The organism is Vibrio kanaloae (assembly GCF_024347535.1).
Classification (GTDB): Bacteria; Pseudomonadota; Gammaproteobacteria; order Enterobacterales; family Vibrionaceae; genus Vibrio; species Vibrio kanaloae.
The window spans coordinates 1,268,773-1,326,443 of record NZ_AP025498.1; the positions used below are offsets into that span (position 1 = coordinate 1,268,773).

Genomic DNA, 57,671 nt, shown 5'->3' on the forward strand with positions numbered 1-57,671 from the left:
TGTCACACACTGCATACAACTGCTCTGGAGAACCCGATATTAGGTACGCTTTTTCGAACGACTTGGTCGATTTGTCGATATCTAACTCTTCTTGCAATACCCCATTGAGGTACCAGTAATAGCTATTATCTTTCGCTAGCTTAGCGGCCACTTCAATCTCATGTGCCGCTGCGCTCTTGTCTTCAAGGCGAACCAAAGTCAGAGATTTAGAGTAATGCAAAGCTGCGTTGTCTGGTACATGTTTCAAACCGCGATCCAATACATCGACCGCTTGCTGGTCTTTGTTCTGTGCACGGAAGTTATCGGCATAACTCAACCAAACTTGTGGCTCTGTCGCATGAGTATTAATGAGATCCAAATAAACCGTTTCGGCCTTATCCCACTCGTTGTGCCAGCGAAGTACATCAGCAAACAGCAATTGATACTTTTCAGATTCTTGCGTTTCTAGGAAACTAATCAACTCTTTTACTGGTGGTTCGATTTGTGCTTTTTGTTGATCATCTAAGGCATTAAAGTCACGAATTAGATTTGATGTTGCCGTGTGGCGAACCATAGTATCGCTGTCTTTAAGCAACGGAGATACCAATGCCCAGCGATGTTCTAGTTGATAAGGTTCAGACCCAATCACCGACGCTTCACGAACTTCAGGGTCTTGATCTTTCAAACCTCTAACAACAGCCACCAACGCATTTTGGCTTGGGTAAGCGGCCAATTCTTGCAGCGCACCAGTACGGTTTTCAATAGACTGATTCTGATCTTGCGCCATGTAAGACAACTGTTGAATTCGGGTTTGAGTGTCCGTCATTTCAAGCACTTGATTGATATTTTGTGCTGATGCATCAACAGTTTGTTGACCGCTATTAGCTGCCATTGCTGACGTTGATAGCAGTGCGGACGTTGAAATAAATAAAGCAACCGCTGTCGCTAAACTTTTCTTGATCATAGTATTACCTTAAGCTGGAGAACTTAGCTTGTCCCTAGACTCATATTTGATTAAATTTCATTAAGATCGATAGCTCTAAACCTAGAACTTGATTTAAAACTTGGTCTCGAACGTAGCTTGTTGCGCCTGTTCTACTCGACGCGCCATCATCACAGAATCACTGTACTTACCATGAGCAACAGGGTGTCTCATCGCACGCGCAATATACGCCATCGATTTATCAACATGAGAGAAGAACTTGTGCCAGCCCGCACATAAATAGTTCAAGTCCGGCTCACCCGCACGAGTTTTGATAAAGCGGTTTTTAGGGCATTCGCCATGACAAGCAAACTTGTAGTCACATTGCTGGCATTGGCTCGTCAGTGTGCGTGATTTAGCAAAGCCAAATTTCTGTTGTGGTGCGCTATATGCTAGGTCATCAAGCTTTTCGTGATGGATGTTGCCGATTTTATATTCAGGGTAAACGTAGTGGTCACAAGAGAACACATCGCCGTTTGGCTCCATTGCTAGGCCTTTGCCACATATCTCGTTCAAAGTGCAAAGCGGGTTCGGGCGACCAATCCACGTTTCTAAGCTCGCTTCAAAATACTGAACGAACACTTTACCGATGTCGTGCTTCGCCCACTCGTCAAACACAGCAATCAGGAAGTTACCCCACGCTAAGTCCGACACACACCAAGATTCCATGATCGAATCTTTATGGCCAGGGATCAGACGCTTGTCACCTTGCTTAAGTTGCTCACTCACTTGAGACGTTTGTGGCGCAACCGTTCTAAAGGTTTTCTGTTCAACGATAGGAATAAACTGCATTTGTGGAGACTTCACCACATCACGTAGGAAACGATACACTTCTAATGCGTTTTGACTGGTCAGGTTATTCACACAAGTAAGCGTGGCGAATTTTACTTGGTGCTTGTGTAGCAGCTCAACAGCAGCCATCACTTGTTTGAATGTGCCACGACCCGCTCTGTTGGTACGGTAAGCGTTGTGCAGCATTTCAGGGCCATCAATACTTAAACCGATTAGGAAGTTGTTCTTTGCTAAGAATCGACCCCAATCATCATTCAATAATGTGCCATTAGTTTGTAGATCATTTGAAATTAACACACCTTCGGGCTGATACTTTTTCTGTAGCTCAACCACACGCTCAAAATAAGCCAAACCTAATATGGTAGGTTCACCACCCTGCCATGAGAAGATGATTTCAGGTGTATTTTGACCTTCGATGTATTGTCGGATGTAAGTCTCTAGCGTCTCATCATCCATTCTTGGAGAACTGCCTTTCTTGTACTCCAACAAATCTTGCTTACTTAGGTAATAACAATATTTACAGTCAATGTTGCACGCTGCGCCAATCGGCTTAGCCATAACATGCAGGCGCTTAGACGCTTTACCGTTATATTGTGGACCTTGAGTAATATGCATGATTTACCTACCTATCTTAGTGTCTTGTTCCCATCATAATTCCGAATTAACTCAGTGGCATGTTATACCCTTTATAACCAATAGGAATGACCAAAAACGTTAGAATTACATCCTATTTCGAATATTTGAGGCACGTGATGAAATTTATCAATTACAAACATTTATCAGCAGTTAGCGGCGTCACAATGACTATTTTCCTAAGCGGCTGTGCAAGCGTGCCTACACACCCTATCGCTCAAAAAATTGACCAAGAGATGGTGTTGGTTGAAGGCGGAACATTCACCATGGGCTCAAACAGCAAGAAAGCAACCAAAGCTGAACGACCAGCCCGTGAAGTAGTTGTAGATAGTTTTTACATTGCGAAGTTTGAGGTGACTCAAGAACTATTCGAATCAGTGATGGGGTCGTCTCTTAGTTATTTCAAAAACCCACAAATCCCAGTTAACAACTTAAGTTGGCAACAGGCGAACTATTTCGTTGAGCAGTTGAATGAGTTAACAAGCGAAGAGTACCGCCTGCCAACTGAAGCGGAATGGGAATTTGCAGCGAAGGGTGGCAACAGAAGTAAAGGCTATACTTACAGCGGTTCCAATAGCTTAGGTGATGTCGCGTGGTACTCAGCAAACTCAAAAAACAGTGCTCATCCTGTCGGACTAAAAAAACCAAATGAACTAGGTTTATATGACATGACAGGAAACGTGGGAGAGTTTGTGATTGATGCCTTCGATGACACCTTCTACAGATTCGGTCCAACAGATAATCCAAACAATGCAAAACATAGTGACGTAGGGCTATCACATAAATCAGTGCGCGGTGGCAGTTTCGCCTATGACGCAAATGAATCTGAAAGTTACCGCCGTGATTTCGCAAGCCAGTCAATCACCATGTCGGACATGGGTCTGCGCCTAGTTAAAGACGCAGACTAGTTACAGGCGGATTAAAATAATTCAGTATTACACAGCACAACGTTAACCCGGATCTCGGCTGACGATAAGAACGTAGGAAATATTGCAAGCGCACTCAGTACGCGGAGCACACTATTGAAGCAAAGCCGATCTCACGTTCAGTAACACCATATGACATTGAACATATTCAAACGCAGTTCTTACTTAAACAAGGGCAGTCATCAGGAAGTACCAGACGGATGCTTGATGGGACAACTTCGAAGCGGATGTTATTTGAACGATAAGGCTCTCCGTCTAAATTAATCGGTAAAGGTTGAGTAAAATCGATATCAAGCCAACTCGTTTGAGTATGCACAATATACTTACCATCTTCATCAGGACTTTTTAACTCCTCAAGAACTTGCGGTAATTCTGACGCCACAAATGACTTAACTAATGTTAGATCCATTAAGCCATCGTCTATCAAAGCTTCAGGCGCAAGTGATTGACCACCACCGGCCAAGCGACCATTACAAAACGCACCAACCAGAATTTCGCCAGTAAAAGTGCCTTTATCTACGGTTAAGGTGCCGCTATAAGGCTTAAATCCTAACGCTTTCACCACGCCTGTTAACGTGTACGCACCGCCACCAAGAAAGTCTTTCAATTCAACAGGAGTTTCAGCGGTCACTTCAGCTCCAAATCCTGCTGCCGCTACATTCATGAAATAGCGGTCGTTAGCACGAACACTGTCGACCGCGAAAGTATTGCCTTCTAATGCGAGTGCAAAAGCCTCTGCAATATTACTCGGAATAGCCGTTGCAGTAGCAAAATCGTTCGCGGTTCCCATGGGAATAATCGCAAGTTGCGGCCTTTCACTCACTTGAAACTGGTTGAGCGCACTAACGGCCTCATTAACCGTCCCATCGCCACCAGCAACAATGAGCCGTTTCACACCATCGCATATTGCCTCGTTTACTAGACGATACATATCTGAAGGCTCCCAAGTCACTCTAACTTGTAGGTCGATATCACGGTCTCTTGCATCAAAAACCGCTTGTCTTAACTCTGGAGTATTGGCTTTCTTACCATTGAAAATCGCGCGAATGCTGTCCATGCTATGTCCTCTATAATAACTAATATAGTGCTAACTAACTTGATAACTCTTTTGCCGCCACTTTTATTTTATCACGCAGCCACTTATGGCTTGGCTCGTTGGTACGGCTTGGGTGCCAAATCATACACATTTCGAGGTCTTCCAACTCGAATGGTAAAGGCAGTATTTTGACATTGTACTTCTCTGAGAAACAGCGAACCGACGATATTGGCAGCATACCGATATAATCTGAGTTCTCAATGACTGGGAGCATCTCGACAACGCCAGCCGCTCGGTAAACTACCCTGCGCTGTTCTAATCCATCATAGTGTTCAGAACTTAACAAGCTTTTACGGGCGTGCCAGCGAGATACCACGACGTGACCAAGAGAAAGAAATTGCTCCATATTAATGGTGTCGCCAACCGTAGGATGATCAGCTCTGCATACAACCACCAGCTCCTCTTTAGAAATCACCTCATGCTTGAGCATGGTTCTTCCCTTTGGCGTCATATCAACAATCACATCGTGTCTTTGTAATCTTAAATCGGACTCGTAATCTTCAGTAAACAAGGGATGAATTTCCAATGCAATACCAGGCGCCACTTGACTAATTAACTGCATGACTCTTGGCATCATTTCGTAACTCGCCGCTGAGACGCAAGCAATTGAGAAGACGCGGCCTGAGGTTTTAGGGTCGAAGTCTCTTGAATCCGATAAAGTAGAAGTGAAGTTCTTGAGTGCGGCAGCCATTGCAGGATAGATATCAATAGCGAATGTGGTTGGCTCTACGCCTGATGTAGTGCGGTGAAACAGTGGCTCGTCATAGATATCTCGCAACCGTGCAAGCGCTTTGCTCACAGCAGGTTGGCTGATATCCATGCGACTAGCAGCCCTAGACAAGTTCTGCTCTTCATAGATAGCAACAAATATAGGAATTAAATTTAGCTCGGTATTTTTCATACAGTTCCATATTAAAGAAGCAGATTCCCCATAATAGAGAGCCTGCCGATCATGTTCGATGCGAATAACTAAAGGTTGCTACTTAGTTTTATTTTTTAAGTCTGGCAAGGCTTTAGGGATTTTCAAGCGGGAGAAAATCGAACGAGAATGGCTTGAGTTTAATTGGTCATTAGACAGGTTACTTAACCCTCTCCACAAACGAGTAAAGACGTTTTTATCTTCATACCCTTGCTGAAGTGCTTCGCTGTCTTCCACCCAACGTTTTTGTCCATTCAATTTACCAAGTTGCGCTTTACTCAGTTTCACTTTATCCAGCTCTAACTGAGTCGTTTCTGTTCGCAATTGACGGTAGATAAAGGTTCTCAATGCAGGCCAATTACCTTGCTTAAGCAAACGACGGAATACCAACCAACTCGGTGTCGGTCGGTTCTTGTAATAACGCTTCAAAGAAACAAATAACGCAACACACAACACTAATGCCAAACCAACGCTGATAAAGACCGACATATAAGCCTTGATGAAGGATTGAACAGTGTGTTTTGCTTCAAACACCTCGCCTTTTATGACAACACTTTCAAGACGTTGATTCTTGCTGTCCCACCACTGGAATGAGAAATCCGGTAAGGTAAATTCGCCACCTTGTTGAATAACATAAACCGTTTCTTCGACTCTGCTAGAACGGTAATCACCACGTTCTTGCGCATCGTCTAAACGGTTAGGCTGTGGGTAAGCTTGGAACTGCTGAGTGGACTCATTGGTTAGCACGTCTGGCAGCAACACAGAAAGGCTGTCTTTTGCCTTAATCGTGATAGTTCGAGTAATGGCATCGCCAACTTTTAGCTCGTCACTAGAACGTTGCCATTGCTGATCTACATCGACTTCTGTCGCAGAAAACCAAGGCGTTTCATTATCGAGTAAACCTGAAGGCAACGAAACTTCAAACTTAATCGGCTGCGTGTAAAGCGTGCCACCAACGTTTGAACCATCAGGAGCAGAAACTTGGATACGAACCGGCACGGTTGGAATAACAAACTCGCCAGAAGTCATCGGATAAAGCGTCACTTCCCAGCGTTGGCGTGACCATGTTGTACCTTCCACTCGCTCAGTGTAGTTGGTCGCAAGTTGATTTCGCTGCTTAGCAATAACGTTCGGGATTTCGATACTGCCAATTCGAGTGCCGCCTGTTAACCAGCGCGGTGTCGCCACCTCAATGTTCAGAATGACCTGCTCATTTACGCTGACTTTGGTCGGTGTTATCTTGTCGCCTGACTTCGGTTTTTCTCCGACCCAAGCAATCAGTTCAACATCACTACTCTTCTGCAGGTCATAAATATCAGCCGCCGAAGCAAGAATAGGAAAAACAGAACTGAATAGTAGAACCATCGACATTAGGAACGACTTCGTTAGTTTCAAAGAATCTGAGCGCCCTACCTTTACTTGAACCGCTTCAAGAGCTAAATCGTATCGACTCATTGTGCTTGCTCCTGTTTTGACGCCGGTTGCTGTTTTGGCGTCTGTTCGATAGACGGTGCCGGATTTCTTAACTGAATTTGGAACTTGGACTTCAAGAAGAACTTAGGATCCGCTTCGACGCGTTTTAACCACTTGTCGGCAAGCTCTTGGCTGCCCAAGATTTCATTGGCATTCAGCGTTTCCTTGAGCATCAATTCCGCTACCGTTTCTTCTTCGGCGCCATCACCCGTTCGCGGCTGATCGTCTTCGAGTTCTAAAGATTCTTCAGGGCCATCTGTGGTTCCAGACTGGCTTTCGCTGGTTCGGTTTACCTCTTCGACAATCCCGCTAAGCACTGCAAGGTTATTTTCCACATCCGTTCTTAGTTCTGGTGAAAGATCCTCTTTCTCGCTTAGGGATTTCAAAAGGTCTCGCGCAGCAAGGTATTCACGCTGCCTGGCTAACGCACTTGCCGCGTTGTACAAACCCAAGTCAGTTTTGGTTTGCAAAAATGCACTATGAGCGAGCTTAAAATCACGAGCATAGTAATAAGCCGCGCCCTTTCGCATTGGATCAGTAAAATGTTTGGCGGCTTGAAGGTACTCCTTCTGATTCAACAGGCGTTGACCTTGTTGGTCGGGCGTTAACCATAAATCCCACCACCATTGAGCGGTCTTATCCCAAGCTGTAAGCGACTCCACCACAACGGGTTTCTCAGCAGTTAAATTGACTGTTTTCGCCAAAGTGCTTGGTGAATAGATGCTGCCCGAAATCATCAAACCAACGACACACCACTGTACCAACCACCCTTTTCTGAACCACAACAACATGATGATCGCCATTGGAATAAGCAGGCCATAGCCCATGTCTTTCCATGGCATAGACGATTCACCGTTAAGTTGCATGTTTCTTTCAACCGCTTGATTCAGTTGTCGAATATCCGAATTGTCAACGGTCACCTCAATCACTCGACCACCTGTCTTATTTGCTAAATTGCGCAATGAATCGAGATCGACAGGGTTATCGCTCACCACATTGCTATTTCCTGCGGCTAGAATGAGCAACTGATACGGGTTGTCGTTAAAGAAGCTTTCGAACGCTCTGATGGTACTTGGATTCACACCATCTGATACCAACAACACTGACGAACCTAACTCACCAGACAATTGCTGATTGATGAGTGGCAACGCTTCTTCTGCTGATTTACCTGAAACCGGCATAATGTCGGGTGTGATAGCCGCAAGAAACGGTTCGAATACCTTGCTGTCTTGAGTGACAGGCATCGCCACGTGTGCGCTGCCTGCATAAACCACTAAGCCTGTATTACCGCCCTTGCGAGCTGCTAATAAGTCTCTAATCTTCTGCTTAGAGCGTTCCAAGCGACTCGGTGGTAAGTCTTTAGCCAGCATGGATTCACTGTTATCAAGCACAACCAACATCGACGCTTTGTCTTCACCAAAAGGAGAAGCCTCACGCTGCCATGTTGGGCCAGAACAGATAATGATGGCGATAGTTACAATCACCACCAATAGCTTCAATGGCAGCTGCTTACGCCAGCCTGTTTCGCCAATCGTCAAAGCATCACGTAAGTGTGCAGGTAGAATGTCTTTCCACGTTGGTTTGGTCTCTTCTCTCCAACGAACCCATAGCAGGAAGAACATCGGAATAAAGGCCAACAACCACAAAGGTCGGATAAAATGAAACTGGGTAAAGAACTGTTGCAGAGTGAGAGAATCAGGCATCACTCTCTCCTTTCAAATTCTTAGCCGAAGAAGCGAGCAGCGATCTTCGGCGTATCGTTGCCAAGCTGAATGCGGTCAAATACATCACAACAACAATCGCCATTAAGTAATGGTGCAGCCCCTGTTTAGGACGATAAGTGGTACTTTCATATAATTGTGGTTCTAGCTCACCAATCTGAGCGTAGGCTTTGGTCAGTTCGTCGCGGTTAAGCGCCTCAAAGGCTTCGCCACCAGACTCTTGAGCCACTCGTTTGATGGTTTCCATATCCAAAGCCACTTCACCAACGGTTTGTGGGTCACCCATAGCGATCACGTGAATACGAACGCCTTTCGCCTTCGCCACTTTGGCCGCATCGATCGGTTCAACAAAGCTGCCTGTGTCATTACCATCAGTTAGCACAATCACAACTTTCTCTTTCGCGTTGGCATCAATAGTTGAATCTTGAACTACTGCACTCTGCTTCTCACTCTGTTCGAACACCTTAATCGCTAAGCCAATAGCATCACCTAAATGTGTGCTTTGTCCTGCCATTGCCACGTCGGTTTGATTGAGTAGTTCAAGCCATACATCTTGGTCTGCGGTAAACGGCGTTTGCACAAACGCTGCATCACCAAATAAAATCAAACCGAGTCGGTCACCCTTTCGAGTTTTAGCAAAATCAGCTAACACCTCTTTGGTTGCGTCTAAACGCGAGATTTTATCCCCTTGTTGAGACGTAAAATCTTGTTCCGCCATTGAGCCCGATAAATCGACCACCACCATCACATCGCGACCTAATTGTTCACGAACTTGTGGCTCTCCTAATATGGTTGGTTTAGCTAACGCGCAAACCACGAGTACCCAAGTAATAATCAGCGTGGTGCGTTGCCACCAACTTGGTGTTAACTGGCTTGCCCCTTCGGATGGCGCTTCGCCTATTGCTTCCACCAACTCACTGAAAAATGGCACCTTAATGGCCATTTGTTTAGTGCGATAAGCAGGCACAGCCAAGTAGACCAACAAAGGCAATGGTAACGCGATAAACCACAATGGGTGCGCGAACTCAAAGCTGGCAGATAAACTATCAAACATTATCTCGCCCCTCTGTTGTCGCTTGTACATTCGGTTTTGTTTGTACATCGGGTTTATGAAGTTTTAACCACATCATCGCGGTTTGAATCACCTCTAAACGCTGTTCAAAGGTCAAACGCACCTTGGGATCAATTAAGCTTTGCATCCACAGCCCCGACACTTCATCGGTAAAGAAAGCATTACTCTTTGTACTCGTGCCAGCGTTAACAGGCAGATAAGCGTTCAAGCGATTTACATAGGCTTGACCAAACAACTTTGCATTGCTTCTGTCTAGGTAACGGAGTACCACTTTGAGTACCTTGAAGGTGCGTTCGGTTGAATTTTTGTCTCGAGCATCCAATACCATGAGCGCTTTAAGTGCTTCTTTACGATAACGATTGTTCCACCACCTTAACGCCAAGCGATAAGCCAGATAGAACGCGGCCAATAACAAGGCAACCCCGAGGATCTTCCAACCGATCGTTTGGGGAAACCAACTCACGCTGTCTGGAATCGTTACATCGCGCAGTTCGCGAAGGATATAAGTACTAGGAGGCGTATGTTCAACGGCCATTTAACGCCCTCCCACTAACTTTTGAAGCTGTGAGATATGAAATCCTGATGTGTCTAATTCGATATAAGGAAGGTTTTTCATCGCCATTAATTTAGCAAGAGATTGTTTTTGAAGTGCCGCTTTTTGAGCAAGGCTCTCGCTCGCAAGGTTAACCTTAGATTGGCTATCAAGATTGAGCTGAAAACGACCATCACCCACCACCCAGTTGGCGCTAGCGAGATCATGAGGCAGTGATTGTTCTAACGGATCGGTCACCATAATGGCAAGGATGTCGTTGTGCTGCTGTAGCTGCTTGAGTCGATCAAGATGTTGTTCTTGGCAATCACGCCAGTCGCTAATAAAGATTAAGGTCGACTGTTTTAGCCTCATACGCTTGATCAGTTCAATCCATTGACTGAACCCGACACCCTCGCTGTCACTCACACTGACACCTAAGCTTTGATTCGCTTTAGTAAGGTGTTTAAGTTGAGCGAGTAAATCAGACTGTGAGCGCTGTGCTTTGGTATGAAAGAGTTTTTGATGTGAGGCTAAAACGAAGCCGACGCGGTCGCCATCTTTCAGTACTCGCCATCCACACAATGCAGCGACTTCCGCCGCCACAACGGATTTCATGGTGTTTTGAGAAGCAAAGAACATCGAACTTCGCTGATCGACACAGATAATCACATTTCGGTCTTTCTCTTCGGTATAACTGCGAACATGAGGCTTACCCGTGCGCATCGTAACTTTCCAATCGAGATTACGGATATCATCACCCAATTGGTAATGACGTAATTCCTCGAAGTTTAAACCACGGCCACGGAACAGAGAATTATGTCGCCCCGACAATACACTGCCCGCCTTAAGATGAGGCAACAGAGAAAACGACTCAGCTTGAGCCTGTATTCGCACTAACCTTGAATAATCACAATATAAGCGAGGATCAAGGCCTTGTGATTTGGGAGCTTGTGTTGGCTTCGCCATGACGCCCCCTAATTATCCGATCTCAACATTATCAAGCAGTTCTTCAACCACTCTTTGATGGTCAACACCATCGGCCAATGCGTCATAAGAGAGTGAGAATCGATGACCTAATACGGTAGGTAGCATTGCTCGCACATCGTCTAACGTGACATGGTCACGTCCTTGTAACCACGCATAAGCGCGAGCACATTTATCCAATGCGATTGACGCGCGTGGGCTTGAGCCAATTTCAATCCACTTTGATAGATTTGATTCTGGGTAACGCTCTGGCTTACGAGTCGCCATCACCAAGGCCACAATGTAGTTTTCGACTAAATCAGAAACCGCAATATCAGGAAGTTGGCGACGAGCTTCAAGTACCAATTCAGGTTCAATATGCTGTGGTGTGACTAATTCTGAACTCGTCTCACTGCCTAGTTCTTCACTGCGCACCAATCGAATGATGTCGCGTTCCGCTTCGTCTTCTGGGTAATCAACCGTCACTTTCATGATGAAACGGTCCATTTGCGCCTCAGGTAGCGGATACGTGCCCTCTTGTTCAACCGGGTTTTGAGTCGCTAACACCATGAACAGGTCTGGAAGGATATGAGTTTGCCCCCCCACCGTGATCGTCCCTTCTGCCATAGCTTCAAGCAGAGCAGCTTGTACCTTTGCAGGCGCACGGTTCACTTCATCGGCTAATACAATGCTGTTGAAAATAGGACCCGGTTGGAAATGCAGTTGAGGCTTTCCATCAAGCTCTTGATACACTTCTGTACCGGTTACATCTGATGGCAGCAGGTCTGGCGTAAACTGAATTCGGCCAAAGCTCGTGTTCAATAAATTCGCTAACGACTTGACCGAGCGTGTTTTCGCTGTACCGGGAAGCCCCTCTAAAAGCACATGCCCATTAGTCAATAACCCTATCACCAGAGCCCGAACGACGTGGCTCTGACCGATAACACTTTTCTCTGTTTGTTCAATCAGTTGGTTAATTGCTTGTTGCGCATGGTTCATAAGTCTTCCCTTAATTCAATCTGGCTGCGTACATCCTACTCACAAGCCCCATAACTATTAGTTATACACGTGATAATTGTTCATCAGCGCGATAAGTTATAAACGTTATAATTGCTCATAAACGCGATAATTGGTTACAAGCGGAATAAGCAGCAAGCTCGATAGCCAAGCTCACCTCATCGCTTTATTTAAACCTAGCTTTCAATTGGTTAATGGCTTCCGGCTGTGCCACTTTGCTCAATGATGAAATACATTGCTCAAACGCCTTTGGTACGCCCGGTATATGGCTGTTTCGCGCCAACACTTCACACTGGGCATACAGGTGCTGTGGGTTGCGGCTAAATTGGTAAGCCTTATGCAGTGATTGACTTGCCGCAAGAACATCCGATTTTTCCAAAGCCAATCCGTACACATACCAATATTGAGGGTCGGTTTGTGCAGTTTCAGCGGCTTGTTTAAGGTAGTCCGTTGCTTGTTCGTAATCTTTCACACGAAGCAGAGACAATCCTGTGCTGTATGGCAAAACACTCGATTTAGGCTGAGCTTCAATACCTTGCTTCAAGGTCGATAACGCTTTTGCTTCGTTACCTTGCGCTCGATACAAATCCGCCAAGTTGGCGTAGCTGTTTTCGAAGTAAGGCTCAATCTCGATAGCACCTTGATAGAACTCAATCGCTTTATCGTGCTGACCTAAATCTCGGTAAACGTTGCCTAGGTTAGTACGCCCAAATCCTCTGTCGGCATTAAATTGCTGTATCTCAATGTACTCTTCCAATGCAGGTTTGATTTGGTCTTTCTGCAGAGGATTCATTTCTCCCCAATAACGCACTAATGCGCCTGCGGTTTCTGAACGAATCGACAATACCGGGTCTTTCAATAGCGGTTCTAGAATCTGCCAACGGTCAGTGAATGGGAAACCAGACGAGCCTTGTACCACACCCAAACGGATCATCTCGTCATCGTGTTTCACCGCTCTTGCCAGCGAAATAAGCGTATTCTTACCCGTATTACCGCCCAAACGTTCTAAGCTCGATGCTCGAATGATATTGCTTAAGCTGGAATCCTGAGCCGAATACGCCAACGCATCCTCTGCCCCTCGATGCCCTATGGAGTCAGCATAAAAGGCCACGGCAAAATGCTGCTGATTACGATACTTAGAATCTGGGAACCACTCACCGATTTGCTTATCTGCCCACTGGTCGGTTTGATCTGCATGACAGCTAGTGCACACGTTCGGCGTTTTAATGTGTTGGCTAATATCAGGACGTGGGATATGCCAACTGTGGTCACGCCTTGGGTCGACCTCCATGTAAGTCGTCTCTGGCATGTGACAAGTCGTGCATTGTGAAGCTTCAGTATTCGCCTCGTGGAAGGTGTGCTTTTCAGGCGTGTATTCAGAAGCAATGTGACATTGGCTACATACGGCTTCCTCTGCAATTTTTAATTCTGCGGTATGAGGATCGTGGCAGTTAGTACACGTGACGCCTTTCTCTGCCATCACTGATTGTAAGAAAGATCCGTAAACGTAATCTTCATCGTAGATTTTACCATCGTTGTGGTAAAGCTCTGGGGTAATCAAGCTCAAGCGATACTTATCAAAGAATGACCCGTTCACGTGGTCACCCGTTTCATTTAATTGAGTTCGTCGGCTGTGGCATTGAGCACAGGTTTGGACTTGGTTGGTATGGATGATGTCTTTTGGTTGCAGGGTTGAGTTGCCCTCTTGGTAGATCCACTCTTTCACCGACTTCGACAAGTCGCGATCAAAACCATAATGCGCCGAGACTTGAGCATCCTTTCCGCCGTTAGCTTTGGCTAGCTTGGCCTGCTCAACGTGCGCGCTTGCAGGCCCATGACAGGCTTCACAACCGACATTAATCTCGGACCAAGTAGTATTATAAGTATTGCTCGCGCTGTCGTAGTTTTTTTCTAGATTCGTTGAATGGCAATCTGCACACATGAAATTCCAGTTTTGACCGCTATTGGTCCAGTAGAATTCATCGGTGTTGGTGGTACCAGGATAGAGGTGAAACCAGCGTTGACCGCCTTCGCCTTCAGTGCGAGAGTCCCAAGCAAAAGGAATCAACTGTACACGGCCGTCTTCAAACTCAACCATGTATTGTTGAAGAGGTTTAAAGGCAAAAGTATAGCTGATTTTGTAATCTTTGAATTGGCCGTCTGGCCCTTCGATATTGACCCAGAACTCTTCGTCTTTGCGGAAAAATCGGTTGGGTTTACCTCCATAAATGACTGTTTGATCGTTGAAATCGCCTAATACAGATTCATCTGTAGCGTGCTTCATCGCCATATCATGATGAGAACCCTCCCACGCTTCGACTTCTTCACTATGACAATCAACACACGCTTCCGATCCGACATAGGTGGCTTTAAAGCCGATAGGTAAAACATCAGAGCTAGCGTCTGAAGCTACAGAACTGAGCTTTGAAGCCTCAGTGTTGCTATTAGGATCTTGTTCGCCGGCATAAGCGTTCAAACTGAACAGCGACAACATCAATGGAGACAAAATTGCGGATAATACTGCGACTTGCTGGTGTTTCAATCCGTTTACCAGTAAGCACAACCATGCAGACATAACATTCCTTGTTTTTATACATCCCTATGCTTAATAAGGTAGACGCAAAAACAACGAATTTACAATTATTTAGTGGCAGTGAGCACGATAGTTGTGACTCATATTCACGACCGGGATTTACTCATCGATATGCGCATAAAAAAAGAGCTCCTAAGAGCTCTTCAATCTGTTCAGTTTCACTCAAACAATCACTTATTTGTTATGAGATTCCTGAAGTTTCTCCATTACCTGATCCAAGCTAAAGCTTGCTGCTTTTTGGCGTGGTGGGAATTCAGCAAACGTTTCTAAGAATTTACCAACATACGCTTGCGCAGGAACGAACATATATGCATGGTCCAACAACCAGTCATAATAGGTATTCGATGTAATGTCTGCGTTTTCGTATGGGTCCATACGCAGGTTAAACAGCTTAGGAAGACGTAACGTCACGAACGGTTCAGCCCAAATCTGCATCGTGCCCGTTGCACGCTGTTCCATAAACACCGCTTTCCATTGGTTGTAACGAAGCGCGGCCAAATCACCATCATCAGTAAAGTAGAAAACTTCAGAGCGACGACCTTTTTTTTCTTCACCTGTTAGATAAGGAAGGAAGTTATAACCATCTAGGTGAACTTTAAACGTTTTATCGCCCGCCTTATGACCCTTCAGAAGTTTTTCTTTGATTTGGTCATCACCAGCGGCGGCTGCAAAAGTTGGCAACCAATCCATATGGTGCATGATCTCGTTAGAAACACTACCCGGTTCAATCTTACCAGGCCAACGAACCATCGCAGGTACACGATACGCACCTTCCCAGTTGGTATTTTTCTCACCACGGAACGGTGTTGTACCCGCATCAGGCCAAGAGTTCATGTGTGGACCGTTGTCCGTTGAGTAGAAAACAATCGTGTTGTCTTTGATACCCAGCTCATCCACTTGCTTCAATAATTGGCCTACATGTCTATCGTGCTCAACCATACCATCAGCGTAGTTACCGACACCGGTCACACCTTTACTGTCCGCTTTCACGTGGGTTCTAAAGTGCATACGTGTTGCGTTCCACCAAACAAAGAATGGCTTATCGGCTTTAACCGCACGATCCATGAAATCAAGTGCGGCATCGAGTGTTTCTTCATCGACAGTCTCCATACGCTTACGCGTTAGAGGCCCAGTATCTTCAATCTTGCCATCAGCAAATGACTTGATAACACCACGAGGGCCAAATTTCTTACGAAATTCTGGATCGGTTGGGTAATCTTCATTTTCTGGTTCTTCTTCAGCATTTAGGTGGTAAAGGTTACCAAAAAATTCATCAAACCCGTGCGCTGTTGGAAGGAATTCATCTTTATCGCCAAGATGGTTTTTACCAAATTGCCCCGTCATGTAACCCATTGGTTTAAGCATTTCTGCAATGGTTGCATCTTCAGCTTGCAAACCAATATCTGCACCCGGCAAGCCTACTTTACTCAAGCCTGTTCTCAGTACACTTTGCCCTGTAATAAACGTAGAGCGACCTGCGGTACAAGATTGCTCTCCGTAGTAATCGGTAAACATCATCCCTTCTTTGGCGATGCTATCAATGTTTGGAGTTTGATACCCCATTAAGCCAAAGGTGTACGCACTGACATTAGATTGGCCAATGTCATCACCCCAAATGACGAGAATATTCGGTTTTTCTGCCGCGAATGTGGTGGTGGAAGCCACCATCATCGCAGTACCCAGAATTGCTAATCGACGTTTGACGCCATATTTCGCTGTCATAAAAACCTCTTCGTTAGTTATTTGCATCCTGCCATACAACATATAGTCCATTTTTTTAACGATCGCGAGATTCGCTAAACTATTAATCTATTTGTCATTTTTCTTAACAGCGACACGCACAACTAGATGACAGAAATTCCGCACACAAACATGATAATGATCACAACTGATGTTAGAAGGCAAATCGACTAAACCAGTAAAGAACCATAAAAATCAAAACTTTAATAAACACCCATAACAATTAGTTATAACCACTATAAAAAGACACAACCGATTTTAGAGATTAATGTTTGCCCAACGATGTGTTGCTCTAACGCATTAATCTTTAAAGTGAATCGGAGTCCTTATGGGTACTAAAATTAATAAACTAGCATTAGGTGTTGGCTTATTAGCAGCTTCTTCAGCGGCAACAGCAGCAGAAAAACCAAACATTCTTGCTATCTGGGGTGATGACATTGGTGTATTCAACATCAGTGCATACAACAACGGTATGATGGGTTACGAAACACCTAATATCGACCGTATTGCTAACGAAGGCGCTCTGTTTACTGACCACTACGGGCAACAGTCTTGTACTGCTGGTCGTGCTGCATTCCTAACGGGCCAAGAACCTTTCCGTACCGGTCTATTGACTATCGGAATGCCAGGTTCAGACCACGGTATCCCAGATTGGGCTCCAACGATCGCTGACCTTCTTAAAGAACAGGGCTACATGACAGCCCAGTTCGGTAAAAACCACATGGGTGACCAAGACAAACACCTTCCAACAAACCACGGTTTTGACCAGTTCTTCGGTAACCTTTACCACCTAAACGCGGAAGAAGAGCCAGAAACATACTACTACCCTAAAGATCCTGAGTTCCGTAAGAACTTTGGCCCTCGAGGTGTAATCAAGTCAACTTCTGACGGTAAGATTGAAGATACCGGCCCAATGACGCGTAAGCGTATGGAGCACGCGGATGAAGAGTTCCTAGAACAATCTCTAGCCTTCATGGAAAAAGCAGTGAAAGCTGACAAACCATTCTTCATCTGGCACAACACAACACGTATGCACGTGTGGACTCGTCTACAAGAAAAATACCAAGGTAAATCAGGTATCAGCATCTACGCAGATGGCATGCTAGAGCACGATGACCAAGTAGGTATCCTTCTAGACAAGCTTGATGAGCTTAAGATCGCAGACAACACAATCGTTATCTACTCGACCGATAACGGTGCAGAGACAGTATCTTGGCCTGATGGCGGTGCAACTTACTTCCACGGTGAGAAAGGTACCACTTACGAAGGGGGTATGCGTGTTCCTCAGCTCGTTCGCTGGCCTGGTACAATCAAACCGGGGACTAAGATCAATGACATCATGAGCCACCAAGACTGGATCCCTACTCTACTAGCAGCCGCTGGTGATGATAAAGTGGTTGAGAAACTTGCGTCTGACAAAGGTGCAACTTACAACGGTAAAAACTGGCGCGTACACCTAGATGGGTACAACTTCCTACCTTACTTCCAAGGTAAAGAAGAGAAAGGCCCTCGTGATAGCATGCTTTACTTCTCTGCAAACGCTGAGCTAAACGCAGTTCGTTGGAATGACTTCAAGATCTCATTCGCGGTAATGGACGGTAACATTACCGATGCGGTACGTTTCCAACCAAACTGGCCTCAAGTCGTTCACCTACGTGCAGACCCATTCGAAAAAGCCCCACACGAATCTGGCATGTACCTACGTTGGATGGCAGACAACATGTGGCTATTCGTACCAGTAGGCGGCAAAGTACAAGAGTTCATGAACACGCTACCTGACTACCCAATGCAGAACAGCCAAGTACTGAACCCTGGTAACTTCAACCAGAATGCATACATGCTTCAAGGTAAACTTAAGCAACTAGAAGCGGCAGCAGCGCAAGCTAAATAAGCCGATTTAGGAGAGATGTTTCAAGTAAACATTAGTACTTCGAGTAAACATACGCACTTCAGATATATAAAGTAAGTGCATTATGAAATAATAAAGCCGTGGTGACTCAATACAGTGACTACGGCTTTTCTTCATCGCACCTACATTAGCCCCAGTTTATCAGTCCATTCCCGAGCATACTTACCAAACCGGTTTAATTTCCTTCCACCAGCCTTGCAACATCAATTTATTGCAACTAGGTTTATAAAGTCACACCTTCATTAACAAGGGAATGAAGGTGGAATCAGAGCGACTCTGAGTGGTCATAATCAGTTGGAATTGATGCTATGAAAACGCCATATCTGGCTGTAATAAGCGTAACGGTAATTTGCGTTTCAATCTCCGTATTGGTTTATGATACCTCCTCTTCAAAGGTCCATGTATTACTTGAACATGAAGAACAACATTCTCGTAATAACGACTATGAAACCTTCCTTTCAGCAGCCCACACCTCCACTACAGATACCCAAAATACCAAACAGATCCCATCTGCAAAATCTCCAGTATCACCAATTCCAGATTCAATTCAAATTGATAAGAAGCTTGCCAAAATAGGTTGGATTTTATTCAGGGATCCCAACTTATCGTCCGATCAAAGTGTCAGTTGTGAAAGTTGTCATAGCCTGCAAACCAATGGGGCTGAAGTGACCCCTGTATCTGCTGGAGTAAACGGCAGCGGAATGAGAAATTCACTCACAGTGTTCAACGCGACCTTTAACTACCGCTTCTTTTGGGATGGTCGCGTTAACAACCTTACTGACCAAATCGATGGCCCCGTACATAACGTCGCCGAAATGGATTCTAACTGGGAATATATTATTGATTATGTATCCCAGGCAGATGATTACGTTAGTCTATTCAATGAAGAGGGAACAGCTATTAACGAGGCCTCAATTAAAGCAGCTCTCGTTGAGTTTATGCGAGGCTTAACGACACCTCACTCTCCTTTCGACCAATATTTAAGAGGCAATAACTCTGCACTTTCTGCAAGTGAAAAAAGGGGGTGGAAAACCTTTCAAGAGGAAGGCTGTATTCGTTGCCACCAAGGCACCAATATTGGCGGCGGCATGGTAATGCGATTTGGCTACTTTGGGTTATCAAGAACAGGTGCAGAGAGAAGTAAAGATCAAGGCCGTTTTATGTTTACCGGTCAACCACAAGATAAACATCTATTTCGTGTCGCCAGCCTAAGAAATGTGGCAATTACAGCACCCTATTTTCATGATGGTCAAACACCTACTTTAGAAGAAGCAATCAAAATTATGGGTGAAAGCCAGCTCGGTAAAACATTCGAAAAACAAACTATTAGTGATCTTAAAGTATTTTTAAAAACACTTACAGGTCTCCGACCTCCAATATTAGTGGAGTTTGAAAATGAATAAAATCAGGCTCGCCCTCTTACTTTTTGTTTCTCTATTCGTGGGTCTAATCAGCGCCATCGTACTCACCTACACTGAACATGAGAATGTCGTTGAATACAGTGAGTCTGTTCGTGAATTAGGCCATGAAATTTTAGAAATGCGCGATAAAGTCACGAACAGTGCTCTCGCAGGTATTTCAAACCCTTATCAAATGTCGGCAAATCTAGTCCGTTTAGAAAAGAAACTACAAACATTAAGGGAGAGTTATCAAGGAAAGAAAATACACTCCACGTTCTTTAGCGACTTACAAACGGTTAAATTACTTGAGCGCTTCCACAATGCTTCAATGGCTAATATCGATAAGCTAGACAACCTTGTCGGGCTGAGTGTCGCTCGAGAGTTCATTCTGCAATCTCTGACTCTTAAGCTCACTGATAACCGCTTATCTTCTTCTATGAACTTAGAAATACCAAGCGGACTTCTCGCCAGTATTTTGCAAACCGGAGCCTCCATCCAGCAACAAAATGTAGACTCAGATTTGGCGAATCTATCAGAAACGTTTGTGGTGCTTAATCAACAACAAAGCCAGCTTCTTTCGCAAGTCCTTGCCGCTCATAGCATGGAATATCTAGATCAAATTGCACATCAGTTTACAAACTTTCAAGATCAACTAGTCGGGTTTATCGTTCGACTCATCATCACCCTCGCCCTGCTTACCTTTGCCTTCTCAATCACGCTCTTTATTCTGCGTGTATTCGAGTTGAAACGGAACAACCTTTCTTACCAAGAAGCAGCTGACAAAGCACACAAAGCCAACGAAGCGAAGTCTTTGTTCCTCGCGACCATGAGCCATGAATTACGCACGCCGATGAATGGCGTATTGGGCATCGCTCAAATCATAAAAGAGGACTCACAAAGTACCGATACCCGAAAGCAGGCCCAAATTATTATCGATTCAGGTCAACATCTCGTCACAATACTCAATGACATTCTTGATTTTTCTAAAGTTGAACAAGGGAAAATGGAGCTAGAACTAAGCCCATTCTCAGTCACAGACATCATTACCCATCTTGATAAAACCCTGACACCATTAGCCGCCGAAAAAGGCTTATCTTTTCTCATAAAAGACAGCACACCAACCAATATTCAGCTCATTGGAGATCCCGCACGTATACGTCAGATCTTATTTAATCTTGCTGGCAACGCCGTTAAATTTACCGAAAGTGGGAAAGTCGAAGTTGAATTCCAGATCACATCAACGAACCCACCAAGTGTACATATTACGGTCGCCGACACAGGGATTGGGATTGCCGAAGACAAAATCGACCACATATTCACGGCATTTGAACAAGCAGAGCTTTCAACGACACGTAAGTTTGGCGGAACAGGATTAGGACTTTCTATTGTGAAGCAGTTAGTCGAATTGATGGGAGGGACGATTTCGGTTTTCAGTCAGATAAATTTCGGTACTAAATTTACCATCACTCTTCCATTGGAAATGTATGAGATTGAAAGACAAATAGTAGAAAAAGTACTACCCAAATATAGTGAGACACTCGATAATTTTTCTGTGCTATTAGTAGAAGACAACAAGATTAACGCAATGGTGATAAGAAAGTTTTGTGAGTCGATAAACTTAACCGTTGAGAATGCCTACGACGGATTACAGGCATTGGATAAATTGATTTCAAACCAATATGACTTAATCATAATGGACAACCACATGCCTAACATGAGCGGTATAGAAGCGATACATAAAATTCGAAATGAACTTAAACTCAAGACCGTCATTTTCGCGTGCACCGCAGACGTATTCAAAGAGGCTCATGACGATTTTTTGCTTTCAGGGGCTGATTTCGTTCTCACTAAGCCACTACAAAAAAACAGTCTCCAAAATGCCATTAATGAATTTCGTCATAAGTTTGAGATAAATCGACACAGATCCTCGCATCTGCAAAGCCTTCAGAACGAAGCTAGGGGCAATGTTACGGTACTTACTCGTCATCCAAAAGATAAGCTGCCGATGACAGAAGAAGAGATATCTCGCTGCCAATTACTGATTGGCGAAGAGCTTAAAGCCAGCGAGAAGCTTGAATGTTTAAGATCTCTGGTCAATAAGTTAGAGAACGAAATTGATCAATTAATAAAGATATTTTCTGATTCAGAACCTGATGAACTCTACGACACCTTACAAGCAGTAAAAAGTATCGCCGCAGAGTTTCAAATGTCGGAGGTTCTTGAGCTATCAATCTCCGCTGAAGAAATCACCGAACAACATATGATGCCCGAGGCTGAGCTACTTCAACAACTCATTAATAGGCTAATGGTCAATAGTCACCAAGCAATGCGATTAATACACAAACTCCATCAACAACAAAAAACGGGGTAGACCTCCTCTGCCGCTATGTGGGCAATTGCTCGTACGTTTGGCTTGTTTACTTTCTTCAAACGAGCAACAAACTGATTTGCCGCTTTCAAGTAAGCGGTTGCCAGTTAGATTTCTAATATTTTCAATGTATGCAGCGTTTCCTGCCATGCCCCTTAAAGATTTGAGTCCTAAAGCTTCGATATAAACCCTACACCTCATGAGTCGTTAAACGCCCCCTTGTCTGAGTGGAAAAGTGCGAGTAATTCGTTCAAAAATTAGGCTTAGGTTAAGTTTCGGTGAATTTTATCAAATAGAGACAAGGTAACTTGAAATACTTCGCTCTGCATGAGAATGTGATTTATCTAACTATAAACAACTGTATGATTATGAAGACAATCCAAAGCATTGCCCTACTTACAGCTATCGTTGCAACACCTGCAGTATTAGCTGACGTTGAAATTCAAGTTCCATCAAGTGTTGATATTCTAGCGGTCAACGAAGCTAAGCCAGATCTAGATGGCAGCTTATTCTCTTCTCATAAAACGCTCACCGTTCCAGACGGTAAAAACCAGATCGTATTCCAATATCAGCTTGCTTTTGACAAAGGTAACGACCGTGAGTTTGTTGATAGCGATGCTATTATCGCAACCTTCAGTGCTACCGACGCTGCATTGATGTTCGATATGCCTAAATACCATAATACCCGTGAAGCGAAGAAAGGCTTTGAGAACCTAGATTGGAAATTGGTTGATGAGAACCAAAACGTTATCAGTGTTAAGCAAGACAAGTTAATTAAAGACGGCATGCAAATTGGTCGTAAGTTCCCTCAAGAAGCTAAAGAATACAACAAGAAAGGTGGCATTGCGGCACTAGCCATTGGCATGACTACGTCCGTTGCTGCTCAACCAGTTACTCTGCCAGCTAAGATAGATACTAACGCTGCGAACACAGCCGAGGAGATGCTCTATTTCTGGTACGAAAAAGCTGACTCTGAAACCAAACAAAAATTCAAAGATTACGTGAACAAGTAGATCGGCTTATCTCTCGTTCAAACTAAAGAAGCTGGCACGTTATTATAGCCAGCTTCTTTACCTTCATATATTGCAGAAAGCTATGCGATATAAGCCAACACAACTTCTCTATATTTCTGCTTTAATGACTCTCCAATAAAGCTCGCTTCAATAGCATTCAAGCTAAACTGCGCCAGTTCTTGCTGCGTCATGTCATGAGCTTGGTTCACAGCATTAAAGTTATCCGACATATAACCACCGAAGTACGCAGGATCATCAGAGTTAATGGTGACAGCTACGCCCTTTCTTAACAACTCGACTATGTTGTGGTCTTCCATCGCATCGAAAACGCGTAATTTAGTGTTAGACAATGGACATATAGTCAGTGGCATCTTGGTTTCAATCAATTCCTCTACCAAGGCCTCGTCAGTCATGCATTGCACACCATGGTCTACTCGGCTAACACGGAGCATTTCAATCGCATCAACAATATTTTGAGCTGGCCCTTCTTCTCCCGCATGAGCTACCGTTAGGAAACCCGCTTGTTTGGCTTTCTGAAATACTCGCTTAAATTTCTCGGGTGGATGCCCTAATTCAGAAGAATCTAATCCAACACCAATAATTTTATCTTGATGCTTGAGAATATCAGCGAACGTTTGAATGGCGCTCTCTTCAGACAGGTGACGCAAGAAGCAGGCAATGATTTGAGAGGTAATTCCTAGTTCTTTTTGACCGTATTCAAGCGCACGGTGAATGCCGTTAATCACGGTATCGAATGCAATGCCACGATCAGTATGTGTTTGAGGATCAAAGAAAATTTCAGTGTGGATAACGTTGTCAGCTTGGCAGCGCTCTAAGTATGCCCATGTTAGATCGTAAAAATCTTGTTCTGTACGCAGAGCATTAGCGCCCTGATAGTAAATATCAAGAAATGACTGCAGATCATCAAATTCATAAGCAGCTCTTAATTGCTCTGGAGATGAATAAGGCAAGTCGATGCCATTGCGTTGAGCCAGTTGGAAAAGTAACTCGGGTTCTAATGAACCTTCAATATGTAAATGCAACTCTACTTTTGGAAGCCCTTGAATAAATGCGTTCATATTTCACCTACTATGGATTTTAGGTGTGTACTTACTCTGAATAATAGACAAGATGTTTTTTGAACGCCATTACAAAGAGTAAGAACACTATTGTGATCTAAACCCTTCGTAATCAGCACTTTGCGGGAGCTGGTAGAGACCCCCAAACCATATCATTGGGGTTATACGAAGCAAACTGTTGTAACTATACAGAATTAGATGGGAATTTCACTAACCAATTACTCAGTAAGATTGTGAACTCAACAACCATACTGAATTAATCCAGTTTTCGCTGCGCTATGGTTTAGGATAAATAATAAATAACCCGTTCATTCTATATAAAATCCCCAAACAACAAACGGTTTGGGGCTGTCAGTTATCACTATAGGATCCGTCCACTAAAGGTAAACAAATAGCGAGATATTAGAGGTAATCCGGTCGAATTCTCGACATTAATAACATATCGATGTATTTCCCGGCTTTGAATGTACTGAGCCTTTTAGTACCTTCAAATTGAAAACCGACACCTTCATACAAAGCAATTGCGGCGTGGTTATCAGCATGAACCTCAAGTTCAAGGCGCACTAGATTAAGCCAGTTATCCGCCTGATTGATCGCTTCTTGCATTAATGCCTTACCGACCCCTTTGCCGTGGGCATCAGGATGAATCGCGATACCAAGCCCTGCGCAGTGTCTGTCTCTGACCTTTGTAGTCATGAATAAGGTCATATGTCCCACGACTTTACCCGAGACTTCAGCCACCAAAGAAAAATGGTCAGAATGTCCAAACAACCTTTCAACTTGGTCTGAACTAAGGAAAGGCTTTTGTGAAGTATTTTCAGATACTGATGGATGACGATAAATATCGAAAATATCTGAATTGTCCGTGAGTTCAAGGTGTCTAATTTGTATTTCCAAAGCACTTCCTTATTAATTCTTCCTACCTGTAACCTATTTTTCATATTACGGATAGCAACGATCACCTACAACCTTAAAGTGGTAAGAACTAAAAATACTTGAACCAATAATGAAGAGAAAGCTAAGCGAATAATGAAAATCACAGTTTGGAATCTGAGTGTAGTTAGAATTTATAGTCGACACCAACAGCTGCTAACACTTACTCGGAGTTATAAAAATCGATATTAGGACCAATCTTGATAACCTATCAAACCACCTTTCGTGTCCACATTGACGCAAATCCCGGCAGTAAAACAGGTAAAAAATCATATTCACATCCATTAATTGAGTAATTACTTTCAGCTATACGTAGATAAGTGAAATTATAACAATGATTTAGCAGTGTATTTTTATTCGTATGATGACGTTGGCTATAAAAGGATGTTGATCGAAGGTTCAATAAGTTGATCTATCAAGTTTAAACTTTCGTAGTGATTGTCGGAAATACAGACAAACTCAAAGGACGACAATATGTTTAATAACTTAAGTAAGACTCTGTCAGTACTATTTGTAACACTTCTTTTCACCGCTTTTGCTCAAGCTAACCATCATGAAATGAAGAGAGATATCGTTGATGTGGCGGCTGAAAATGGTTCTTTCACCACCTTAGTAGCAGCAGTGAAAGCGGCAGGTTTAGTCGAGACATTGAAAGGCGATGGCCCTTTCACGGTGTTTGCACCAACCGATGAAGCATTCGCGGCACTGCCAGAAGGTACGGTTGATATGTTGTTGAAACCTGAAAATAAGGACAAGTTAGTCGCCGTGCTCACATATCATGTGGTGCCAGGAAAAATAATGGCAACAGAAGTCATGAAGCTTAATAGTGCTGAAACGGTGCAAGGGGAAGCTGTAATGATAGCAATTGACGATGGTAACGTAATGATTAATAACGCTAAAGTCGCAATGCCAGACGTTGAAGCAAGCAATGGCGTAATCCACGTGATCGATAAAGTGTTACTGCCAAAGTAAGCAAAAGAGATAAACACGAACAATTCTTAGAGGGTGTGATTGGATCACGCCCTTTCATCCTTTGCTACAGATTGTTTTTTCGCTACAAACTTTACTCTCACTACAAACGATGCTTTTGTAACGAAATAAGTAACACTTTCAAATAAAGGTCTGTATCAAGCAAACAGGCGCTCATCGCTTGAACTTTTCGACACTCTGCCTCTCTTAATATGAAATAGCATTGGCGATAACCAAACTAAAATCAGATTAGGCTATTAGGTCACTTTCTCCATTACGTAATTTGTCAGCTTAACTCCACGCATGTCGACCTCCTGCTCATTCACCACCGTAAAACCAAAGTGCTCATAGAAAGGCTTGGCGGTAATACTCACCTCAGAGAAAAACCGAGTCACTCCGAGATCTGCACCAATAGAAAACACATGTTCCATTAAAGCTCTTCCTACACCTTTGCCCTGGTATTCATGATGACAGAAAAAATGATCAATCAACCCATTCGGTTGAAGGTCGCTATAACCAACCACAACTCCCTCTAACTCGGCCACGAAGGGTTGTATACGGTGCAAACACTTTTGCCAAAGTTCGGAGTCAAAATAACTTGGTGCCCAAGCCTCGACTTGTTCTTGAGAGTAATCACGAACGTTAATATTACGAACGGTATTAAAGTAAATGTCCCACAGTGCTTTGGCGTCACTCGCTTGATAGTTTCGAATCTTAACCACGACATACTCCTTTTATACCACTGCACTTTTTTTGAAATAAAAACGGTAATAACCCACTAAATTGCTGCATATAAACAAGACTTCCATTACCACTGCGGTTGGAGAACCAACCAAATAGTTATGAATTAGCCAAAAGCTGGTTCCTATTATCATCAACTCTCTCAAGCGACGATCGTCTTTGTTGAACGCCGCTAAAGTTTGAAAAACTGAAGCCAAACAACTTAATACGCTCACTACCCCAGAATAAGTAAAAATTGTTGCCACTAATGACATAGAACAAAAGAAGTATTTTAATTTAGGTGATGTCGAGAACACACTCGTCAAATAACGTATAGTCGCGATAATCATCAAACTCGCCGCAGTCCATTGCTCAAGAAGAATGAAATGACTCGAAATAAGAACGCCAGCAAAAAACAAACACGTAACGATTTTCTTCCTTTCTTTGAACTGAAAAGACAACAAGTCGAAACATATAGCGATGGCGACGAGCACTTGTGAAAGGTAGAAGGCTGACACGGCGATTCCTTAAATAATAACAATGACACTTTAGCTCTTTAGTCAATCAAATAGACATGACTGAAGAATAAGCCCGACTAATAAAAACAGACATTGAAAATAAGAGCAAGTTAGAAAATGCAAGCTCATAAGATAACTTGCTTAGAACCTACAACCTCAACATTCCACTGATCACGGTGGTTGCAGTACCAATCAGCTTAATCCGTCCGTTCGTTTGTAACTTCGTAGAAATATAACCACCACGATACGATGCTTGATAAGCGTCAAAACTGCGTTTATTCAACTTCTCTGACCAGTATTGAGTCAGAGCGCAATGTGCCGATCCGGTTACAGGGTCTTCATTAACACCCACCCATGGAGCAAAGTAACGAGAAACAAAGTCGAGATCAGGGTTTGACGATAATGCCGTCACAACAACTCCTCGCCCCTTAATGCCTTTCAAGGCATCAAAGTTAGGTGACAAATTCAATAGTACATGCTCATCGACGACTTCTATTAACTGCTTTGAATCAAACTCCCTGAATGATACAACTTGATTCCGTACTAAGCCCAAATGTTCAAGCAACGCTCCGTCGGGATCAGAACTCGATGATAAATCAGTACTAGGGAAATCAAGCTCGATAGAAGACTCACAAACGGTGGCAGCTAACTCTCCAGACAAAGTATTAAACACGACTCGGTCACCTGTTTTCACAAATCGTTGTTCTTTCAATACGTGGACTGTAGCCAAAGTACCGTGTCCGCATAGTTTCACTTCAACTTCAGGCGTGAACCATCTAAGCGTCATGGTGTTAAGTGCCAGAAAAGCCGTTTCTGACACCGCCATCTCTTCTGCGATTGAAAACATTAATGACTCATCCAAGGACACCTGTGAAATACAAACCCCTGCAGGGTTTCCTTTAAAAGCTTGGGCTGTGAACGAATCAACCTGATGTATCTCTAACTCCACAATGACTCCTAGTGAGGGCATAGGTTAAATATTGTTTAACACAATAAGCACAAATACTCTCTGCTACAAGTAGCTAACAAAAACTATTGTCCACGTCTTGTTGATTATAGAGAGCCTAATTACACCAGTTTCGGCATTTCAGTCACCAAACGTTTTAACTAACTGATTACATAATACAGTCAATTCACACATAATGAGATCGATATCGCAGAACAAAGATGAGACTGAGTGCATAATCCTCCTTATTTTGTAAAGGTTTACTAAGGACCATCTATGGATACAACAGCTCTCATCTACGATACATTGGAAGGGTTATCGAACGCTGAGCCGCAACAGCACGCTCAAATTCGCCAAAATCTCTATAACCAATTGGATTTATCATTTGAGAAACAGTTAGCCTTGTATTCAAATGTCCTAGGTCCAGCCAGTGCAGGGCGTATTACCGACCTAGAAAGTGCCGCTATTTCTGCAAGTAAAAGCCTTGGTCTGAAAAAGTAAACACTCCGTTATACGGATCGTTTGATACCATCGTTAAAGACGCTGCTTATATGCAGCGTTTTTTATATAAAAACATATTCTATCTTTCACCCTAAGCAAAACTTACAATAACCTTGACCTCTCCACACCGTACCGACCTCCCACAATTACTTGTTACAAATGTATATAACAAATTTATCAAGGTTATCGCCCGATACATTTGGTTAATCTTATGTTTCATATTTAACAGGTGCGTAACCATGTCTAAATGACTAATGTTAGTAGCACGTTAACCACACATCGGATGGAAGAATCATGAGAGTACTTATTGAATATACACAGACAGGCAAATATCGTGATCATGCGTGGGAAGCACTAACGATTCGTTCAAAAGGCGAAATTCAAGCTGTGACTCCCTCTTATGCGGCGCAGCTCATCGAACAGAACCGCGCCAGCTTATCGACTAATGAAAATCAAGATATCGTCATCCAACCTTAATGGCTTCAAGGGCTACCCCTCCTAGTTCCTTAAATCGAATAGTTCGATGACATAAAAAAAACGCTGCACGGATGCAGCGTTTTCTTGTTTCTATCGGAGATAGCTTTTCGAGTAAGTAACTTGATTACTTTGGCAGGTTCTCTAACGAATCAACCATTGTCATTAACTTATCGACAATTCTTTCGCCGTCTACTCGCAAACCATTGTGTTCATATTCATTAGTAATCCACGCTTTCGAATTTGGAATATTCGCCAGTGTTTCGCGGCTGTAATCCAGCTCTACGTACATGTCATCTGCGTAAACCGCACACGCCATCGGAACCGTATTCTTGCTCAGCTGCGCTGCGTTGTACAAAGTGCCCCAGTCCGATTTTTCAGCCAGCATGTTCGCCGCTTCACGCAGTGGCTTCAGTGTTTCTAGTTGGTCGAACATCCATGGATAAACCATTTCGCCAGTAAACCAGAACTCACTGCCCGATTGATAGTTGAAATGCGAATACTGCTCACGCACGCGATGTGCCGACCAGTTAGACGCTGTGCCTTGGCAGTAAATCGATTCATGCAGAATCGCGTAAATAGGGTTTGTTAGGTAGCCCTGCTCTTGCTGCATTTGATTTAGGAAGCTGTAGCTCAGCTGCTTGTTACCGTTCACTTCAACAAACGCACTCTCTAGTGTGAAGTACATAGGGAGGTTTGCTTCACCGCCACCAAGGTTAATACCAATCAATTGGAACTGTTCAACCGTAAACACCTGACCGTTTGGCAGTCTCACGTCGTTGTTAAGCAGGTAATCAGAGATCTCACAACACATAGCTTGCGCTTGTGGGAACTGAGCAAAGAAGGCTCTGTTTTTGTCTTCTACACGCTTGTAGGTTGCTCGATACACATCATCAGCTTCGCGCTCGATAGACGGAATACCGCCCGTGACATAACAACGCTGTAAGCTTTGTGGGAACAACGACAAGTAGCTAAGTGTACAGAAACCACCAAAGCTCTGGCCAATCGTCGACCATTGTTTAACACCGAACTGCTCACGAATCGCTTCCGCGTCGCGCACGATGTTGTCTGCTCTGAAATGCGATAGGTATTCAGCTTGCTGCTCTGGAGACAGGTGCGCCAATGTTTCGTGGCTGATCACCGTGCTGTTGCCTGTACCACGTTGGTCAAGAAGCAGCACACGGTAGTTTTGCAATGCACGCTTTAGCCAACCCGATTGACCGCTTACTCGTGGCGACGGGAAGCCCGGTCCACCTTGAAAGTAGATCAACCACGGCAGTTCTTGCGCATCCTTAGCGAGATCAACCAGCTCACGTGCGAAGACTTGGATCTGTTGTCCATCTTTTGCTTGGTAATCGAGTGGCAACTCAAAAGAGTGCTGACGATACAGGGTGGTTCCATCAATAAAGTTAGCTTGCACGCTTCATTCCTTTTTATCTGATTCTAATGTCATCGGTACGAATAAAAACGGCGCCCGTTGGCACCTTTAGTTAGCAAGATACGCATAGTGGCTTGTAAAAGAAACCGTTTGTTTAACATGATTGTGAAGGTACTTCATCTAATCGTTCAATTAACCTTCAACGCGTGACAACTTGTGTCAAAACAGAGAGTTTAAGGTGTGACCTATTGAGAGGAAGAACAAAAGTAGAACACAAATAAAAAGAGCTTAACGAGGTGAGGATACGTTAAGCTCTTTGGTTTTATCTGTTGTAAATGAGGTTTATAAATTCAATAAGCTCAGGATTTATAGGCCCAGTTTCTATAAGCTAAATATCTATAAACTAAAGCTCTATAAAATAAAGCTAAGAAGCTTCTAGCTCACCTGCACCTTGAATTGAACGTTGGCTGTTTTCAACAAGGATAGCCGTGGCCGTTTCTTTCAACGCGCCCCACTCTCCATCGTCAACTTCAATGCCCTCGTTCCACGCCTTCTCTTGAGTTTTAAAAAGCGCTTCCGATTCAATGTGTGTTTGGTAGCCATCTGACAAACGTTCGATATCGAAATCCTGGACGGAAAGCTCGATGGTCATATTGTGGATATGATCGTCCGATGCCAGAGGCAAATCTGATAAAAACAATTCTGGTGCAACGCAACCACGGTTAAGCACATACAAAGTGCTCTTAGGGTTGGAGCCATTATCCCAACGTGCAGTACACGCGATGCCCTTCGCCGCCAGTTTCACAAGCTCGCTGTACGCTAGCCAGCGGTTATGACAGTTGTTTAACTCAATTTTCAGCGTCTTCTTGCCGACCATTTTTTCAATCGCGTAATCCATCACCACAGGTAGGTGGCACGCTAAACTTGCCTTGTGCAGGTCAACTTCAACCGTGTTATCACTAAGCACTTGAATGTCCACTGGGCAATCGTCTTCTAACCCAATGAAGTTGCTCGCATTGTTAAAATGACGAACACCATCCAACCCCACCATTTGTAAATCTGCCACCATGTTCGCTATCACATCGGCTTCACCACATGTACGGCGCATACCCAGAAAGGCTTTATTGACGGCCGCTACCAGTTCATTGTGAGAAACGATCATAACGATTTACCTCCATGTTGAGCATTAATATGTGTAGTAGCTTTTTGTGAATCAGCGAGCTCCGCTTCACTTGGTAATACTGGGAACACCCATTCGTCCTGATGAATTTCATCAAGCAATGGCGCACCTTGGAAAAACGTCACTCGTACCCAACGGTCTGAGCGAGGATCAAACTTAGTCGCACCAAACATCGCAAGCTTGCAACGCAGTAAGTGCATTGGTGGCGAATCTTGGTGCAGAACATTCATTTGAATGTCGCCCATCGCTTTGTTGCCTAGCGTCCATACACGACGTGCAATAGCACGATGCTGCGGCTGCTTAACCAGGAACTCAGCCAATGAAAGCTCTGGCGCGAATTGCAATAAAGCATGGTACAAACGGTAAGCTTGGCGGCCGATATCTAACGGCAATTCACGCTCTTCACCCAGCTCTTCACCTCGAACACCGAGTCTTGGCTCTTCTTTGTCTTGAGAGCGATACCAGAACCAGTAGTTGTTCTCTGCTTTCGTGAAGTCGGTGGTGATCGCCCAACGGTACTTTTCTTCTAACACAACCAATAGGTCTTGGATCTTTTTACCACTAGGAAGCGACAATGTTTCGCTACAGTTCATTTGCTCTTGATGGGCGTCCACTAATTCTGGGTACAATTCCATCAAGCATGAGATAAGGATTTCTTGGGCTTCCATACTCATGTGCTTAGATTGTTCGACTAACTGTGCCCATGTATCGCACAGGCTGACAGAAGCTTCTAATGATTGATCTGTGTGCTTCAAATCATCAACAGCAGCTTTGTTCAGCTCTTGCTGTGTTTCATTGATAGTAACGACTTGCTCTAAATGACAAATCGCTTTTTTAACTAAGGTACGTAGTGGCTCGATCAACGCCGTATCAGTCTGACTCGCCAATACCGCAGCCAATGCTTGTTCACGGGTTGTCATCCATTGATCGACAATCCTTGGGTGGTTAATAAGGTATGGCGCCATGCCTAAACCTGTCGCATTGCCAACACCAAGGTAACGTTGTAACCCTCTATGCAAGGCAATTGCTTGTCCGCCGCCTTGCTGCTCAGCTAGGTAATGAACCCAATCTAGGCTGAATTCTCGCAGCATATAAACTGCACACATTTGTGCACTGAACGACTGGTTAAAATCTGGATTGTTTTCCAATATTCTAAAATCAGCAATACCAAATTTTCCATTACCATATACCGCAGTCGTTCGCAGAATATAGCCCACTTCAGCCAGCTCTTTCGGCGTTGGCTGGACACCTTTAGCCAAATGACTAACAATATGTTCAAATACACGCACACTTTTGTTTGCACGCGCTAAAACAAGCACATTATTAGAGTTACGACCAGCTTCTTGAAGCGGTACATTCGCACGAAGTCTTTCAAGTAGGGCGACATCAACATCACCAAGAACAAGCGCAAACGTTACGTCCCACTTTTCAGCAATTACACGGTCATTTCGTTCGTCGTCTGCAATTTCATCACAAAAAACAACCAAATGATAAACATGATTTGGCGTCGCTAGCTTATAGATAACGTGGCCAAAACCTTGAGCGTCTAATTGCCACTCATGCTTAGTCACTTTCCATTGCTGTTGCGCCATTTTACGAATCAAAGTTCTTACGAAGCTGATACGTGTTTGGTGCATAGCGCCCAGCCTTTCCGGTGCCATGACGACGGTTGCGTCACGTAATACTGATTCAGTGTAGGTAGAACGATGTGCATCCATTTTGCTCACCACCTTTGTAGTTATAAGGGACTTGCTAGCCATTCAGAACAGGACGTTGCCGTCATTTAAAGCACTTGTTATTAACAGTATGCTGGTTAGCTTCCACGTTTTTGATAGTTATTGAAGCAAGCGAACTCGCCCATTATTATTTGTTCTCACTAAGTCTCTTCACCTAAATAATGCCGTCCGATGTATCTTCACCAGTACGGTTTTCCTCTTCCTTTCGGAATCTTGTGTCAGCCTTCTTTCAAAGGCTGATTTGTTCTTATTTCATCAATTTCTTACAGCGTCTTCTCTTTTATAAACCTTGTTCTTTCGCCATCTTGATTGCGATTTGAGGCGCATTCCAAAGCGATGGTAATAAGATAAAGGACACCGGTACCGCAGTGATAACAATGAAGGATTGCAGCGCTGAAATACCGCCAGAGCCTAGGGAAATAAGAATTAACGCTGTTACCCCCATCATCACACCCCAGAAGGTACGAATAATTGCATTCGGTTCTGTCTCACCACTGATAACTACACTGATGGTGTAAGTCATTGAGTCACCGGTCGTTACGATGAAGATCGTGGTTAAGATCAAGAACAGAATTGAGATAAGCATTGGCATTGGTAGTTGCTGAGTGACCGCCAGTAGCGCGCCTGGTAAGTTAAAGCCTTCAAACGCTTTACTTACACTGCCTGGATCTGCAATTTCGAACGCAAGACCAGAGCCGCCAACAATCGTGAACCAAAAGCAAGTAACAAACGGTGCGATAAGACTAATGGTTGATACCAATTGGCGAATACTACGACCGCGAGAAATACGAGCAATAAAGATTGCCATCATTGGGCCGTAACCTAAGAACCAACCCCAGAAGAACACGGTCCACCAGCTCAACCAACCTTCGTCACCACGGTAAGTTGCCATTGGAATGAAGTTGTCAATCATGCTGCCTACACCTTGAATATAGCCATTGAAGATGAAGTTTGTTGGACCAAAAATCAGGATATAGACCATCAATGCCATCGCCAAAATTACGTTGTAACGGCTTAGCATTTGCATTCCGCGGTTAAGACCACTTAATGCCGACAATGTGTACAGAACGATCGCAAACAAGATGATGATCAGTTGGGTCGTAAAACCGTCTGGAATACCAAACAATTCGTTCAGTGCGTAGCTCACTTGCAAGCCCAAGAACCCGATAGGACCAATGGTGCCCGCCGCTACTGCGACAATACAACATGCATCAATCAATGCGCCTGTATGGCCTTGCAGTGCTCTTTCGCCTAATACAGGGTAAAGCAGAATACGAGGTTTAAGCGGCAAGCCTTTGTCGTAGTGAAGGTGCATAACCACAATCGAGGTCAAACTACCCACAATGGCCCATGCTAAGAATCCCCAGTGCATAAACGATTGTGATAACGCATTCACCGCGCCTTGCTGTGCATTTTCTTGCGCGCCATACAATGGTGGTGGGCTAACGTAATGTGCAATCGGCTCTGCTGCAGCCCAAAATACACCGCCACCAGCAAGTAGCGTACAGAAGATGATCGCCATCCAACGGAAGCCGTCCATTTCAGGTTTAGCGATGCCACCTAGGATAACCTTGCCTGTTCGCCCTGCCGCCAGGCCAAGACCAATAAGAAAAGTCAGAAGAAGAAGCATTTGCCAGTAAGGACCGAACACTTTTACAGACCATGCAAAGCCCGTATTTACTAGGCTTGATAACAGCTCCTCATCAAACAAAGCAAGTGCCACGAACAGAGCGATAAAACCGCCGCTGTACCAAAGTGCTGGGTTGGTTAGCCCTAATTTGTCTGACGTAGATTCAGACTGGTTTGTGTTGCTGTTTGTATTACTTGCTGTGTGTGCTTGACCCGCATTTAAGCTTGAAGATTTCACGCTATTGGTTAAATCAGACATACTCTGACTCCAGAGGTTTCTTTGCAGCTGTCATTTGAATGATGACTACAAGGGTGTATTTAACACCTGCCCTATTGTTTTTTGTGTTGGGCAGGCTAATCCATGTTTGGGTTACCGCGTTGCGAAATAGACCGTTGTTCCTTTTGAATAGTGAAATTGGTTAAGCAGCACTTGCTCATTGAACGTTTGTTAGAAGGCTGCCTTTTAGATGATGACTAGCGAGAAACGCTTAAGCCTTGCTTTGCGGCTCTAGGCTATCTTTCAAGAAGTTAAACCAGTTTTCTCCCAAGACTTGCCCAGCTTCAGACTCGCTGAAACCATGACGCATCAATCCGTTATATATATTTTCCATACCCGCACTACCGCAGAACCAAGGCAACGCATCTGGCCAACCTGAGTTGTTTGCAGAGCCTTCACCGTAGTCCATTGCTTTAGACCAACGACCATTTCTCATCCATTCAAGAACAGCTTGAGGTTGGTTTAAGCATAGGTCACTACCAATACCTAGGTGTTCTACGCCGACCATGTCAGCGGTAGTCGCGACCATCTGGCAGAAGTCTTCCAACGTACATTGGCTGCCGTTTGGTAGGTGGAATGGGTATAAGCTGAATCCGATTAAACCACCGCGTGCGGTTAGGGCTTTAATCACATCGTTTGATTTGTTTCGTAGCGCATCATGAGCGAACGTCGGATTCGCATGGCTGATACAAATAGGACGAGAAGACAGGTCAATTGCTTCAAGTGTTGAGCGTTCGGCACTGTGAGACATATCGATGATCATGCCCACTCGGTTCATCTCTTCGATGGCTTGCTTACCAAATCGAGTAATACCCGTATCGTTCTTCTCGTAGCAACCCGTCGCCAATAAGCTCTGGTTGTTGTACGTCAGTTGCATGATCAAAAGACCTTGCTTACGCATCACTTCGATAAGACCAATCTCATCGTCGATTGGAGAACAGTTTTGAGCACCAAGGAAAATACCGACTTTGCCGGTCGCTTTTGCAGTTTCAACATCAGCCATTGAATGAATCGGCATGATAATGTCTGCATTCTGCTCGAATCTTAAGTTCCACTCTGCAAAGCGAGATAAGGTTTCACGAGCTGTCTCGTGGTAAACCGCGGTAGCGTGAACTGCTGTAATGCCGCTCGCCTTTAGTGTTTGGAAGTATTCTCTGTTCCAATTGCAGTATTGCAATCCATCTATAACAATCCGTTGCTGGTACATAACCACTCCTATTGAAAGCTCAGTGTTCTAGCTCGGTTTTGAAAACACGCTCAAATAACATGTTTTCAAAAATGGGTTAAATCACGTCTCTAATTTCATTTGCTGTGTTGGGTTTGGGTGTTGGCCTGACTCTATGAATCAGGCCAATTCTTATCAATAGAGAGCTGACTAGTAAGGACGCTGGTAAGCCGTCTTCACTACTGTGTAGAACTCTTTCGCGTATTGACCTTGCTCACGAGGACCGAAGCTAGACTCTTTACGGCCACCAAACGGTACGTGGTAATCAGTGCCTGCTGTTGGTAGGTTCACCATCACACAACCTGTTTGCGCTTGTTGCTTGAACATTGCGCTAGTACGTAGGCTCTGAGTAATGATGCCGCCTGTTAGACCAAAGCGAGTATCGTTGGTCGTCGCAATCGCTTCTTCTAAGTCAGCCACACGAATCACGCTTGCCATTGGTGCGAACACTTCTTCTTGGTTCACTTCCCAATCGTTCTTCGTGTTCAAGAACAGCGTTGGAGACATGTAGAAACCTTCGTGTTTCATGCTCAAGCGTTCGCCACCGAATGCCAGCTCACCGCCGCTTTGACGTGCTTTCTCAACCCAACCCAGGTTCGCTTCAAGTTGGTTGCCGTCAACAACAGGGCCCATGAATACGCCGTCTTCTAGCGCGTGACCCACTTTAAGTTCGCTCATGCGTTTGATTAGTGCTTCAACGTATTGGTCGTGAATGCCATCCATAACCACAAGGCGAGAAGACGCGGTACATTTTTGACCTGCGCCAGAGAACGAACCTGCAATCGTTGCATCAACCGCTGTTTGGATATCAGCATCGTCTGCAACCACAAGTGCGTTCTTACTGCCCATTTCTAGTTGGCAACGAACGAAGTTTGGCGCTGTAGCAGCGGCAACCTTACGACCCGTATCAACCGAACCGGTAAAGCTCACACCGTTCACTTCTTTAGAGTTGATCAGTGCATCACCCACTGTTGAACCGCTACCCAGAACAAGGTTGAACGTACCCGTAGGGATACCTTGACGGTGGATGATTTCAGTAAGCGCAACCGCACTTGCTGGTGTTAGGTTTGCTGGTTTCCAGATAACGCTGTTACCGAAAGCAAGCGCAGGAGCGATTTTCCAAGCCGCTGTTGCTGTCGGGAAGTTCCAAGGAGAGATGATGCCAATAACACCAACGGCTTCACGAGTCACTTCAACAGAAACGCCTGGGCGAACTGATTCTGCGTTATCACCAATCTGACGAAGCACTTCAGCCGCGAAGTATTGGAAGAACTGACCTGCACGGTAAATTTCGCCACGACCTTCAGCAAAAGGCTTACCTTCTTCACGAGAAAGCAACGTACCCAGCTCGTCACAACGTGCAATCAGCTCATCACCAATCGCTTGAAGTACTGCTTGCTTACGTTCAATTGGCGTTTTTTCCCACTCTGGTTGAGCGTGCTTTGCCGCTGAAATCGCTTGTTGAACTTGTTCAGCACTTGCTTGTGCAAAGTTACCGATGTTTTCAGAAATATCTGATGGGTTAATGTTCATAACGGTGCTTACACCCGCTTGCCATTCGCCGCCAATGTAAAGTGCGTTTTCTGCTTGAACATTCTGTAATTGAGTCATCATTCTGTCCTTGTAACGGTTTGGTCGCGGTTGAGCCTGGCAACCATCTGGTTAATTAATAAACTGTTAATATTCAGGTAATTAATTGCTAAAATAAGTCGTATATTTCGTATCTAAAGTGAACCTGTTCGCTTGTATCAATAAACCGCTTTAATTCAAAGAGTATTGAACCGCAAATAGCCTTAGTTCACAGTCGAGTTATTCAGGTTGAGACGCCGATGCATAAACCACGAACTCGACCAGCATCTCTTCTCTTGCTAACCCTGCAACGACGACCGCAGCACGGTTTGGATAAGGTGCATTGAAGTATTCTCCGTATACGCTGTTTACCGTTTTTAGGTATTCACGGTCTGTCACGTAAATCAGAACTTGCAGCACGGAATCCATAGATTCGCCTGCACACTCCAACGTATGAACAAGGTTGTTAAAAGTCTGTCGCGTTTGCGCTTCAATACCGCCCTCTACGACTGCGCCCGTTTCATCAATTGGAATCTGCGCGGTGTATAGAGTACCGTTATTTACGATCGCCCACTCTAGTGGTGCTTTTGAAGCAAAAAGAGCGGTTTTTACTGGGTGTTTTTTAGTTTGTGCGTTCACGATTCCATCCAACTTTGTAACAACTATGTTTCAAGATGGTTAAATACTGCACCTTGACGAATGATAAATCTAACGGTAAATTTTGTGCATTTGATAAATAAAACCTATCACCTATCAAAAAGTAAGGTATAGCAAGGGCTAGAGAAGGATCAGTGCCATGAGTATTAAGCTACAACAGTTAAAACATTTTGTTTTAGTGGTCGAAGAAGGCGGATTTCGAGCAGCATCTCACCGAGCAAATCGATCGCAAGCGGCACTTTCTACATCAATAAAAGAGCTAGAAAAAATACTCGGCCAACCACTGTTTGAAACAGGCAACAAATCCACACTGACTCCTTTCGGGGAAATATGCCTTCCAAAAGTCATTCAGTTTCTTAATATTTACAATGCGTTAGACAATGACTTACGTGCCGCCGCCGCAGGACAACAAGGAAGAGTGCGAATAGCGAGCGTGCCATCGGTAGCGGCAAAATTAATCCCTAGTGTTTTAGGAGCTTTTTGTGAGCAGTACCCGAATGTTGAGGTAAGCTTGATTGATGACAATGCGGCTGGTGTGGAAGCAAGATTACTCTCTGGGGAAGTGGATGTTGCCCTCGGAAATATCTCCCATTTAGAAGAAGAGAGCATCGATTTCACGCCATTGCTCTCCGATCCTATTGGTGTGGTCTGCCTCAGAGACAACCCTATCGCCTCTCAGTCCGAGGGAATAGAATGGCAAACTTTGTTAAAACAACCGTTCATTCGCAACGGGACGTGTACCCTACTTGACCCAACACCCGCACGAATGCTCAGTGAACAAGCGCTCTATTCCGTGGAGAACATCACTTCGCTGTTTTCTGTATTAGAACTTGGGATAGGCGTAACCACGTTACCTAAACTGGCCTTTCCTACCAATGAGACCCGCTTGGTGTGGATTCCGTTGATTGACCCGCCATTACAGCGTCAAATCGGTATTTTTAGATTAGCCGACCGTACGATCTCACCGCAAGCTCAGGCCTTTCACGATCTGTGTATTCAATACCTCAGCTATGGAGACAACAAAGCGTAACTCATTAAATACATGATTGGTCAGAATTAGAAACTTTCACGTAGTTCAACGGCTCGTTGGTGCTAGACATACACATAGCTTTTTTCAAGCAAGCCTTAACCCCAGGCCATAGGTTAAGTTTAGTGGATCAAAAAAAGCTCACTAAATAGCGAGCCTTTTGATATCTGCTTAAGTAAAACCTAGGTCAAACCTTACTTAGGTTTAAAAAGAGTAGCAGTTTAGAACTATAACTTAGAAGAATTCAATCGAATTGCGTCCGCTTTTATCATCACGTTGTGGCTTTGGCGTGTCCGCTTTCTTTTTCGGTCTGTTTTCTTTCTTCTTCTCTTTTTTCTCTTTCTTAGGTTCAGCTTTAGCACTTAGCGTATCTGCAGTGCTCCGCTGCGATTCTTTCTTGCTTGAACCCTTTTTAGACTGACCTTTCTTCGTCTTGTTGTTTTGTTGCGGCGCTTCTTTTTTTTTCGGTTTTTCTGATTCTTCTTGTACTGGCTGATCACACACCACTACATAGTATTCTTGATTGAATTCAAAGAAGTCGCCATCGTACATTTTACGACGCTTACGCGTTTCTAGCTCACCATTTACCGCTACGTAGCCTTCAGAAATGATGTGTTTAGCCTCACCGCCACCGCTTACTAGGTTAGCGATCTTAAACGCTTTGTAGAGCTCGATTGGCTGAGAAGAAACATCGATACCAATGGCTTCGATTTCAATCTCTTCGCCTTCTTCACCGTGATCGTAACCTTCGTAATCAGCGTCTTCGTAATGTTCTTGGTCCATGGTGACCTCTACCTAAATATGTACTTCTGAAATATTGGGCGCAGTGTAATCTTAAAACAACGAAATGACCATGTTGAATTGATCAGGTCATTATTTGTTTTAATGCTGTCACCTCCGTTATAACGTCCCACCAACATTTGAAAGACTCACAAGCTGCTTGGTGTATTCATGTTGCGGATTTCCGAACAAAGTCTCAGTGTCGCCCTTCTCTATTACCTCACCAGCTTTCATCACAATAGTGTAGTGACACAAGGATTTCACAACATTCAAATCATGGCTGATAAACAAATAGGTCAGGCCGTACTTTTCTTGAAGTGACTTCAGTAAATCCAGTACTTGAGCTTGGACGGTTCTGTCTAATGACGATGTTGGTTCATCGAGCAAGATAAACTCTGGCTTAAGAATAAGAGCTCGTGCAATGGCGATACGCTGCCTTTGTCCGCCAGAAAATTCGTTGGGATAGCGGTGACGAGTTTCTGGATCGAGGTCGACTTCTTTCATTACGTCACAGATGCGTTGGTCGAGTTCATTCTCATCCAATTGTTGATGCACTAACAAACCTTCACCAATCACCTGAGCGACCGACATTCTTGGGTTCAACGCAGAGAATGGGTCTTGAAAGACGACTTGCATACGGCTTCGAAATGGTAGCATCCGCTGGCGGTTTAGCCCTTGAAGCTGCTCGCTTTCATAAGTGATCGAACCTTCACTCTCCACCAGCTTTAATATCGCCATACCTGTGGTCGACTTACCCGAACCACTCTCTCCAACTAAGCCAATTGAGTGCCCTTTCTTCAAAGTGAACTCCATGTCTGTTACGGCTTTGACATGAGAAATGGTTCGCTTAAATAAACCGCCCGTAATCGGGAACCAAACACGAAGTTGATTAACATCGAGCAGAGGTTCACTTTCCGGAGAAACTGGAACGGGCAAGCCTTTCGGGTCAGAGTTGATAAGCTTTTGCGTATAAGGGTGAGCTGGTGCATTAAAGAGTGTTTGGCAGTCATTGCTTTCAACCAAGCGACCATCTTTCATTACCGCTACTCTGTCGGCAATCTTACGAACGATGCTTAAGTCATGAGTGATAAAAAGCATCGCCATACCCAGCTCTTGTTGCAGATCTTTTAACAGGTCGAGAATCTGCGCTTGTACTGATACATCCAAAGCCGTTGTCGGCTCATCAGCGATAAGCAGTTCTGGTTCGTTGATCAGTGCCATCGCAATCATCACACGCTGACGCTCTCCACCTGACAGCTCGTGCGGATACGCGGATATCTTCTGCTCTGGGTAACGAATACCCACCTTTGAAAGCCACTCTATCGCCAAGGCTTGCGCTTTATTGGTTCGCATTCCTCGGTGAATAGAAAGAGTTTCAACCAGCTGCTTACCGACTCGATGAAGTGGGTTCAACGACACCATAGGCTCTTGGAAGATCATGCCGATGCGACCACCACGAATCCCGCGCAATAGCCTTTCAGAGCAACTCAGGATATCGGTACCTGAGAAATTAATCTTACCGTTTAAGTAGTGCGATGAGCCTTTAGGCAGCAGTTTTAAAATCGAGTTAGCTGTAACCGATTTACCGGAGCCACTCTCGCCCACCAGCGCCAATGTCTCACCTTTGTATATTTCTAAAGAGACATCTTGCGTCACTTGTTCTATCGAATCTTTTCGCCCGAAACCGACCGACAATTTGTCGATGGTCAAAACTGGAGAAGCAGGCGTTGTATTTGAAGTCATAACCTATCCTTACTTCTGTTGATGTGGGTCGAAGGCATCACGTACAGCTTCACCAACGAAGACCAGTAACGTCAGCATCAGTGAAAGCACGACGAAAGCAGAAATACCAAGCCAAGGCGCTTGCAAGTTAGCTTTACCTTGCGCCAATAGCTCACCTAACGAAGGCGAGCCCGCAGGAAGACCAAAGCCTAAGAAATCTAACGACGTTAATGTGGTGACCGAGCCTGAGAGGATAAACGGCATCATGGTTAACGACGCCACCATCGCATTGGGTAGCATGTGACGAAGCATAATGCGTTTGTCACCCACGCCCATGGCCTGCGCGGCTCTTACGTAATCAAAGTTTCGGCAACGTAAGAATTCAGCTCGAACAATCCCAACCAAACTCATCCAACTGAACAACACCATAATCCCGAGCAACCACCAGAAATTAGGCTCAATAAAGCTCGATAGAATGATCAGCAAGAACAGAGTCGGCATGCCAGACCAGACTTCAATGAATCGTTGCCCAAACAAGTCGACCCAACCACCGTAATAACCTTGTGTCGCCCCGACTACGACGCCGACCACGCTCGATACGAGCGTCAGAATAAAACCAAATAGAACGGAAATACGGAACCCATAAATGATGCGAGCTAGCACATCGCGCCCTTTATCATCGGTTCCTAGCCAGTTCACTGAATCTGGCTCCGATGGCACCGCGCCTGAAATATCGAAGTTTATCGTATCGTAGCTAAAAGGAATGATTGGCCACACGATGTAACCGTTGTCTTCAATGAGCTCAATAACATACGGGTCTTTGTAATCCGCTTCGGTTTCAAACTCGCCACCAAATTCGGTCTCGGCATATTCATTAATGACAGGCACAAACCACTGATTATCATAAGAAACCAAGAGTGGCTTGTCGTTGGCGATGATCTCTGCGAACAGACTCAGTCCAAACAGAATGGTAAATATCCAAAGGGAGATAAAACCACGCTTGTTTGCTTTAAAACGCAACCAACGAGCTTCAGCTAAAGGGTTGTTAAACATTTATTATCAATACCTTTTTATTCATTCGCCATTAACGTGCTTCAAAATCAATTCGAGGATCAACCCAGGTATACGTCAGGTCGGAGATAATGCTCAGTACCAAGCCGAGCAAGGTCATGATATAGAGAGAGCTGAACACCACTGGGTAATCTCGCTGAATGGTCGACTCAAAGCCAAGCAGACCGATACCTTCAAGTGAAAACATCACTTCAATCAACATAGAACCCGTGAAGAAAATACTAATAAATGCGCTAGGGAAACCCGCAATAATGATCAACATAGCGTTACGGAACACGTGCTTGTAGAGAATACTGCTCTCGTCCAAACCTTTTGCTCGCGCTGTCACCACATATTGCTTGTTGATTTCATCAAGGAAAGAGTTTTTGGTCAGCATGCTGAGCGTGGCAAAGCCGCCAATGACCATTGCAAAAATAGGCAACGCCAAGTGCCAGAAGTAGTCGCCAATTTGCTGATACCAATTGAGCTGGTCGAAGTTACTCGACACGAGTCCACGCAATGGGAACCAACTGAAGTAGTTACCACTCGCGAACAAAATAATCAGGATAATCGCAAACAAGAAGCCCGGAACAGCATAGCCGACAATCACCACCGCACTCGACCAAATATCAAACCGAGAACCGTGATGTATCGCCTTCATGATGCCTAAAGGTATCGAAATCACATAAATGATTAAGGTACTCCATAACCCTAAGGAGATGGAAACAGGCAGTCGCTCGATGATCAAATCAATAACGTTGCCGCCCTTAAACAAGCTTTCACCGAAGTTAAAGGTCGCGTAATTTTTCAACATTTCAAAGTAGCGAACATGAATCGGCTTATCAAAACCAAACTGCTTTTTGATTTCTTCAACCACTTCCGGATCAAGCCCACGAGAACCTTTATAGCCACTGGCAGACGCTTGGTCACTTTCGCTTAAATCAACTTCTTGTCCACCACCAGAAAAGCGCTCCATGATGCCGGAGTTATGCCCTTCTAATTGAGCAACAGCTTGCTCTACCGGACCTCCGGGCGCAATCTGGATAATGAAAAAGTTGATGGTGATGATCGCCCACAGCGTGGGGATCACCAACAGTAAACGCCGAAATATATACGCGGCCATGCTAACTAACTCCTAGCGACGTTTTTCAGGAAGCAAAGCCGCCTTCTCTTCTGAAATCCACCATGTATCAATACCTAAATCGTATTTAGGCAATACATCTGGACGCTCAAACTTATCCCACATTGCTACGCGGTACTCACCAACGTGCCATTGCGGGATGTTGTAGAAATTCCACTGTAATACACGGTCAAGTGAGCGACCTAGTGTAAGAAGTTTTTCAGGATGCTGTTGGTTACGCGCAATTTTTTCTGTTAACGCGTCAACCACCGGATCCATCACACCTGCAGTATTGTAAGTAGAATCAATGTAGTTAGAGTTCCAAACGATCATTAAGTTTGGGCTAGGGTAAGGGTTTGCAGAAAACGATGAAGACACCATGTCGAAGTCACGATCGCGCAAGCGCTTGATATACTGAGTGGTATCTATGGTGCGGATCTTCATCTCGATACCCATGCGCTTGAGATTCTTTTGAACTGGTGTTGCAATTCGCTCCGTGGTCGGGCTGTAAATCAATAACTCAAAAGACATTGGCTTACCACTCTTTGCGTTAGTCATTACTTTGTCTTTCAGTACCCAACCTGCTTCTTTCAATAGCTTGAAAGCGGTACGCATTTGGCTACGGATACGACCGCTACCATCGGTTACTGGCGGCTGGAATTCTTCAGTAAACACTCGTGGTGGGATTTGATCTTTATACTGCGACAGTAATTCAACTTCGTCTTCGCTTGGTAAGCCTTTCGCTTCATAGTCCGTGTTTTGGAAGTAACTACGAGTACGTTTGTACTGACCATAAAACATGTTCTTGTTCATCCACTCAAAGTCCATCGCGTACGTTAACGCTTCACGCACCTTAGGATCTGAGAACACAGGAGATTGAATATTGAAGACAAAACCTTGAGTCGTTTCAGGCTTCTCGTGGTTTATCTCTTCTTTAATGATGTAGCCTTTATCGAAATTTGCACCCGTGTAAGAGTTGGCCCAAAACTTAGCCGAGTTCTCGGTTCGAAGATCGAACTCCCCTGCTTTGAAGGCTTCCAACATTACCGTGTCGTCACGGTAGTAATCGTATTGCACCTGCTTGAAGTTATTACGGCCAACGTTAACTGGTAGGTCTGCTGCCCAGTAATTTTCATCTAGACCATAGGTAACACTTTGGCCCGATTTGTAGCTGATGATCTTATAAGGGCCACTACCGACTGGTGGCTCACTTAGCGGCTCAGACAGTTTTCTGTCTTTCCAGAAATGTTTCGGCAATACACGAGTGCTTTGCGCGAAGCTAAACAGTTTTTCGCGGTTTGGGCTGTTCATTTCAATGCGAACAACCAAATCAGAGACCGCTTTTACTGACTTAATCTCTTTGTAATAAACACGATACTGAGGCACGCCCTCGGTTGAGAACTTGTCAAAAGTGAAGGCAACATCATGCGCGGTGATAGGCTCGCCGTCTTGGAATTTAGCATTTGGGTTGATGTCGATTTCCATCCAAGTGAAATCACTGGCGTAGCGAACCTTTGAAGCAATCAATGGATAGTACGCATCAATCTCGTCACTCGGAGAAAACATCAAGGTATCGTAAATCTCTCCGGTATAACTTGCAGCAACGCCGCGGGAACCGAATCGATTAAAGCTATCGTACGTACCTATGCTGCCATAGGTCACTTTGCCCTGCTTTGGCGCATCAGGATTAACGTAATCGAAGTGAGTGAAATCGGCTGGATATTTTGCTTCACCAAAACCAACCAGTTGTGTGGTTTCAATAACGGTGGCAGCAGGAGGTGATTGAGTTTCAGAAGCGTAAGTAACGGAGGGTTGTAAAGCAATAAGCGGCAACATGATTGCACATGACTTCAATTTAAACCTGAAAAACTGAGTGCGTTGCGAGGCTTTACTTCGAAAATTTGTTCCCATTTGATTCTCCCTTCAAATGTTATAAATTCTATATCCAACTTGATTGACCGGCTTTAAATGCACACCGTTAAAGCAAGTATAGGTTCAAATCTAACATCATGTAATAACTAATAAAACCATCAGCACTCCATCTATTACCGTTTATTTATAAATTACTTGGTCCGGTCTAAAGAAATAAAACGCGCTAGAACCGAAGCTGTATCAGTGACTAGCGCGAAGTGTTGTTGGTATTAACTATTGAACGCCGTACTCATCAAAAACAAGTTCACCAATTTCATTGATCACAGTGTCACGCTCTGGAATGGTTAATTCGGTTTCCGTCAGAGAGATACTGATGATCAAAGGAGCATGAGTTTCACTCCACACAATTGCGGTAATAGCACGTGAACCATAAGCACCCGCCCCTGACCTATCGGCAATCCTCCAACCATCAGGCAGAATCGAACGGATCATCCCATCGGAGACTTTATTATCCATCATCCAAGTCTTTAGCTGAGCTTTAGATTCTTCTGATAGCACGTTGCCATACACCAATTCGTTTAACGTTTTTACCATAGTGTTTGGTGTCGTGGTGTCACGCTCATCGCCCGGACGAGCATGATTCAAATAGGGTTCGATATGGTCAAGACGCGTTTTTCTGTCTCCCATGAAACGCAAAAACTCAGTTAACCCGTTAGGCCCACCTGTGCTGCGTAACACTATATTAGCGGCCGTGTTGTCGCTCATTTCCATGGTTGCGGCACATGCGCTTCTGAGTGAGATCTCTTTACCGACAAATGATTTAGTAATCGGAGACCAAGCAATAAGCTCATCAGGTTCTATCCCAACTTTTGACTCTAAATCTAATCCTTCACTTTCATGGTCATAGAGAAGATTCGCACACGTTAAAGTTTTAAAGGTACTCATCATTGGAAAGCGTTCGTCGCCCTTATAATTCCATATTTGCTCCGTCGCGGAATCGTAAACTGCGACACCAATGCGCGCCGAGATACGAGATTCGATTTTCGCAATAGAATAAGCCTCAAGGGAATGACTCAATGACGATGTAGAGAAGAGAGCACTCAATGACATAAGAGTAAGGGAAGTATATTTTTTCATTCTTTAACCATTACAAAACTATCGATTGATCGCAGATAAAAATAAATGCGACGCCTTAAAAGCGTCGAGTGGAGAGAATCTAAGCAGAAAACGACTCTCTAATCTAGAGCCAATGAAAATAAGTGGCTAAACCCGAACAATATCTTCGTATTTTAGATATCCTTAAAGGAGTGATTTCAATAGGATTCAACCTTGAACAAACCAAACCACATAACATTCGCAACGTTCAATCTTTTGAACTACCTCGAACCACCGAATGCTTACTATGATTTTGAGAACATCTACAGCTTCGATGAATGGAAGAAGAAACAGCACTGGATGGCTGAAACGATTCGTTCATTAGATTGTGATGTGATTGGCTTTCAAGAGATATTTAGCCCGCAGTCTTTAGAGCAGTTAATGAATGAACTTGGCTACCCTTACTTTGCAGTAGTCGATAGCGCACACGTTGAAGATGATTACCTATATACCTCACCTGTCGTTGGTATTGCTTCCCGTTACCCGATTGAAAACGTACAGCCTGTTAGACCAGATTCGACGTTACTGACAGCATTCAACCTTGGCGACAAATTCTCATTCAACAGAACGCCTGTTCACACAACGATTACGTTACCCCATTTAGGTTCAACCGACTGTTATGTGGTGCACTTCAAATCACAACGACCGACAGAACCAAAAGCAGAATCGGTCAATGTAGACAACGCTCAGCAAGGTAAAAAACCACAAAGTGACACGCTCACTCGCTTACACCAAGAACAACTTGGCTCTTGGTTATCCAGTGCCCAACGCGGTCTAGAAGCTCAGATGCTGCATCAATACATCACCCATCAACGCTACCAGACCGATCAACCTGTCGTGTTGATGGGTGACTTTAATAAGCCTCTATTCAACGACGAGTTTAAAGGACTGTTGAGTTACTCAATCAACCGAGACGAAAACAGCAAGCATTGGCTGTCCCACTTTCGCTTAAAAGACAGCTGGGATCTTTACCATCAGCTACATGAAGAAGACTTGCTTGCACAGCGTAAGCCGACCCATTACTACGGCGCTTCTGGTTCTGTGCTGGACTACATTTTGATGTCAAACGAGTTTGACTGTCAGAACTCCTCGAGTTTGATGGAGATCTCTAGCTATACAGTGTTAGACCATCACCTAATTAATCCAAGCTTCGAGCATGACCAATTCAGTACGGACCATGCCATCGTTGCTGTAACAGCTCATACACGAGAAGCGTAAAATAAGTAAATCAACACATTCACCCTGCAAATAAATAGTGATTACGATCACCAAAACACGCACCATCGAAACGTTTCGATGATCGTTATCACACTCTAAAACAATCAAACGTGCAAATGATAAATCACACATTATTATCAATATCGAAACGTTTCGATGGCTTTTCTTGAGTTGTTCTCAACCCATTAAACGTTATTTTTCGATAGGTCGTGATATGAAAAAAAGTACTCTAATAAACTCTGAACTCTCTTATTTAGTGGCGACTCTTGGCCACACAGATGAAATCACGATTTGTGACGCGGGCTTACCGATTCCAGATCATATAACTCGCATTGATCTTGCTTTGACTCACGGTGTCCCAAGCTTTCATCAAACGGTAAAGACCATGCTGGATGAATCTCAAATCGAAGGCGTTGTGATTGCAGAAGAGTTTGCGAAAGTAAGCCCAGAGCACCACGCAGCGCTGATTGATTTAATCAAGACAGAAGAAGCACGTTGTGGCAAATCGCTTTCGATTACTTATATCACTCATGAAGAATTTAAACAGCGAACGCATGAAAGCCGCGCGGTGATTCGCACTGGTGAATGCACACCATACGCAAATGTTATTTTCCAAGCTGGCGTAACCTTTTAGCTCAAGCAAAACGCAACAACAGCTCAGTGTCATCACTGAACCAAAAGAATACATAGACAGAACAATCAAATACAACTGGCCCCGAGTAAAGGAACCGACATGACTCAAGCCATTTTAGAACTTAGCTCAATTGAGAAAGCCTTCCCTGGTGTTAAAGCACTGGATAAGGCAAGCCTCAACGTTTACCCAGGACGCGTAATGGCGTTAATGGGTGAAAACGGTGCGGGTAAATCAACACTCATGAAAGTGTTGACGGGTATCTATCACTTGGATGGCGGCACTATCGCCTACCAAGGAAAACCTGCCGCATTTAAAGGGCCGCGTGATTCTCAACAAGCAGGCATTAGCATCATTCACCAAGAACTGAATCTAATTCCTGAGTTGACCATTGCCGAGAACATCTTCTTAGGTCGTGAAATCACGGGCACCATGGGTCGCATCTTGTGGAACGAGATGTACCAAGAAGCGGACAAGTTACTTAAACGCCTTAACGTAAAACACAGCTCAAAAACACCTTTAGGCCAGCTAAGTCTTGGTGAGCAGCAAATGGTAGAGATCGCGAAAGCCCTATCGTTTGAATCTAAGGTCATCATTATGGATGAGCCGACTGATGCGCTAACCGATACTGAAACTGAGTCTCTGTTTAAGGTGATTAACGAACTGCGCGATGAAGGCTGTGGCATTGTTTATATCTCTCACCGTTTGAAAGAGATCTTCGAGATTTGTGATGACATCACAGTGCTTCGTGACGGTAAGTTCATTGGTCAGTGTGAAGTAAATGACACCGACGAAGATGGCCTAATCGAAATGATGGTTGGCCGTAAGCTAGACGAGCAATATCCACGTATCCGCCAGAGCCACGGTGAAACCTGTCTTGAAGTGATTGGCCTGACGGGTTCTGGTGTTCACGACGTGAGCTTTACGCTAAAACGCGGTGAAATCCTGGGTGTATCTGGTCTAATGGGTGCGGGTCGTACCGAACTGATGAAAGTGATTTACGGTGCCCTTCCAAGTGAACGCGGCGTCATCAACCTGGAAAACAAAACCATTAATCCTGTGAGTCCAAAAGATGGTCTTACCAATGGTATTGCTTACATCTCTGAAGACCGTAAAGGCGATGGTTTAGTGCTTGGGCTTTCAGTGAAAGAGAACATGTCGCTATGTTCACTGGATCTACTGACTAAGAGTGGTCAAATTCAACACCAAGACGAAGTGATGGCGGTTGATGATTTCATCAAGCTATTCAACATCAAAACACCAACTCGCGAGCAAATTATTGGTAACCTTTCTGGTGGCAACCAACAGAAAGTGGCTATCGCTAAAGGGTTGATGACTAAACCAAAAGTATTGATTCTCGATGAACCAACTCGTGGTGTCGATGTCGGTGCTAAGAAAGAGATTTACCAACTCATTAATAAATTTAAAGCCGACGGCATGAGCATCATCTTAGTCTCATCTGAAATGCCAGAAGTATTAGGAATGAGTGACCGCATCATGGTGATGCATGAAGGCCGTGTAAGCGGTGAATTTGATGCTAAAGAAGCAAACCAAGAATTATTACTGGCGTGTGCGGTCGGTAAAAAGCTCAACGAGGACGCAGCATGAGTACTAAAACCATAAGCAAAACAACTGAAACTGAAGCGCCAAAGAAGAAACCGTTAATCAGTAAAGAGTGGCTGATTGATCAAAAGTCATTAATTGCTTTGATCTTCCTGATTGTTGTCGTTTCTTTTCTAAATCCGAATTTCTTTACTGTCGACAACATCCTAAACATTCTGCGCCAAACCTCTATCAACGCCATTATCGCAGTGGGTATGACGCTGGTTATCTTAACCGCAGGTATCGACTTGAGTGTTGGTTCGGTACTGGCACTTTGTGGTGCATTCGCAGCCAGCATGATTGGTATGGAAATCCCAGTGATGATCGCAGTGCCAACCGCTCTAGTCGCAGGTGCTGCATTAGGTGCTATCAGTGGTGTGATTATCGCCAAGGGTAAGGTTCAAGCCTTCATCGCAACACTAGTCACCATGACTCTATTGCGCGGCGTAACCATGGTTTACACAGATGGTCGCCCTATTTCAACGGGCTTCACTGACACAGCGGACGCATTCGCTTGGTTCGGTACAGGCTACGCAATGGGTATCCCAGTTCCAGTATGGATCATGGTCGTGGTATTCGCAGCAGTGTGGTACCTACTTAACCACACACGCTTTGGTCGTTACGTTTACGCACTGGGTGGCAACGAATCAGCCACTCGCCTATCAGGCATCGACGTAGATAAAGTAAAAATCGGCGTTTACGCAATCTGTGGTCTGTTAGCAGCAGTGGCAGGCATCATCGTGGCATCTCGACTGTCATCAGCTCAACCAACCGCAGGTATGGGTTATGAATTAGACGCCATCGCAGCCGTAGTTCTTGGCGGCACAAGCTTAGCCGGCGGTCGTGGCCGCATCATGGGCACATTGATTGGTGCATTGATTATCGGTTTCCTTAACAACGCCCTAAACCTGTTAGACGTATCTTCTTACTACCAGATGATTGCAAAAGCAGTGGTTATCCTTCTGGCAGTATTGGTCGACAACAAAAACAAATAAGACTCTAGTTTGAGTCAATGCAACACCCTGCTTTATTTACAAAAAAGCATCGTTATAAAAGATCTATCAGTAATAAACCTATAAACATTAAATCTATAAATAATGTAACAACGAGCTAGGCCTCACCTCCTAGCTCACCCTACATAAAGGACTTACACCATGAAAAAATTAGCGACTCTTATTTCTGCTGCTCTTCTTTCTACAACGGTATCTGTGTCTGCACAGGCGCAAGATACAATGGCAATCGTTCTATCTACATTGAATAACCCATTCTTTGTAACCATGAAAGATGGCGCAGAAGCGAAAGCTGAAGAGCTAGGCTACAAGCTTATCGTTCTTGATTCTCAAAACGACCCAAGCAAAGAGCTTTCGAACATTGAAGATCTAACCATTCGTGGTGTTAAGGCAATCCTGATTAACCCTACAGATTCAGATGCAGTATCTAACGCTATTCGTATTGCTAACCGTTCAAACATCCCTGTACTAACGCTAGACCGTGGCGCGAGCCGTGGTGACGTAGTGAGCCACATTGCTTCTGATAACGTAATCGGCGGCGAAATGGCAGGTCACTTCATCATGGAAAAAGTAGGCGAGAAAGCGAAAGTAATCCAACTTGAAGGTATTGCTGGTACTTCTGCTGCTCGTGAACGTGGTGAAGGCTTCATGAACGCAGTAAACGGCAGCGACCTAGAGCTTCTAGCAAGCCAACCTGCTGATTTCGACCGTACTAAAGGCCTGAACGTAATGGAAAACTTGCTTGCAGCTAACCCAGACGTACAAGCAGTATTCGCTCAAAACGATGAAATGGCACTAGGTGCACTTCGCGCAGTTCAAGCTTCAGGTAAAGACGTAATGATCGTTGGCTTTGATGGCACTGAAGACGGCATCGCTGCTGTTAACCGTGGCCTACTTGGCGCAACGGTTGCACAACAGCCTGATCTAATCGGTTCTTTAGGTGTTGAAATGGCAGACAAAGTACTGAAAGGCGAGACAGTAGACGAGTACGTACCAGTACCTCTAAAAATCATCGCTAAGTAATCGTTACTAGATAACACGATATAAAGCAGGGGTCCCCTATCCCCTGCTTTGCTTAACTCATTAGCGCACTGGCTCAAGACAAAAGCAAAACCCGATAGTGCATCGCTGTTTCTCATAAGCCGCTAACAAGGCTAGCAATGAACACCATGAGAAAGACCTATGCATTTTCAAATACGATATATCATAAGGCTCGTATCATGACTCAACTGATTGTTTTAGGTAGCGTTAACGCTGACCACGTACTGCAAGTTCCTTCGTTCCCTCGTCCGGGTGAAACCTTGATTGGCGGTAACTATCAGGTCATTCCTGGCGGTAAAGGCGCAAACCAAGCCGTAGCAGCAGCAAGATTAAACGCAGACATTGGCTTCATCGCCTGTGTTGGTGACGACCCATTTGGCATCAACATTCGTCAAGATTTTGCTAAAGATGGTATCAACATCGACGGTGTGATCGTTGCAGACAACACGCCGACGGGCATCGCGATGATCCAAGTATCAGCAACCGGTGAAAACAGCATTTGTCTTTCAGCAGAAGCCAACGACAAACTGACTTGCGATCAAATCGAACCTCACCTAGAAAAAATCCGCGGCGCTAAATACCTACTGACTCAGCTTGAAACGCCAATTGAAGGCATTGAATACGCAGCAAAAGTAGCAAAAGAGAGTGGAACTAAAGTGATTCTTAACCCGGCTCCTGCTCGTCCATTATCAGATTCGCTGCTTGCTTGTGTTGACGTGATTACACCAAACGAAACCGAAGCTGAAGTGCTAACTGGCATTACCGTGACGGACAACGCATCTGCTCATCAGGCTGCGTTGGCTCTGCATACTAAAGGCATTGAAACGGTAATGATCACGCTAGGCGCGAAAGGCGTGTGGGTGAGTCATCGCGGTCAAGGCAATAAAGCTAGCGAAGGTGAATTAATCGCAGGCTTTCGTGTTGAAGCAACAGACACAACTGCCGCTGGTGACACTTTCAATGGCGCATTAGTCACAGGCTTGCTTGAAGATATGCCACTTGAGCGTGCGATTAAATTTGCCCACGCTGCAGCTGCTATCTCTGTGACACGCTTTGGAGCTCAAACCTCTATCCCAAGCCGTGCTGAGACCGATGCGTTTTTGGCAGAGCAACTGTCTGCTTAGTTTGATTCCTATTTGAAGGCCTAACTCCTGAGCTAAACCGTGGTTAACGGATGTTAGCCTTCAAATTCGGTAACAACAAATAACAAGCATAAGCCCCTGTTTTCAGGAAGAATATCGCCCAACGTGGAAGGTTATTCCCACAAGGATTTTTTATGGCAACAATGAAAGACATCGCACGGCTCGCAAAGGTTTCGACTTCTACCGTGAGCCACGTGATCAACAAATCACGCTTTGTCAGTGAAGAGATTGCTGAGCGTGTTAACAGTGCGGCTAAAGAACTAAACTATGCGCCGTCTGCATTGGCTCGCAGCTTGAAAATGAAGCAAACCAAAACCTTAGGAATGCTAGTGACCACATCCACCAACCCCTTTTTTGGTGAAGTAGTGAAAGGTGTGGAACGTCGTTGCTATGAAAAAGGCTACAATCTTATCTTGTGTAACACCGAAGGCGATAGCGAACGCATGAAATCCTCTATCGATACCTTGCTGCAAAAGCGTGTCGATGGCTTGATGCTGATGTGTTCTACCCTTGAAGGCGAACATATCGATGTATTTGATCGCTACCCAGAACTGCCTGTTGTGGTAATGGACTGGGGCCCTATGCTGTTTGCGAGCGATAAGATCCAAGATAACTCGCACCAAGGTGGCTACATGGCAACCAAACACCTGATTGATAACGGCCATTCTCAAATTGGTTGTATCACTGGTCCACTGCACCGCAATCAAGCTTCGTCTCGTTATCAAGGCTTCAAGCAAGCGATGGAAGAAGCGAATTTAGAGATCAACCCTAAGTGGATTGTTGAATCCAACTTTGAATGTGACGGTGGTTTTGACTCTTATCAGACATTGAAAACTCGTGGCGAAATGCCGTCTGCCTTGTTCGTCAGTAACGATATGATGGCGATGGGCGTGATTCACGCTGCGGCGCAAGATGGCACATCGATTCCGAATGATCTGTCTATCATTGGCTACGATGACATCCACCTGTCGAAGTACATGACACCCGCGTTAAGCACAATCCACCAGCCAAAGCACCGTTTAGGCAAAGTTGCAGTAGATACCCTTTTAAGCAGACTACACACTCCTGATGCTTACCCACAGGTTGTGGAACTCGAACCAACATTAGTCGAACGAAGCAGCGTAAAAACAATCTAGTTCGCCTGCTAAAAAATAACAAGGCATATCAACAGACTCACAACGGGCTGATATGTAAGTATCCCAGCTGTCTTGAAGTTACCTACATGCGAAAGATGGTCATGACACAAGGTGTAATGCTTAAAGACGGTCTAATGTAGGATAAGAATAACGCCAAAAATTAGCTATTGATGCTATGGTCTCTTGTTATGTTTGTACCTAAAAGTACGTTGAAAGAATATCTAGTTCCATATCAAGAAAGCCAGGATAGTAGAACTTGTAACCTTCCGAGATGAGGTCATTTATCAGAAAATTAAAGCGCTTTAGAGCCATACAATATGACTGCATGGCATCTACACCATAAATATACTCGTCAATACCCAATGCCAGAACATTAAATTTACAACGATAGTCACCCGTTGAACCTAGCTCAGGCAAACCTAGCTCAATAATCAAATTTAGCGCCTTATCATTAGGTTTTTTCACTACATATTCGCTAACTATCATAACTATTCCTCATAGTACATAGACATAATGCCCCCAAGAAAGGTACTAGCCTCCAGTACCATGGGCTAGCTTAAGAAACCTTGGGCGAGCAATGGATTTTAATTCTAAGACGAACAAAACTATTTTATGAACACCATACCATATGGTAACATTTAGTTAATATAAATAATAATTGAGAACCGTTATAATGCTTAATAAAATCGTCCTGATTTTTTCAATACTACTCATATCTGGCTGTGCAAATAATGCCATCCTTGAACTTCAGCAGCTTGATTCAACTAAAATAGAAAATAAAAGTATCCAGATCATTGATGATGGACGCACTAAAGAGTCAATTAAACATATCATTGCAAGTAAATTAGATGAGTACGGTTTCCAATATGAAGTCGTCGATATTTCTCAATCTAATTCTAGCACTACTGATAACCCAAAACTGACCTACTCTGCAAATTGGTGGTGGGATATGGCTAGTTACATGCGCTTTCTAAATGTTGAAATAAAAGACAACAAGCAAACCGTAGCACTTGTGAAAATTGACACGGTAAAATGTGGTGGATTTGACAAGTTTGGTTCAGCTCAACGCCGCACAGAAATTACTCTAGATCTACTATTAAGTAATTTAACTGAAGAAGAAGCAAACGAGTTAATCTGTCTTGGCGGCCAGCCAAACCAGTAATATTCGAAGGCCTCATAAAAATGAGGCCTACTTATATTTTGATATATAAACCCTGTCATATTGATGTATTGTTATGTGACTTGCGTTTAAATACGTTGTACAGAGCGCACTGGTACCCAGCCAATTTCGCATGTTGATCTCGAAACTCGATACCACTCATTGAGTTCATGCAGCACTGTCAGCTTTTCACCGATGACGGTATCGATCTCAACATTGTCATAATCTTCAAGCATTACCCCTAAGGAGCTGCTTTCGACCTTTTCTATATATTGAATTGGAGCCCAGCCTTGCTCACCAGTATCATTGGTTATAAAAATCCAATTGGGAAATTCGTCATCCATTTCACCCAGCGTTACTTTATCGCCTCGCTTCAAATAAAACGGATTTAGGTATTCTGAGACATGCTGTTGAGTAGTAACTACTTCCATATATCCTCCAAAGTATCAACGTTGTATTAAGTAGTGAGCAACGCCAACCACCAAACCTAAACCATTGTGCCGTAAACACTAAATTCAAGGCAAACCGAAAATGCCAAGCGTTGGGAGTCTGCCTTAAATGTTTTGTATGGTGTAAGTCTAACGATGCTTGTACTGAGTTGGGCAATAAGCTCTTGTAATATCAAAGCTTCGCAGTTTTTGGTGTTTGGTTAAGCGTCCCGAAACTCGAGAGCGCCACAATTTAAAACTGCCGCTTCTCAGTTTACTACGCATGAAGCGAATAACCTCAGCTTCATTCAAGCCGAATTGTAATTCTATCGCCTCAAACGGAGTTCTATCTTCCCATGCCATTTCAATAATTCTAGATGCTCTTTCTTCTTGTAGAGTCATTTTGTATTCCTAAGTTAAAAAGTCACATTTTGTACGTTAATTTCTAGCTTATGGTTCACAAAATATATAGCTTAACCTTCCAAACGGTAAGGAGTCGCACTTCAAACTTGATACTAAGCTTGTTCTACATGCGCGCGATCACACCAATACTCTGAGTAACTTTCTTTTACCCAACACTCAATTCGTATTGTGCCAAACTCTTTATAAGTACCTAGTTCTTCTGAGATTGTTATACGTTCAGACGATAATAAATCACT

At 44.2% G+C, this 57,671-nt stretch carries 49 protein-coding genes, 1 pseudogene and 1 riboswitch (1 of these 51 running past the window's edge); of the genes and pseudogenes, 17 read left to right on the plus strand and 33 right to left on the minus strand.

From position 1 onward, the window contains the following. Window positions 1-943, minus strand: partial view of a tetratricopeptide repeat protein gene (locus tag OCV24_RS19845; protein WP_150879223.1) — the 5' portion only. 116 nt of this gene lie to the left of the window's left edge; only the first 943 of its 1,059 coding nucleotides appear in the window; the start codon lies at window positions 941-943; its stop codon lies beyond the left edge, outside the window. A gap of 93 nt (window positions 944-1,036) precedes the next feature. Continuing rightward, window positions 1,037-2,368, minus strand: coding sequence for an anaerobic sulfatase maturase (locus OCV24_RS19850; RefSeq protein WP_150879222.1), 1,332 nt, complete (start codon window positions 2,366-2,368; stop codon window positions 1,037-1,039). Window positions 2,369-2,505: 137 nt separating this feature from the next. Between OCV24_RS19850 and OCV24_RS19855 the strand changes: the two genes are divergently transcribed. Next, window positions 2,506-3,294, plus strand: a complete 789-nt coding sequence (locus OCV24_RS19855) for a formylglycine-generating enzyme family protein (RefSeq protein ID WP_077681536.1) — start codon at window positions 2,506-2,508, stop codon at window positions 3,292-3,294. 166 nt (window positions 3,295-3,460) lie between these two features. Here OCV24_RS19855 and yegS read toward each other — a convergent pair whose 3' ends face one another. From yegS to OCV24_RS19905, 10 genes are all read right to left on the minus strand, one after another. Beyond that, window positions 3,461-4,369, minus strand: a complete 909-nt coding sequence (gene yegS, locus OCV24_RS19860; RefSeq protein ID WP_017058431.1) for a lipid kinase YegS — start codon at window positions 4,367-4,369, stop codon at window positions 3,461-3,463. Between the two features lie 34 nt (window positions 4,370-4,403). Next, window positions 4,404-5,309: a LysR family transcriptional regulator gene (locus OCV24_RS19865; protein WP_017058432.1), complete on the minus strand. Its 906-nt coding sequence runs from the start codon at window positions 5,307-5,309 to the stop codon at window positions 4,404-4,406. A gap of 78 nt (window positions 5,310-5,387) precedes the next feature. Next, entirely contained in the window at window positions 5,388-6,782 is a 1,395-nt protein-coding gene (locus tag OCV24_RS19870) for a BatD family protein (RefSeq protein WP_136998151.1), read from the minus strand. Beyond that, window positions 6,779-8,503 (minus strand): vWA domain-containing protein, encoded by a 1,725-nt coding sequence (locus OCV24_RS19875; protein WP_150879221.1) that lies wholly within the window; start codon window positions 8,501-8,503, stop codon window positions 6,779-6,781. Before OCV24_RS19875 ends, OCV24_RS19870 begins: the two co-directional genes overlap by 4 nt. Next, entirely contained in the window at window positions 8,496-9,575 is a 1,080-nt protein-coding gene (locus OCV24_RS19880; protein ID WP_077681539.1) for a vWA domain-containing protein, read from the minus strand. The genes OCV24_RS19875 and OCV24_RS19880 overlap by 8 nt, the downstream gene beginning before the upstream one ends. Further along, entirely contained in the window at window positions 9,568-10,128 is a 561-nt protein-coding gene (locus OCV24_RS19885; RefSeq protein ID WP_077681540.1) for a DUF4381 domain-containing protein, read from the minus strand. The genes OCV24_RS19880 and OCV24_RS19885 overlap by 8 nt, the downstream gene beginning before the upstream one ends. After that, the gene (locus OCV24_RS19890) at window positions 10,129-11,091 is read right to left on the minus strand and encodes a DUF58 domain-containing protein (protein ID WP_150879220.1); all 963 of its coding nucleotides are present in this window, start codon (window positions 11,089-11,091) and stop codon (window positions 10,129-10,131) included. Window positions 11,092-11,103: 12 nt separating this feature from the next. Further along, entirely contained in the window at window positions 11,104-12,087 is a 984-nt protein-coding gene (locus OCV24_RS19895; protein ID WP_017060007.1) for an AAA family ATPase, read from the minus strand. Between the two features lie 184 nt (window positions 12,088-12,271). After that, window positions 12,272-14,680: a tetratricopeptide repeat protein gene (locus OCV24_RS19900; RefSeq protein WP_150879219.1), complete on the minus strand. Its 2,409-nt coding sequence runs from the start codon at window positions 14,678-14,680 to the stop codon at window positions 12,272-12,274. Window positions 14,681-14,872: 192 nt separating this feature from the next. After that, on the minus strand, window positions 14,873-16,420 hold the full coding sequence (locus tag OCV24_RS19905; protein ID WP_017058440.1) for an arylsulfatase: 1,548 nt from the start codon (window positions 16,418-16,420) through the stop codon (window positions 14,873-14,875). A 346-nt stretch (window positions 16,421-16,766) separates the two neighbouring features. Here OCV24_RS19905 and OCV24_RS19910 point away from each other — a divergent pair, with 346 nt between their 5' ends. From OCV24_RS19910 to OCV24_RS19925, 4 genes are all read left to right on the plus strand, one after another. Beyond that, window positions 16,767-18,329, plus strand: a complete 1,563-nt coding sequence (locus OCV24_RS19910; RefSeq protein ID WP_150879217.1) for an arylsulfatase — start codon at window positions 16,767-16,769, stop codon at window positions 18,327-18,329. A gap of 326 nt (window positions 18,330-18,655) precedes the next feature. Next, entirely contained in the window at window positions 18,656-19,750 is a 1,095-nt protein-coding gene (locus OCV24_RS19915; protein WP_017058442.1) for a cytochrome-c peroxidase, read from the plus strand. Next, on the plus strand, window positions 19,743-22,118 hold the full coding sequence (locus tag OCV24_RS19920; RefSeq protein WP_017058443.1) for an ATP-binding protein: 2,376 nt from the start codon (window positions 19,743-19,745) through the stop codon (window positions 22,116-22,118). Before OCV24_RS19915 ends, OCV24_RS19920 begins: the two co-directional genes overlap by 8 nt. Window positions 22,119-22,483: 365 nt before the next feature. Further along, entirely contained in the window at window positions 22,484-23,128 is a 645-nt protein-coding gene (locus OCV24_RS19925) for a DUF2057 family protein (protein WP_029627289.1), read from the plus strand. 80 nt (window positions 23,129-23,208) lie between these two features. Here the strand turns inward: OCV24_RS19925 and OCV24_RS19930 are convergent, their stop codons facing one another. After that, entirely contained in the window at window positions 23,209-24,207 is a 999-nt protein-coding gene (locus tag OCV24_RS19930; protein WP_136998142.1) for an adenosine deaminase, read from the minus strand. An 89-nt stretch (window positions 24,208-24,296) separates the two neighbouring features. Continuing rightward, window positions 24,297-24,396: riboswitch (purine riboswitch) on the minus strand. A gap of 213 nt (window positions 24,397-24,609) precedes the next feature. Then, window positions 24,610-25,104, minus strand: a complete 495-nt coding sequence (locus tag OCV24_RS19935) for a GNAT family N-acetyltransferase (RefSeq protein ID WP_060469682.1) — start codon at window positions 25,102-25,104, stop codon at window positions 24,610-24,612. A 510-nt stretch (window positions 25,105-25,614) separates the two neighbouring features. On the opposite strand from OCV24_RS19935, the gene OCV24_RS19940 reads away from it, so the two are divergent. After that, on the plus strand, window positions 25,615-26,112 hold the full coding sequence (locus OCV24_RS19940) for a fasciclin domain-containing protein (protein WP_137026131.1): 498 nt from the start codon (window positions 25,615-25,617) through the stop codon (window positions 26,110-26,112). A gap of 254 nt (window positions 26,113-26,366) precedes the next feature. Here OCV24_RS19940 and OCV24_RS19945 read toward each other — a convergent pair whose 3' ends face one another. The 3 genes from OCV24_RS19945 to OCV24_RS19955 form a co-directional block, all read right to left on the minus strand. Beyond that, the gene (locus tag OCV24_RS19945) at window positions 26,367-26,831 is read right to left on the minus strand and encodes a GNAT family N-acetyltransferase (protein WP_137026133.1); all 465 of its coding nucleotides are present in this window, start codon (window positions 26,829-26,831) and stop codon (window positions 26,367-26,369) included. A gap of 12 nt (window positions 26,832-26,843) precedes the next feature. Then, window positions 26,844-27,347, minus strand: coding sequence for a YgjV family protein (locus OCV24_RS19950; protein ID WP_136998140.1), 504 nt, complete (start codon window positions 27,345-27,347; stop codon window positions 26,844-26,846). A gap of 148 nt (window positions 27,348-27,495) precedes the next feature. After that, entirely contained in the window at window positions 27,496-28,296 is an 801-nt protein-coding gene (locus OCV24_RS19955) for a PhzF family phenazine biosynthesis protein (RefSeq protein ID WP_150879216.1), read from the minus strand. Window positions 28,297-28,569: 273 nt separating this feature from the next. On the opposite strand from OCV24_RS19955, the gene OCV24_RS19960 reads away from it, so the two are divergent. Further along, window positions 28,570-28,794, plus strand: a complete 225-nt coding sequence (locus OCV24_RS19960; RefSeq protein ID WP_017058451.1) for a PAS factor family protein — start codon at window positions 28,570-28,572, stop codon at window positions 28,792-28,794. Window positions 28,795-29,088: 294 nt separating this feature from the next. Further along, a complete protein-coding gene (locus tag OCV24_RS19965) occupies window positions 29,089-29,271 on the plus strand; it encodes a hypothetical protein (protein WP_137033811.1) in 183 nt (60 codons plus the stop codon). Between the two features lie 124 nt (window positions 29,272-29,395). Here the strand turns inward: OCV24_RS19965 and OCV24_RS19970 are convergent, their stop codons facing one another. The 7 genes and pseudogenes from OCV24_RS19970 to OCV24_RS20000 form a co-directional block, all read right to left on the minus strand. Then, window positions 29,396-30,688 carry an alpha/beta fold hydrolase gene (locus tag OCV24_RS19970; RefSeq protein WP_123962016.1) on the minus strand — a complete coding sequence of 431 codons (1,293 nt, stop codon included), beginning with the start codon at window positions 30,686-30,688 and terminating at the stop codon, window positions 29,396-29,398. Window positions 30,689-31,070: 382 nt separating this feature from the next. Next, window positions 31,071-31,808, minus strand: a complete 738-nt coding sequence (locus OCV24_RS19975; protein ID WP_048660319.1) for a DUF3726 domain-containing protein — start codon at window positions 31,806-31,808, stop codon at window positions 31,071-31,073. Next, window positions 31,805-33,609: pseudogene (locus tag OCV24_RS19980) on the minus strand (hypothetical protein). Before OCV24_RS19980 ends, OCV24_RS19975 begins: the two are co-directional and overlap by 4 nt. A gap of 233 nt (window positions 33,610-33,842) precedes the next feature. Further along, entirely contained in the window at window positions 33,843-35,450 is a 1,608-nt protein-coding gene (locus tag OCV24_RS19985) for a BCCT family transporter (protein WP_102506193.1), read from the minus strand. Window positions 35,451-35,679: 229 nt separating this feature from the next. Next, window positions 35,680-36,675 carry a membrane dipeptidase gene (locus OCV24_RS19990; protein WP_046224746.1) on the minus strand — a complete coding sequence of 332 codons (996 nt, stop codon included), beginning with the start codon at window positions 36,673-36,675 and terminating at the stop codon, window positions 35,680-35,682. Window positions 36,676-36,843: 168 nt separating this feature from the next. After that, the gene (locus OCV24_RS19995; RefSeq protein WP_208806555.1) at window positions 36,844-38,304 is read right to left on the minus strand and encodes an aldehyde dehydrogenase family protein; all 1,461 of its coding nucleotides are present in this window, start codon (window positions 38,302-38,304) and stop codon (window positions 36,844-36,846) included. A gap of 198 nt (window positions 38,305-38,502) precedes the next feature. Continuing rightward, window positions 38,503-38,901, minus strand: coding sequence for a RidA family protein (locus OCV24_RS20000; protein ID WP_004741170.1), 399 nt, complete (start codon window positions 38,899-38,901; stop codon window positions 38,503-38,505). Between the two features lie 157 nt (window positions 38,902-39,058). On the opposite strand from OCV24_RS20000, the gene OCV24_RS20005 reads away from it, so the two are divergent. Further along, window positions 39,059-39,949 (plus strand): LysR family transcriptional regulator, encoded by an 891-nt coding sequence (locus OCV24_RS20005; RefSeq protein WP_150879213.1) that lies wholly within the window; start codon window positions 39,059-39,061, stop codon window positions 39,947-39,949. 231 nt (window positions 39,950-40,180) lie between these two features. Here OCV24_RS20005 and OCV24_RS20010 read toward each other — a convergent pair whose 3' ends face one another. The 6 genes from OCV24_RS20010 to bla form a co-directional block, all read right to left on the minus strand. Next, window positions 40,181-40,729: an RNA-binding S4 domain-containing protein gene (locus OCV24_RS20010; RefSeq protein ID WP_136998133.1), complete on the minus strand. Its 549-nt coding sequence runs from the start codon at window positions 40,727-40,729 to the stop codon at window positions 40,181-40,183. Between the two features lie 117 nt (window positions 40,730-40,846). Continuing rightward, window positions 40,847-42,469 carry a microcin C ABC transporter ATP-binding protein YejF gene (yejF, locus tag OCV24_RS20015; RefSeq protein WP_150879212.1) on the minus strand — a complete coding sequence of 541 codons (1,623 nt, stop codon included), beginning with the start codon at window positions 42,467-42,469 and terminating at the stop codon, window positions 40,847-40,849. 9 nt (window positions 42,470-42,478) lie between these two features. Continuing rightward, a complete protein-coding gene (locus OCV24_RS20020; protein ID WP_150879211.1) occupies window positions 42,479-43,501 on the minus strand; it encodes an ABC transporter permease in 1,023 nt (340 codons plus the stop codon). 31 nt (window positions 43,502-43,532) lie between these two features. Continuing rightward, complete coding sequence (locus tag OCV24_RS20025) at window positions 43,533-44,621, minus strand: microcin C ABC transporter permease YejB (protein ID WP_017058463.1); 1,089 nt, start codon at window positions 44,619-44,621, stop codon at window positions 43,533-43,535. A 12-nt stretch (window positions 44,622-44,633) separates the two neighbouring features. Then, the gene (locus OCV24_RS20030) at window positions 44,634-46,529 is read right to left on the minus strand and encodes an extracellular solute-binding protein (RefSeq protein ID WP_017058464.1); all 1,896 of its coding nucleotides are present in this window, start codon (window positions 46,527-46,529) and stop codon (window positions 44,634-44,636) included. A 234-nt stretch (window positions 46,530-46,763) separates the two neighbouring features. Beyond that, complete coding sequence (gene bla / locus OCV24_RS20035) at window positions 46,764-47,627, minus strand: class A beta-lactamase (protein ID WP_150879210.1); 864 nt, start codon at window positions 47,625-47,627, stop codon at window positions 46,764-46,766. A 192-nt stretch (window positions 47,628-47,819) separates the two neighbouring features. Here bla and OCV24_RS20040 point away from each other — a divergent pair, with 192 nt between their 5' ends. The 7 genes from OCV24_RS20040 (at window position 47,820) to OCV24_RS20070 (ending at window position 55,425) form a co-directional block, all read left to right on the plus strand. Beyond that, the gene (locus tag OCV24_RS20040; protein WP_102506185.1) at window positions 47,820-48,863 is read left to right on the plus strand and encodes an endonuclease/exonuclease/phosphatase family protein; all 1,044 of its coding nucleotides are present in this window, start codon (window positions 47,820-47,822) and stop codon (window positions 48,861-48,863) included. Window positions 48,864-49,077: 214 nt separating this feature from the next. Next, window positions 49,078-49,497, plus strand: coding sequence for a D-ribose pyranase (gene rbsD, locus OCV24_RS20045; protein ID WP_146450286.1), 420 nt, complete (start codon window positions 49,078-49,080; stop codon window positions 49,495-49,497). 99 nt (window positions 49,498-49,596) lie between these two features. Continuing rightward, entirely contained in the window at window positions 49,597-51,102 is a 1,506-nt protein-coding gene (gene rbsA, locus OCV24_RS20050) for a ribose ABC transporter ATP-binding protein RbsA (protein WP_046224737.1), read from the plus strand. Then, complete coding sequence (gene rbsC / locus OCV24_RS20055; RefSeq protein ID WP_046224736.1) at window positions 51,099-52,091, plus strand: ribose ABC transporter permease; 993 nt, start codon at window positions 51,099-51,101, stop codon at window positions 52,089-52,091. The genes rbsA and rbsC overlap by 4 nt, the downstream gene beginning before the upstream one ends. 159 nt (window positions 52,092-52,250) lie before the next feature. After that, a complete protein-coding gene (gene rbsB, locus OCV24_RS20060) occupies window positions 52,251-53,129 on the plus strand; it encodes a ribose ABC transporter substrate-binding protein RbsB (RefSeq protein ID WP_009844904.1) in 879 nt (292 codons plus the stop codon). Between the two features lie 197 nt (window positions 53,130-53,326). Then, the gene (gene rbsK / locus OCV24_RS20065) at window positions 53,327-54,271 is read left to right on the plus strand and encodes a ribokinase (RefSeq protein WP_046224735.1); all 945 of its coding nucleotides are present in this window, start codon (window positions 53,327-53,329) and stop codon (window positions 54,269-54,271) included. Between the two features lie 152 nt (window positions 54,272-54,423). Next, the gene (locus OCV24_RS20070) at window positions 54,424-55,425 is read left to right on the plus strand and encodes a substrate-binding domain-containing protein (protein WP_150879209.1); all 1,002 of its coding nucleotides are present in this window, start codon (window positions 54,424-54,426) and stop codon (window positions 55,423-55,425) included. Between the two features lie 198 nt (window positions 55,426-55,623). Here OCV24_RS20070 and OCV24_RS20075 read toward each other — a convergent pair whose 3' ends face one another. After that, window positions 55,624-55,911 (minus strand): hypothetical protein, encoded by a 288-nt coding sequence (locus OCV24_RS20075; RefSeq protein ID WP_150879208.1) that lies wholly within the window; start codon window positions 55,909-55,911, stop codon window positions 55,624-55,626. 187 nt (window positions 55,912-56,098) lie between these two features. Here OCV24_RS20075 and OCV24_RS20080 point away from each other — a divergent pair, with 187 nt between their 5' ends. After that, window positions 56,099-56,587: an Sbal_3080 family lipoprotein gene (locus OCV24_RS20080; RefSeq protein ID WP_017058474.1), complete on the plus strand. Its 489-nt coding sequence runs from the start codon at window positions 56,099-56,101 to the stop codon at window positions 56,585-56,587. Window positions 56,588-56,673: 86 nt separating this feature from the next. On the opposite strand, the gene OCV24_RS20085 is transcribed toward OCV24_RS20080, so the two are convergent. Continuing rightward, window positions 56,674-57,015, minus strand: coding sequence for an SH3 domain-containing protein (locus OCV24_RS20085; protein WP_136979907.1), 342 nt, complete (start codon window positions 57,013-57,015; stop codon window positions 56,674-56,676). A gap of 147 nt (window positions 57,016-57,162) precedes the next feature. Beyond that, complete coding sequence (locus tag OCV24_RS20090; RefSeq protein ID WP_077681566.1) at window positions 57,163-57,414, minus strand: TIGR03643 family protein; 252 nt, start codon at window positions 57,412-57,414, stop codon at window positions 57,163-57,165. Window positions 57,415-57,671 lie beyond the last annotated feature (257 nt).

What these genes read in the sequence shown, in the direction of transcription:
- OCV24_RS19905 (WP_017058440.1), bottom strand. Translation starts at nt 16,420, where the DNA reads ATGACAGCGAAATATGGCGTCAAACGTCGATTAGCAATTCTGGGTACT.
- OCV24_RS19960 (WP_017058451.1), top strand. Translation starts at nt 28,570, where the DNA reads ATGGATACAACAGCTCTCATCTACGATACATTGGAAGGGTTATCGAAC.
- OCV24_RS19995 (WP_208806555.1), bottom strand. Translation starts at nt 38,304, where the DNA reads ATGACTCAATTACAGAATGTTCAAGCAGAAAACGCACTTTACATTGGC.
- OCV24_RS20075 (WP_150879208.1), bottom strand. Translation starts at nt 55,911, where the DNA reads ATGATAGTTAGCGAATATGTAGTGAAAAAACCTAATGATAAGGCGCTA.
- yejF (WP_150879212.1), bottom strand. Translation starts at nt 42,469, where the DNA reads ATGACTTCAAATACAACGCCTGCTTCTCCAGTTTTGACCATCGACAAA.
- rbsK (WP_046224735.1), top strand. Translation starts at nt 53,327, where the DNA reads ATGACTCAACTGATTGTTTTAGGTAGCGTTAACGCTGACCACGTACTG.
- rbsC (WP_046224736.1), top strand. Translation starts at nt 51,099, where the DNA reads ATGAGTACTAAAACCATAAGCAAAACAACTGAAACTGAAGCGCCAAAG.
- rbsD (WP_146450286.1), top strand. Translation starts at nt 49,078, where the DNA reads ATGAAAAAAAGTACTCTAATAAACTCTGAACTCTCTTATTTAGTGGCG.
- OCV24_RS20020 (WP_150879211.1), bottom strand. Translation starts at nt 43,501, where the DNA reads ATGTTTAACAACCCTTTAGCTGAAGCTCGTTGGTTGCGTTTTAAAGCA.
- OCV24_RS20090 (WP_077681566.1), bottom strand. Translation starts at nt 57,414, where the DNA reads ATGACTCTACAAGAAGAAAGAGCATCTAGAATTATTGAAATGGCATGG.
- OCV24_RS19915 (WP_017058442.1), top strand. Translation starts at nt 18,656, where the DNA reads ATGAAAACGCCATATCTGGCTGTAATAAGCGTAACGGTAATTTGCGTT.
- OCV24_RS19965 (WP_137033811.1), top strand. Translation starts at nt 29,089, where the DNA reads ATGAGAGTACTTATTGAATATACACAGACAGGCAAATATCGTGATCAT.
- OCV24_RS19865 (WP_017058432.1), bottom strand. Translation starts at nt 5,309, where the DNA reads ATGAAAAATACCGAGCTAAATTTAATTCCTATATTTGTTGCTATCTAT.
- yegS (WP_017058431.1), bottom strand. Translation starts at nt 4,369, where the DNA reads ATGGACAGCATTCGCGCGATTTTCAATGGTAAGAAAGCCAATACTCCA.
- OCV24_RS19930 (WP_136998142.1), bottom strand. Translation starts at nt 24,207, where the DNA reads ATGAACGCATTTATTCAAGGGCTTCCAAAAGTAGAGTTGCATTTACAT.
- OCV24_RS20080 (WP_017058474.1), top strand. Translation starts at nt 56,099, where the DNA reads ATGCTTAATAAAATCGTCCTGATTTTTTCAATACTACTCATATCTGGC.
- OCV24_RS19875 (WP_150879221.1), bottom strand. Translation starts at nt 8,503, where the DNA reads ATGCCTGATTCTCTCACTCTGCAACAGTTCTTTACCCAGTTTCATTTT.
- OCV24_RS19925 (WP_029627289.1), top strand. Translation starts at nt 22,484, where the DNA reads ATGAAGACAATCCAAAGCATTGCCCTACTTACAGCTATCGTTGCAACA.
- OCV24_RS19990 (WP_046224746.1), bottom strand. Translation starts at nt 36,675, where the DNA reads ATGTACCAGCAACGGATTGTTATAGATGGATTGCAATACTGCAATTGG.
- OCV24_RS19910 (WP_150879217.1), top strand. Translation starts at nt 16,767, where the DNA reads ATGGGTACTAAAATTAATAAACTAGCATTAGGTGTTGGCTTATTAGCA.
- OCV24_RS19885 (WP_077681540.1), bottom strand. Translation starts at nt 10,128, where the DNA reads ATGGCCGTTGAACATACGCCTCCTAGTACTTATATCCTTCGCGAACTG.
- rbsA (WP_046224737.1), top strand. Translation starts at nt 49,597, where the DNA reads ATGACTCAAGCCATTTTAGAACTTAGCTCAATTGAGAAAGCCTTCCCT.
- OCV24_RS19890 (WP_150879220.1), bottom strand. Translation starts at nt 11,091, where the DNA reads ATGGCGAAGCCAACACAAGCTCCCAAATCACAAGGCCTTGATCCTCGC.
- OCV24_RS19985 (WP_102506193.1), bottom strand. Translation starts at nt 35,450, where the DNA reads ATGTCTGATTTAACCAATAGCGTGAAATCTTCAAGCTTAAATGCGGGT.
- OCV24_RS20010 (WP_136998133.1), bottom strand. Translation starts at nt 40,729, where the DNA reads ATGGACCAAGAACATTACGAAGACGCTGATTACGAAGGTTACGATCAC.
- OCV24_RS19855 (WP_077681536.1), top strand. Translation starts at nt 2,506, where the DNA reads ATGAAATTTATCAATTACAAACATTTATCAGCAGTTAGCGGCGTCACA.
- OCV24_RS20070 (WP_150879209.1), top strand. Translation starts at nt 54,424, where the DNA reads ATGGCAACAATGAAAGACATCGCACGGCTCGCAAAGGTTTCGACTTCT.
- rbsB (WP_009844904.1), top strand. Translation starts at nt 52,251, where the DNA reads ATGAAAAAATTAGCGACTCTTATTTCTGCTGCTCTTCTTTCTACAACG.
- OCV24_RS19870 (WP_136998151.1), bottom strand. Translation starts at nt 6,782, where the DNA reads ATGAGTCGATACGATTTAGCTCTTGAAGCGGTTCAAGTAAAGGTAGGG.
- OCV24_RS19895 (WP_017060007.1), bottom strand. Translation starts at nt 12,087, where the DNA reads ATGAACCATGCGCAACAAGCAATTAACCAACTGATTGAACAAACAGAG.
- OCV24_RS19900 (WP_150879219.1), bottom strand. Translation starts at nt 14,680, where the DNA reads ATGTCTGCATGGTTGTGCTTACTGGTAAACGGATTGAAACACCAGCAA.
- OCV24_RS20005 (WP_150879213.1), top strand. Translation starts at nt 39,059, where the DNA reads ATGAGTATTAAGCTACAACAGTTAAAACATTTTGTTTTAGTGGTCGAA.
- bla (WP_150879210.1), bottom strand. Translation starts at nt 47,627, where the DNA reads ATGAAAAAATATACTTCCCTTACTCTTATGTCATTGAGTGCTCTCTTC.
- OCV24_RS20030 (WP_017058464.1), bottom strand. Translation starts at nt 46,529, where the DNA reads ATGGGAACAAATTTTCGAAGTAAAGCCTCGCAACGCACTCAGTTTTTC.
- OCV24_RS19975 (WP_048660319.1), bottom strand. Translation starts at nt 31,808, where the DNA reads ATGATCGTTTCTCACAATGAACTGGTAGCGGCCGTCAATAAAGCCTTT.
- OCV24_RS20025 (WP_017058463.1), bottom strand. Translation starts at nt 44,621, where the DNA reads ATGGCCGCGTATATATTTCGGCGTTTACTGTTGGTGATCCCCACGCTG.
- OCV24_RS20085 (WP_136979907.1), bottom strand. Translation starts at nt 57,015, where the DNA reads ATGGAAGTAGTTACTACTCAACAGCATGTCTCAGAATACCTAAATCCG.
- OCV24_RS19940 (WP_137026131.1), top strand. Translation starts at nt 25,615, where the DNA reads ATGTTTAATAACTTAAGTAAGACTCTGTCAGTACTATTTGTAACACTT.
- OCV24_RS19850 (WP_150879222.1), bottom strand. Translation starts at nt 2,368, where the DNA reads ATGCATATTACTCAAGGTCCACAATATAACGGTAAAGCGTCTAAGCGC.
- OCV24_RS19920 (WP_017058443.1), top strand. Translation starts at nt 19,743, where the DNA reads ATGAATAAAATCAGGCTCGCCCTCTTACTTTTTGTTTCTCTATTCGTG.
- OCV24_RS19880 (WP_077681539.1), bottom strand. Translation starts at nt 9,575, where the DNA reads ATGTTTGATAGTTTATCTGCCAGCTTTGAGTTCGCGCACCCATTGTGG.